The organism is Brevundimonas sp., assembly GCF_004210735.1.
Taxonomy (GTDB): Bacteria; Pseudomonadota; Alphaproteobacteria; order Caulobacterales; family Caulobacteraceae; genus Brevundimonas.
In genome coordinates this window covers 1-49,710 of the sequence record NZ_SDZL01000016.1, presented here as the reverse complement: position 1 = coordinate 49,710, position 49,710 = coordinate 1, and the positions used below count along the sequence as shown (strand labels likewise).

Below are 49,710 nucleotides of genomic sequence, written 5' to 3'. Positions count from 1 at the left end.
TCCAGCGAAACCTTGTCGGTCTCCAGCTCGACCAGCATTTCGTCCTTCCTGACCGCATCACCGACCTTCTTGGTCCATTTGGCGATGGAGGCCTCGGAAACGGATTCGCCGAGGGCGGGAGCAGCGGCGGGCGCCGAAGCGGCGGCAGCGCCCGAACCCGAAACCGAACCGATCACCTGGCCCGGCGTCACGGTCGCGCCCGCGTCGGCGGCGATGGTCAGCACGCCGGCGCCCGGGGCGGACACCTCGACCGCGACCTTGTCTGTCTCGATCTCGACCAGCAGCTCATCCTTGGCGACCGTGTCGCCCGACTTCTTGAGCCAGGTTCCGACCGAGCCTTCGGCGACGCTTTCACCCATCACCGGCACCTTGATCTCGACGGCCGAGGCAGCAGCCGCCTTGGGCGCCGCTTCCTTGGCCGGGGCGGCCTTGGTCGCGGCCGGGGCAGCGGCTCCAGCGAAACCTTGTCGGTCTCCAGCTCGACCAGCATTTCGTCCTTCCTGACCGCATCACCGACCTTCTTGGTCCATTTGGCGATGGAGGCCTCGGAAACGGATTCGCCGAGGGCGGGGGTCAGGATGTCGGCCATGGGATGGGTCCAGCGTCTTTTCGTCGGTCAACGTATCGTAGCGATGAAGGCGGGCGTCAGGCCAGCGCCTCGGCGAGGAAGGTTTCTAGCTCTTTCAGGTGTCGGCTCATCAGGCCCGCCGCCGTCGAGGCGGAGGCCGGACGACCGACGTAACGGGCGCGCTTGGCCTTGATGTCCATCTTGTCCAGCGTCAGCTCAATCCATGGATCGACGAAGGTCCAGCCGCCCATGTTCTTGGGCTCTTCCTGACACCAGACCAGGTCGGCCTTGGGGAAGCGCGCCAGCTCGGCCGAGATCGACTTGATCGGCCACGGATAGAACTGTTCCAGACGCAGGATGTAGACGTCGTTCACCCGCGCCTTTTCGCGCGCGTCCAGCAGGTCGTAATAAACCTTGCCCGAGCAGACGATGACCTTGCGGATGTCCTTGTCCGCCTTCAGCGCAACGCCGGCGATTTCCGGACGGGTCTGGGCGTCGTCGCGCAGCACGCGGTGGAAGGAGCTGCCCTCGGCCAGATCGGCCATGGTCGAGACCGCCTTCTTGTGACGCAGCAGCGACTTGGGCGTCATCAGGATCAGCGGCTTGCGGAACGGCCGGTGCATCTGGCGCCGCAGGATGTGGAAATAGTTGGCCGGGGTGGTGCAGTTGGCCACCTGCATATTGTCTTCGGCGCACTGCTGCAGGAAACGCTCCAGGCGGGCGGACGAGTGCTCCGGTCCCTGCCCCTCATAGCCGTGCGGCAGCAGCATGGTCAGGCCGCTCATCCGCAGCCATTTGCGTTCGCCCGAGCTGATGAACTGGTCGATCACCACCTGGGCGCCGTTCACGAAATCGCCGAACTGGGCCTCCCACATCACCAGGCTGTTCGGGTCGGCCAGCGAATAGCCGTACTCGAAACCCAGCACCGCCTCTTCCGACAGGGCCGAGTCGATGACCTCGAACTGGGCCTGGCCTTCGCGCAGGTTGTTGAGCGGGATGTACCGCTCTTCGGTCGTCTGATCGATGATGCCCGAGTGACGCTGGCTGAAGGTGCCGCGCACCGAATCCTGACCCGACAGGCGCACGTTGAAGCCCTCGTCCACCAGGCTGGCGAAGGCCAGACTCTCGGCCGTGGCCCAATCCAGGTTCTGACCCGACTGGATGGCCTCGCGTCGGGCGTCGACGACGCGCTTCAGCGTCTTGTGGACGTCCACGCTGTTGGGAAGGGTGGTCAGGCGCGTGCCCAGGTCGGTCAACTTGGCCAGCGGCACGGCGGTGTCGCCGCGCAGCTCTTCCTTGGGCAGGCTGAGACCCTGCCACTGGCCGTCCAGCCAGTCGGCCTTGTCGGCCTTGAACGTCTTTCCGGCTTCGAACTGCTCGTCCAGGAAGGTCTCGAAACGGGTGAGCTCGGCGTCAACCTCGACCTGGCTGATGACGCCTTCTTCCACCAGACGCTTCGAATAGATTTCGCGCGTCGAGGGCTGGGCGCGGATCTTCGAATACATCAGCGGCTGGGTGAAGGTGGGGTCGTCGCCTTCATTGTGGCCGAAGCGGCGGTAGCAGAACATGTCCACCACCACGTCCTTGTGGAATTTCTGCCGGTATTCGGTGGCCACCTTGGCGGCGAACACCACCGCTTCGGGATCGTCGCCGTTCACGTGGAAGATCGGCGCCTGGACCATCAGCGCCACATCCGACGGATAGGGCGAACTGCGCGAGTTGCGCGGGCTGGTGGTGAAGCCGATCTGGTTGTTGATGACGAAATGCAGGGTGCCGCCGGTGCGGTAACCCTTCAGCCCCATCAGGGCGAAGCATTCGGCCACCACGCCTTGGCCGGCGAAAGCGGCGTCGCCGTGGATCAGCAGCGGCGCGACCTTGGAACGGTCCAGCGCCCACTGGGCCTCGGGCTTGCCGGCGTTGGCCTCGCGGATGTCGAACGCCTGTTTGGCGCGCGCCTTGCCCAGCACGACCGGGTTGACGATTTCAAGGTGCGACGGGTTGGCCGTCAGCGACAGGTGCACGGTGTTGCCGTCGAACTCGCGGTCCGACGAGGCGCCCATGTGGTATTTGACGTCGCCCGATCCCTCGATGTCCGAGGGGACGGTCGAACCGCCCTGGAACTCGTGGAAGATGGCCTTGTAGGGCTTGCCCATGACCGCCGCGAGGACGTTCAGGCGGCCGCGGTGGGCCATGCCGAAGATGATCTCGTCGACACCCAGGTTGCCGCCGCGCTTGATCACCTGCTCCAGCGCCGGGACCATGGCCTCGCCGCCGTCCAGGCCGAACCGCTTGGTGCCGGGGAAGCGCTTGTGCAGGAACCGCTCGAAGCCCTCGGCCTCGATCAGCTTGTTCAGGATGGCCAGCTTGCCTTCACGGGTGAAGGCGTTCTGCTCGAACTTGTCGGCGCCCTCGAACCGCGCCTGCAGCCAGGCCTTCTCTTCCGGTTCGGCGATATGCATGAACTGGATGCCGATATTGCCGCAATAGGTGCGCTTCAGCAGCGTCAGCACCTCGCGGATGCTGCCCGTCTGCAGGCCCAGCACGCCGTCCAGGAAGATCGGACGATCCAGATCGGCCTCGGCGAAGCCATAGAATTCCGGCGTCAGCTCAGGATTGTTGATCGGCTGCTCGATGCCCAGCGGGTCCAGATTGGCCTGCAGATGGCCGCGCACGCGATAGGCGCGGATCAGCATCAGGGCGCGGATGGAGTCATGCGCGGCGGCGCGCACGTCATCGCTCGACAGCGCGGTGGCGCCGGCGGCCGGCGCGGCCGGGCGCGGGCCGGGCTTGCCGGCGGCGGTCTTGGGGTCCGGCTTGGGCGCGGGCCAGCGGCCGTCGAAGACGGCGGTGGCCTCGGTCGGTTCGGTAGCGGTTCCGCGACCCCAGGCGCCCGCGCCGGCGGCCGCCTTCACCACATCGGCGTTGTCGCGCAACTGGTCGAAAAAGCTGCGCCACTCGGCGCTGACCGAGGCAGGGTCAGCGGCCCATTTGGCGTGAAGCTCCTCAATGAAGGCGGCGTTCGCCCCGTAGAGAAAGGAGGTCTCGGCAAAGACCTGGTTCAGCCGGCCGGCATCGTCCGCCATGGTTCTCGTCACAGTCCCTTTGGCCGCGCGCGCACCTCTGCGCGGAGAGCGGCGCGGTTCATATAGGCCGTGTTTCCTTACCGGTCATGACCGAACAGGGGCGAATGCGGAAGAATTTGCTCGAAACAGCAAAGAAAAGGCGCCCCCGGCCAAACTAGGGGCGCCTCCAAACGTCGCAGCAGGCCAAATTCGCCCACATCAAGCGCTCAATCGGGTCAACCGCGCTCAAGCAGCGAGCCGCCGCGCGGCAAGCGATAGCGCCCGCGCGCAGCGCGCGCTGAGGGGCTCTTAGCCCTTCAGCACTTCGACCAGCGTCTTGCCCAGACGCGCGGGCGAGGGCGACACGCGGATGCCCGCCGCCTCCATGGCCGCGATCTTGGATTCCGCATCGCCCTTGCCGCCCGAGACGATGGCGCCGGCGTGGCCCATGGTGCGGCCGGCCGGAGCTGTGCGGCCCGCGATGAAGCCGGCCATCGGCTTCTTGCGGCCCTTCTTCGCCTCGTCGATCAGGAATTGAGCGGCGTCTTCTTCGGCGCCGCCGCCGATTTCGCCGATCATGATGATCGAGGTCGTTTCCGGATCGGCCAGGAACAGTTCCAGCACGTCGATGAACTCGGTGCCCTTGACCGGGTCGCCGCCGATGCCGACCGCCGTGGTCTGACCCAGGCCCTCGTTGGTGGTCTGGAACACGGCCTCATAGGTCAGGGTGCCCGAGCGCGAGACGATGCCGACATTGCCCTTGGAGAAGATGCTGCCCGGCATGATGCCGATCTTGCACTCGTTGGGGGTCAGGATGCCGGGGCAGTTCGGGCCCAGCAAGCGCGACTTGGAGCCTTCCAGCCGGCGCTTGACCTTGACCATGTCCATCACCGGAATGCCTTCGGTGATGCAGGTGATGAAGGGGATCTCGGCGTCGATCGCCTCGATGATCGCGGCGGCCGCGCCCGACGGCGGCACATAGATGACCGAGGCGTCGGCTCCGGTGGCGTCGCGCGCGTCGGCGACCGAGGCATAGATCGGCAGGCTTTCACCGTTCGAGCCGGTCCAGTTCGTACCGCCCTTGGTCGGGTGCACGCCCGCGACCATCTGGGTGCCGTGATAGGCCAGCGCCTGTTCGGTATGGAAACCGCCCGTCTTGCCGGTCAGGCCCTGGACGATAATCTTGGTGTTCTTGTCGACGAGAATGGACATGTTCTAGCTCTGAATAGGTCTGTCAGCAGGGCGGTGGCGAGTGAGGCACGAGCCTCAGCCGACCGCCGCGACGATCTTCTGGGCGGCGTCGTCGAGATCGTCGGCCGAGGTGATGGCCAGGCCGCTCTCGTTCAGGATCTTCTTGCCCAGCTCGACATTGGTGCCTTCCAGGCGCACGACCAGCGGCACCTTCAGGCCCACTTCCTTCACGGCCGCGACCACGCCCTCGGCGATGACGTCGCACTTCATGATGCCGCCGAAGATGTTGACCAGGATGCCCTGGACGTTCGGGTCAGCGGTGATGATCTTGAAGGCCGCCGCGACCTTCTCCTTGCCGGCGCCGCCGCCGACGTCGCAGAAGTTGGCCGGCTCCTTGCCGTACAGCTTGATGATGTCCATCGTCGCCATGGCCAGGCCGGCGCCGTTGACCATGCAGCCAATGTTGCCGTCCAGGGCGACGTAAGCCAGATCCCAGGCCGAGGCCTCGATCTCCTTGGCGTCTTCCTCGGTCTCGTCACGCAGGGCCTTGATGTCCTCGTGGCGGAACAGGGCGTTGCCGTCGAAGCTGACCTTGGCGTCCAGCACGCGCAGGTGGCCGTTCGTCATCACGATCAGCGGGTTCACCTCCAGCATCGCCATGTCGGTCTCGACGAAGGCCTTGTAGAGGATCGGGAACAGGGTCTTGCCGTCCTCGGCCGCCGCGCCGGTCAGGCCATAGGCGGCGTTGATGGTGGCGACATCGGCCTCGGTCACGCCCGTCGCCGGGTCGATGACAACGGTCTGGATCTTCTCGGGCGTGTCATGGGCGACGGCCTCGATGTCCATGCCGCCCTCGGTCGAGACGACGAAGGCCACGCGGCCGTGCTCGCGGTCCACCAGCAGCGAGCAGTACAGCTCGCGCTCGATGTCGGCGCCGTCCTCGATGTACAGGCGGTTGACCTGCTTGCCGGCGTCGGTCGTCTGGGCGGTCACCAGGGTGTTGCCCAGCATTTCCTTGGCGTGCTTGACCACATCCTCGATCGAGAAGGCCAGGCGGACACCACCCTTGGCGTCAGCCGGCAGTTCCTTGAACTTGCCCTTGCCGCGGCCGCCGGCGTGGATCTGGGACTTCACCACATAGAGCGGGCCGGGCAGCTGGCGGGCGGCGGCTTCGGCCTGGTCCGCGCTGGTGATGGCGACGCCGGCCGCGACCGGCGCGCCGAAGCCCTTGAGAACCTGCTTGGCCTGATACTCGTGGATGTTCATGTCGCGCCCGCGCCTGGGAAAGGGTGGAAAAGGTCGGGGCGCTTATAGGCCCCGCCTCTTCGCAGGCGCAACAGTCTGAGCTTATCGAGCCGAAAAGCTGAGGTTCGTTAGTCCACCCAGTCCCGCTTCAGCGTACGCGACGCCCCGATCAGCAGCACCGACGCCATCAGATAGAAGCCCATGCCCGTGTAGATGGCCCAGCGCAGGCTCTCCTCGCCGAAGCGCGGCGCCAGCAGGTCGCTCATCCAGCCGAAATAATAGAAGCCAACCGCCAGCCCCAGCAGGTTGTTGATCAGCAGGAACAGGGCCGATGCGGTCGACCGCATAGGCGCGGGGGCCAGATGCTGCACCGCAGCCGTGATCGGACCCAGCCAGGCCAGATTCAGGCCCGTCGGGATCAGGAAGATCAGGAAGGCCAGGGTCAGTTGCTGCGTATGGCTGCCGCCGCCCGGCAACACCAGGCCGATCAGCCAGGGCGAATTCATCGCCAGGATGAAGCACGGCGCCGAGATCAGGAAGGCGATGGCCGGCGTCAGCGGATAGGCGCCCTTGCCGCGCTTGCCCAGCTTGTCGGCGATCGCCCCGCCCAGCCAGATGCCCAGCAGGCCGCCGATCAGGGCGATGCCCGAATAATACCAGCTGACCTGCTTCAGGCTCAGGTCGAAGCTGCGCATGAAGAACAGCGGCAGCCAACCCGCCACGCCATAACCGCACACCGACGACGAGGCCGCGCCCAGCGCCAGCAACCAGAAGCTTTTCTTGCGCAGGACCACCGAGGCCGTAACCCGGGCGATCATCAGCGATACGCCGATCACCGCGCACAATCCGCCGGCGAAGGCGATGACCAGCGGATTGGCCAGCGCCAGACCCGCGAACTGGATCAGCGCCGCCAGGATCAACAGGCCGCCGCCCAGACCCAGCATGATCAGGGCCGCCGTCCGCCCCAGACCCTTGTCCAGCGCCGCGACCGCGGGTTCGGCCGAAACGGGCCTGGGCGCATCGGTGGCGCCCCGCTTGGGATCGCGCACGGTCAGGCGCAGCAGCGGCGCTACCAGCACCCCCAGCAAACCCACGACGATGAAGGCCGTCCGCCAGCCGTATTCTGCCGCCAGCAGGCCGCCGACCAGCGTCCCCGCCGCCGTGCCCAGCGGAATGCCGAAGGCGAAACCTGCCATGGCCCGCGCCCGCTGATGCGGCGGGAAATAGTCGGCGATCAGCGAATAGGCCGGCGCCACGCCGCCCGCCTCGCCCACGCCGACACCCATGCGATACAGGAACAGTTGACCAAACGACCCGGCGACGCCGCACAGGGCGGTGAAGCCGGACCAGACCGTCAGGGCGCCGGTCATGATCCAGACCCGGCTGAACCGGTCCGCCAGCCAGGCCAGCGGAATGGCCAGCGTCGAATAGACCGAGGCGAAGGCGATCCCACCCAGCAGGCCGAACTGACTGTCCGACAGGCCGAACTCCGCCTTCAGCGGCGCGGCCAGGATGCCGATGATCTGCCGATCCAGGAAGTTCAGCATGTAGATCAGAATCAGCACCGCCAGGACGTAGAAGCTGTAGCCCCCGCCCTGTTTCGGGGTGTCCTGCGGCGCGTTCACGGTCGCCTCCACCTGGCTCATCGACGTCCCTCTGGTCTTGTTTGTTGCGGCGACGCTAGCGGCTGGCGGCCGTCACGCCAAAGAAAAAGGGCGACGGTCGAAACCGCCGCCCTTCTGGCTCAATTCCGGGCTGACCCGGTTCTTCCTAGAACTTCAGACCGACCGTGGCGGTGACGGTCTGCGGCGCGCCGTAGAAGGCGCTGACCGTGTTGCCGGCCAGCACGCCGAAGCTGCTGAAGTCATAGCCGCCGACCTTGTACTGTTCGTCGGACAGGTTCTTGCCGTGCAGGCCGACCGTCAGACGATCGTTGGCCGAGGTCCACACCAGGCTGGCGTCGTACAGCCAGTAGCCGCCCTGGTCGAGCAGCGGTTGCGGGCTCTCGAACATCTGGGAATCGCCGCGATAGGCGGCCGACGGCAGGAAGGCGATGCTGGAGCCGTCACCCAGGTAGTGGGTGTAGACGACGCCGATCGACCCGGTCCATTCCGGCGTGTTCTGGAAGTCGCGGGCATCCGAGACATCCACGAAACAGCCCGGCTGGGTGGGGCAGGACGTGTTCAGCGGGCCGGTCGGAATATAGGCCAGGAACTCGTCGAACTGGGCGTCGATATAGCTCAGCATGCCGTTGACGACGAGATTGTCGAGCAGGCGGAACGAACCTTCGAATTCCCAGCCGCGGATCGAGGACGAACCGACGTTATCGACCACCGAGGCGACCGTGGCGCCCGACGGGTACTGGGTGGTGATCTGCTGGTCCTCGTAAGAGGAATCGAAGATCGCCGTGGCGAAGTTCAGACGACGATTGAAGGTCGAGCCCTTCAGGCCGATTTCGAAGGTCTCGACCGTTTCCGGATCATAACCGTCGACGGTGCCAGGATAGGCGATGGCGTCGCCGCGCATGTCGAAGCCGCCCGACTTGAAGCCTTGGCCCCACGACGCATAGGTCGTGAAGTCCGGGTTGATCTTGTAGGTCACGCTGACGCGCGGCGTGAACTTCTCGAACTCGCGGGTGCGGGTGTAGTCGGTGCGGACCGGGCCGAACGGAACGGCGGCGTTATTGCCGAAATACGGGCTGCGAATGCCCAGGTATTGCTGGCGGTAGACCGTGCCTTCCTTCTCGTCATGCGTGAAGCGGCCGCCGACGGAGACGGACAGGGCGTCGGTCACGTCATAGCTGACGTCGCCGAAGACGGCGTAGCTCTTGGTGCCCACCGAACCGGCGGTCAGCGTCGTCAGGTTGGCGCCGCCCAGAACCGTATCAAAAGCGCCCGAAGCGTTGGCGTCCAGATAGAACACACCGGCCACAGCCGACCAGCGGTCGCCGGAAAGCAGGGCCTGGAATTCCTGGCTGAACTGATCGTCGTCGTAGGCCGCCGGAATGTCCAGCAGCGGCGCAGCCAGGTTGTCGAAGTCGATGTTGCCGCGCGTGTAGCCGTCGCGATAGGCGGTGACCGACTTCAGGGTCAGCCAGTCGTTGACGGTCCATTCACCTGTGAAGGAGACCCCCTTGGTCTCGACCCGGTTACGGTCACCCGCGCCGGCGTTGGTGTCATAGACATTGTCCGGCATGGGCGCGAGTTCGCGGTGACCGTGGCGGGCGTTGGAGTGGTCCTGAACTATGTCGCCGGCCAGGCGGAAGAACAGGCTGTCAGTCGGCGTCCATTCGGCGCTGACCCGGGCGGCCGTCACGTCCTTGTTGTAGTGCTCATTGCCGGTGTTCAGGTTCGTGCCGTAGCCGTCGCGCAGATAGCGGGCCAGCGAAGCCGAGACGCCGAAGGTCTCGGTGAACGGCAGTTCAGCCGAGGCGACCACGTCGCGCTGGTTATAGCTGCCGTAGGAGGCCCGCAGACTGCCTTCCGGTTCATCGGCGTCGATACGCTTCGTGACGTATTTGATCGCGCCGCCGATGGTGTTGCGGCCGTACAGCGTGCCTTGCGGCCCACGCAGGATTTCGATGCGCTCGATATCGAAGATGTCGAGAACCGCCGCTTGCGGGCGAGCGATGTAGATGTCGTCGACGTACAGGCCAACGCCCGGATCGAAGCCCCACAGCGGGTCCTGCTGACCGACGCCACGGATGAACGAGATCAGGGTCGAGTTGGAGCCGCGCGCCGGTTGCAGCGTCAGGCTGGGCGTCGAACGGGTCAGTTCGGTGATGTCGGCGGCGCCCTTTTGCTCCAGCGCTTCCGACGAATAGGCCGAGACCGCGACCGGCACGTCCTTCAGGGTTTCCTCGCGGCGGCGCGCGGTGACGATGATGTCGTCGATGGTCGACGTCTGGGAGGCCTGCGGCGCTTGCGGCGCGGCGTCCTGGGCGATGGCGGTGGCCGAGAGCGCACCCCATGCGGCGCCCGCCAGCAAGGCGGTCTTCACGAGTCTGTTCATTGGAGTTCCAATCCTGTTTCCAGCCTGATGACGCTTTTATTCAGCGTTCAATGATTTTCTTGGACCGTGCCTCAGTGGAAGGCGTCCTGTCAAACGGCGACGCTTACGCAGCGGTATGAAAACGGTTACGCTGTGGCGCCTTTGCACAGGTCGTCGGCGGACGCCGTTGCGCGAAAGGGCCCGGGACGACTAGCTTCCCTTCCATGACGCCGCCCGATCTGCCCGCCACGCCCGCCGCCCGACGCGGTCGCCCGCCCAAGGCGCGCGCCGCCACAAGCGTGGACACGCGCGAATCCATCCTGGACGCAGCTGAGGATCTGTTTTCGAAACACGGCTTCTATGGCGTCACCATTCGCGAGGTGGCGCGCGAGGCGGGCGTGGATACCGCCCTGATCCACTATTATTTCACCGCCAAGCGCGGCCTGTTCGAGGCTGTCTTCCTGCGCCGGGCCGAGGTCTGGAATAACGATCGCGTGGCCGCGATCAACCGCTATGCCGAGGCCCCGGGACCAGGCGGCATGACGCTGGAGGGGTTGTTCGAGGCCTTCCTGCGCCCGCCGTTCGAATGGTCGCTGAAAGGCGGACCGGGGTGGAAGCATTACGCCGCCCTGGTGGCCCAGACCAACGCCAACCCCGCCTTCGGGGGCGAGACCATGGCCCGCTATTTCGATCCGGCGATCCACCGCCTGATCGAGCTGATCAAACAGGTCCTGCCCCAGGCGGCCGAGGTCGATATCTACTGGGCCTATCACAACCTGTCAGGGGCCCTGACCCTGACGCTGGGCGAGACAGGGCGGCTGGACCGACTGTCGGGCGGTCTGTGCCGCTCGGGCGATCTGGAAAGCGCCTGCGCCTATATGGTCCGTTTCGCCGCCGCCGGCTTCCGCGCCGTCTGCGAGACGTCGGCCGTAAAAGTCGATCACCGATAATCTTTTTGCAGTGCGGCGCGTTCTATGCTGCCCTGCCGCATAAGGCGGGGGTCGCCGACAGGATTTCATGCTCTACGCACTGCACGAGCTCGCCTACCACAGCGCGACGCCTTTCCGTTTCGGGGCTGAATGGGCCCGTCAGTTCTGGACCTCGCCGTTCAATCCGGCCGCCGACACGGCCATAGGCCGCACCGCCTATGCCTCGGCCGAGCTGTTCGAGAGCCTGACCCGCCGCTACGGCAAGCCGGCCTGGGGTCTTGAGGTCGTCACTTTCGATGATCGCCCGTTGCGCACCACCGAGACGGTCGTCTGGTCCTCGCCCTGGTGTCGCCTGTTGCGGTTCGAGCGCAATCGTGCCGACCTGAAGGCGCTGAAGAAGCCGCTGCACCCCCCGGCGGTGCTGATCGTCGCGCCGCTGTCGGGTCACCACGCCACCCTGTTGCGCGGCACGGTCGAGGGCTTCCTGCAGGACCACGACGTCTATGTCACCGACTGGATCAACGCCCGTAACGTGCCGATGCTGGAGGGGCGGTTCGACTTCCACGACTATATCGACCACGTCCGCATCATGCTGGCGCGGATCGGCGGCCGGCCGCACGTCGTCGGCGTCTGCCAGCCCGGTCCGCCGGTGCTGGCAGCCTGCGCCCTGATGGCCCAGGAGAACCACCCTAACCGCCCGGCCAGCATGACCTATATGGGCTCGCCCATCGACGCGCGGCTGTCGCCCACGGTCACCAACCAGCTGGCCGAGGCCAAGCCCTTCACCTGGTTCAAGTCGAACATGATCCACACCGTGCCCCTGCCCTATCCGGGCGCGGGACGGCGGGTCTATCCGGGCTTCGTCCAGCTCTACAGCTTCATGTCGATGAACGAGGAGCGTCACGTCGACGCCCACCATCGCTATTTCCAGGACCTGGTCACAGGCGACGGCGACGGGGTCGAGAAGCACGAGCAGTTCTACGACGAGTATCTGTCGGTCCTGGACCTGACCGAGGAATTCTATCTCCAGACCATCGACATTGTCTTCCAGCAGCATCTGCTGGCGCGCGGCCTGTTGCAGCATCGCGGCAAGCCGGTGGACCTGACCGCCGTCACCGACATCGGCCTGATGACCGTCGAGGGCGAGAAGGATGACATCTCCGGCGTCGGCCAGACCCAGGCCGCCCACGGCCTGTGCCCCAACATCCCCGACACCCGCCGCGTGCTGTACGTCCAGCCTGAGGTCGGCCACTATGGCGTCTTCAACGGCCGCCGCTTCCGCGACGACATCTATCCGCGCGTCCGCGACTTCATCGCGGCCAATGAGGCGATCTGTGCAGTACCGGAACGGACAGCGGCTGCCGCTTGACGGCGGCGCCACGCTTCGCCTCTCGGTCAATCCGCGCGCCCGGCGTCTATCTGTCCGCATCGACGCCCGCGCGGGCGAGGCCGTCGCCGTCGCCCCCACCGAGCGCAAGTTGGCCGAGGCCGTCGCCTTCGCCCGCAGCCGCGCCCACTGGATCGCCGAACGCCTGGCCGCCCGGCCTCAGGGCGCGCCGCTGGAGCCGGGCGCGGTCGTTCCCTTTCAGGGCCGGTCGGTCCGGCTGGTCGCCACCGGCGGCGCGGGCGCAGCGCGCCTGTCGCGGGACGCCGAGGGTCCCGTCATCCTGTCGGGCGGCGAGGGCGAGGCCTTCGCCCGCCGGGTCGAAAACCTGTTCCGCCGCGTCGCGCGCGAGGCGCTGACCGCCCGCACCGATCATCATCTGAAAACGCTGGGTCTGAAGCCCGCGCGTGTGTCCATCGTCGACACTCGTTCGCGCTGGGGCTCCTGCAGCCCCCACAATCGCTCGATCCGCTATTCGTGGCGCGTCGTCCTGGCCCCGCCCGCCGTGCTGGACTATCTGGCCGCGCACGAGGTGGCGCATCTGGTCCATGCCGACCACAGCCTGGCCTACTGGTCCGTGGTCCAGCGGCTGGTCGGCGATCATCGGCCGTTCCGCAAATGGCTGCGCGATCACGGCGCGTCGCTGCACGCCGTCGGACGCTGAACTCAGGCCGCAGGCGCGCCCGTGATCTCCGAGCAGTCGCCGCCCATCACCTGGTTGAAGGACTGGCCGCGGTAGCCCAGTTCACGCCCGCCCTCCCTGGCGATCAGATAGGTGATGCGAACGTCCGCACCCGTCGTCACCTCGACGGCCCAGGCGTCGACCGGGCCTTCGGGGGTGGCGACCACCTCGCTGCCGGTGACACGCAGATCAAAGGCGCTGACGCCCTTGTCGTACTGATAGTAGGGCAGCTGGAAGGTCGCGCCCTCCGCCAGCGGCAAGCCGGCGAACATGACGCCGTACAGATTGCCCTCCCAGACCGGCGTGGGCAGGGCCACGTCGACGGCCTTTTCAACACCATCATCAATCCTGCGCCCGACCACCCGGCCGTCTTCGTAGCGCAGCGAGACATGCAGCGCGCCGCTACGCGTGTTCTCAAAGGTGATCGGCTGCAGGGTATCGGCGCGCAGGACAAAGGCGTCGCGCATGTCGAACCGCCCCCCGGCGCCGCGCTGGTGAACGACGACCCTCAACACATCGACGCCGTCAATGCGGTCATGCTTCACGCTCTGCCAGGTCACGCCGATGGGACGGGTCTCGCCATCCACCATCCGGTTGATCGAATAGCAGGTCTCGCTGTCCCGGATCTGGGCCGCCGAGGGCGAGGCGTCCAGCGCCAGCAGTAGAAGCGCAATCATGGCACGGGCTTTCTCGTCTAGAAGAACAGGGGATCCGACCGCTTTTCGGGCGGCAGGTCCGACTTCACCTGGGGCGCCGTTTCAAGCGGCGGTGGCTGTCGCACGGGGGCGGCCGGCTGAGTTGGCTCCGGCTGATAGGGCTCGCCCTGGTTCGGGTCGATCGGTTCGGACGGCGTTCCGCCCACGTCGCCTATGGAGCCCAGCAAGTCGCCCACCGGGTCCGGCGCCTGCCAGCCCTCGGGCATGGCCGGGCCGTCGGGAATGCGTTGCACCGCCAGGCGCGGCAGGGCGGCGTCCATGAAGCCCTTCCAGATCGCCGCGGGCGCGGCGCCGCCGGTCACGCCGCGCATCGGCGTATTGTCGTCCTTGCCCACCCAGACCGCAGTGACGAAGCCGCCGGTATAGCCGACGAACCAGGCGTCCTTGTAGTCCGAGGTCGTGCCTGTCTTGCCCGCGATGTCGCGGCCGGAAATGGCGGCGGACCGCGCCGTGCCCGAGGTGACGACCCCGCGCAGCATCTGGTTCATGTAGTACAGCGACGGATTGTTGATCGCCTGCATCCCCGCATTGTCGCGGGCGCCGCGCTGATAGATCACCCGGCCCTGCGGGGTGCGGATACGGCTGACGCCGTAAGCTTCGACCCGGCGGCCGCCGTTGGCGAAGGCGTCATAGGCGGTCGCCATGTCCAGCGGCGAGACCTCGACGGCCCCCAGCGCCATGGCGGGTTCGAGACCGATCCGGCTGGAGATGCCCAGCCGCTTGGCCGCGCGAGCGACGCTGTCGCGCCCGATCTGGTCGGCGACTGACGCGGCGACGGTGTTGGTCGATTGGGCCACGGCGTTCGCCAGGGTCGTCTGGCCGATGAAATTGCCGGAATAGTTTCGCGGGCTCCAGTTGCCGATCTTGATCGGCTCGTCGACCACCGGCGTTTCGGGCGTGTAGCCAGCCTCGACGGCGGCCAGATAGACGAAGGGTTTCCACGCCGAGCCCGCCTGACGGCGCGCGTCCACGGCGCGGTTGAACTGGCTGTCGGCATAGGAGGCGCCGCCGATCATGGCCCGCACCCGTCCGTCGCCATCCATCGCCACCAGCGCGGCCTGCTGCACCCCGCGTGAGGCGTCGCGATCCAGGATACGGCGCACCGAACGTTCGGCCGCCGTCTGCAGCGTCAGGTCCAGTGTCGTCTCGACGACCAGATCCTCGGTCGGCTCGCCGACCAAGCCGCGGATCGACTTGTCCAGCCAGTCGATGAAATACTGGGCGTGCTGGGTGGCCAGGGTCCGCGACACGCGCACCGGCTCCAGCACCGCGGCGGCGCGCTGATCGGCGGTGATGACGCCGGTCTCTTCCATCTGATTCAGAACGACGGTGGCGCGGGTCGCTGCTCGTTCGCTCTCGGACACCGGCGAATAGCGCGACGGCGCCTTGAGCAGGCCCGCCAGCAACGCCGCCTCGCCGACGGTCAGCTGTTTGGCGCTCTTGTCGAAATAGCGCTGCGAGGCCGCCTCAATGCCATAGGCGCCGGCGCCGAAATAGACCCGGTTCAGATAGAGGGCCAGAATCTCTTTCTTGGTGAATTTCATCTCCAGCCAGACGGCCAGCATCAGCTCTTGCACCTTGCGGCGCATGTTCTGATCGGGTGTCAGGAACAGGTTCTTGGCCAGTTGCTGGGTAATGGTCGACCCGCCCTGGACCACGCGGCCGGCGCGCATGTTCGCCGCCATGGCGCGCGTCATGCCGATCGGGTCAAAGCCGGGGTGATGCCAGAACCGTCGGTCCTCAATGGCCACAAAAGCGGCAGGCACATAGTCCGGCAGGGCGTCCAGATCGGCCGGCGGCGCCATCTGGGTTCCGCGCGTCGCGATCAGGGCGCCGTTGCGGTCCAGATAGGTGATGGAGGGCTGGCGATCGACCTCGTACAGGCTGGAGGTGTCGGGCAGGCCGCGCGCGAACACGGCGAAGAAGACCACCAGGAAGATCAGCCCCCAAACCGCCGCCACGGCGCCCCAATAGAGCACGCGCTGCAACGGCGTGCGCGCCGCGCCGCCCTCCCCGGATCGCTGTCCGAAACCCGCCATCTCAGTCCTCTTGTCCCCGGCCGCGTGTCGCCGCCTTCGCGTCGCCCGCCTGTCTTGTCAGTCGAAGGTCACGGGACCGTGAAGGCCCATTCCGCCGAAACCATGACCGTTCCACGCCCTATTCTAAAAAGGCGTTCACCTCCGAGGCGAAGGCCTCGGGCTGGTCCAGCATGATGAAGTGGCGGCTGTTCGGGATGAATTTCACCTTCGCCGTCGGCACGCCCGCGAACTGCTGGGTGAAGACGGCGTCGATGACGGCCCCGTCCAGCGGGATGTTCGGGCCGTGGACATACAGGACCGTCACCGGGATCGTCAGCTTCGCCAGTTCGGGACGCAGGTCGGTGGCGATCAAATCACGCATGGCCCGCGCGGCGACGGCGTTGTCGGTCTGGGCCGCGTGGCGGATCGGCACGGCGCGCTTGGCCTCGTCGGTGATCATGGCGGCGACGGCGGGCGTGGCGGCGGCGGTCCATTGCTCCCGCGTCATGCCGGCCAGCCGCGCGGCGGTGGCGTCCGCGACCGGGGCGACCGTCTGGGCCGTCGTGCCGGGCGGACCGAACCAGACGCCGTTGAAGGGCACCATGTCGACGACCATCAGACGACCAACCTGCTCCGGATGATGGCTCGCCACCCGCATGGCCAGGCTGCCGCCCAGCGAATGGCCGATCACGGCGGCCCCGCGCAGCTTTTGCGACTCCATATATTCGGCGATGGCGTGGGCCACCGGTTCGATGAACGGCCCTTGCGCATTGGCCCCGGCGTCCAGACCGGCGAAGCCGCGCACATGAACCCGGTGGACCCGGTGGGTCGGCGCCAGGCGGCGCGCGATGTCGTCCCAGATCTCCGGATGCGAGCTCAACCCCGGAATCAGCACCACGTCCGGCCCGCGCCCCTCGGCGCTCACCTGGATGCGGTTGGACTCGAACGGCGCCTGGGTAGCACTCGTCACTGCATGGGCGCAGGCGCCGCCGGACGTGGTCAGGGCTGCGGCCGCGCCGGCGGCCATCAGGGTGCGTCTGTTCATCGGGGGCCCTCCATTCGACGGCCATCCTAGCGGCGCCGGTCGCATCCCGACAACGGCGGTGTTATGTCGAACTATGCCCGCCGACACCGCACCCGTTTCCGCCAGGACCGCCCCCGAGGCCAAGGCCCCGCCGACCGCCTTTGGCAAGGGCTTCGTCCTGGACGCTTGGTATTTCGTCGCCCTGTCGCGCGACGTGAAACCGGCCAGTCTGAAACGGCACGAGATCATGGGCGAACCGGTCCTGATCGGTCGCACCCGCGCCGGTCAGGTCTATGGCATGCGCGACATCTGCCCCCACCGCGCCGCGCCTCTGTCGGCCGGCAGACTGGTCGAACGACCGGGCGAGGGCGAGACGGTCGAATGCCCCTATCACGGCTGGCGCTTCCGCACCGACGGGGTCTGCGCCGCCATTCCGTCCCTGGTCGAGGATCAGGCGTTCGAGGCGAACCGCATCCGCGTGCGATCCTATCCCGTGCGTGAAAGCCAGGGCATGGTCTTCCTCTGGATGTCGTCCGACCCGCGCGGCGAGGCCGCGCCCGACCACGAGCCGCCGGTCTTCCCCGGGGTCGTCGGCGGCGAGGCGAAACTGGTCGAATGGATGGATTTCGACAGCCATATCGACCACGCCGTCGTCGGCCTGATGGACCCCGCCCACGGCCCCTATGTCCACCAGCAATGGTGGTGGCGCTCGGCCCATTCGATGCACGAAAAGGCCAAGGCCTTTGAACCGCGCGAGCACGGTTTCGCCATGGTGCGCCACGCTCCCTCGTCGAACAGCCGCGCCTACAGGATCCTGGGCGGCGCCCCGGCGACCGAGATCACCTTCCGCCTGCCCGGCTATCGCTGGGAGCATATCCAGGTGGGCCAGAAACAGGTGCTGGCCCTGACCTGTCTGACGCCAGTGACCGAGACGAAGACGCGGATCACCCAGATTTTCTGGTCCGACCACTGGGTCTTCGACCTGGCCAAGCCCTTCCTGCGGATGGGGGTGGTCGCCTTCCTGAAACAGGACGGCGGCATGGTGAATCTGCAGAACGAGGGCCTGCGCTACGACCCGGCCCTGATCTGGATCGACGACGCTGACAAACAGGCGAAATGGTACCAGCAGCTGAAGCGTGAATGGTCGAAAAGCCGCACCGAAGACCGCCCCTTCGCCAACCCGGTCAAGGCCACGACCCTGCGCTGGAAAAGCTGAGGGGCTTTTTTTGCGCGCTATCACTCGCCGCACGGCGGCTCGTTGCTTGAGCGCGTTCTGAAAGCAAAAGGCCGTGGCGCAACCACGGCCTTTGATCGTTTTGTCTGCGCGCAGCGTCAGGCCGCGTCGGGAGGTCCCGAAGGGCCGGCGACCGCAGCCCTCCAGGACTGTCCGCCTTACTGCCGGGACAGCTGGCTGGCCAGGATCAGATCGATCTGCTTGCGAATATGCGGGGTCAGTTCCTCGATACCCCAGCCGTCATAGGCGGCGTAGCGGAAGTTCGAGATAAAGACGTCCCAGACCATGCGGCCCAGGACCGGCATGTCCAGATCCTGACGCAGCTCGCCCTCGCGGATGCCGCCTTGCAGCACCTCGATGATCGCCTCGATGATCGGCTTGACGAAGGCGCGCGAACGCTGATCGACAACCTCGGGCTGGAACCAAGAGCGGGCGATCATCGCCTGCATCAGCGGCAGATGCTCCAGCGAGCGATGGTAGCCGGCGGTCAGGGCGCCCGCCAGCCGTTCGCGTACGCCGCCCTCGACAGCGGCGCCGGTGCGAACGTCATTCAGCAGACCGGTCATTTCGTCGGCGAAGACCGTCTCGAACAGCTCGGCCTTGTCCTGGAAATTGGCGAACACGGCGCCGGTCGACATGCCGGCGACCTTGGCGATGTCGCGGATGGTGGCGGCGTCATAGCCGCGCTCGGCGAACAGATTACGCGCGGCGTCCAGCACCTTCTGCCGGGTCCGCACCTTGGCGGCCTGACGACGGTTCAGGCGGGGTTCTTCGGTATCGGTGGAGGTAGGTGACTGCGAAGCCTGGGGGGCGGATTCACGCATGAACGACAAAAACTCAACTACTGCGACGGTGCGACCGGGGGGAACGGGAGCGGCAGGCATCCGTGCCCGGCCTTGCAAGGCGCGATGACATCGGAACGTCGCGGTTTCAACATCGAACGGTGGCCAAATTGGGGTCCGGACATTAACGCCCGCAACCCTTTGTCGCGGCATGTCGCCGCTGACCGTCAATCGTCCGTGGACGGCGCGGAACGCGCGCGGCTGGACCGCAGGGCGCGGGTCGGCCGGCGCCGGTATTCCTCGGGCTGAGCCGCCTGGAACACCTTGCGATAGGCGTCACGCCGTTCGTGGATCGAGGCCAGGATCAGACCCATCGGCACCCCCAGATCGACCAGGGTGTTCTCCGCCAGCTGAAGGCTGGCCTCTGTCGTTTCCGGCACGGCGTCGGTCGCGCCCAGGGCATACAGCCGCGCCGCGTGGCGGTCGTCCCGCGCGCGCGCGATGACCACCAGATCCGGCCGCAGCGCCCGCGCCGTGCGCACCACCTCGTCCACCTTGGCCGGGGCGTCCATCGTCACCACCACGGCCCGAGCCGAGCCCGCCCCGCAGCGCTCCAGCATGTCGGGATAGGCGCCGTCGCCATAATAGACCTGAAGCCCGTCACGCCGCCCCTGCGTCACCGTCGCCGGATCCGTGTCCAGCGCCACGAAGCGCCGCCCATGCTCCGTCAACATCTCGCCCACCAGCCGCCCGACCCGGCCAAAGCCGACGATCAGCACTTCATGATCGCCCGCCGGCTCCTCGAACGCTTCTTCCGGTATGTCGGCCAGCGGCGGACTGCGCCGGTCGGTCAGACCCTGGCCTGCCATGGCCAGGAAGGGCGTCGCGAAGATGCTGAGCGTCGCCGCCAGGGTCACCGTTGACGCCATTTCGGGCCCGATCACGCCCTCGGCCATGCCGGTGGCCAGGATGACAAAGGCGAACTCGCCCGCCGGCCCCAGCACCAGCGCCGTCTCCAGCGCCGGCCGCGCCTTCAGCCCCCACGCCCGCGCCAGGCCAAAGATGATCACCGCCTTCAGCACCGTGACGCCCGCCGCCAGACCCAGGATGAACGCCGGCCGCGCGGCGATGGCGTCGAGATCCAGGCCGATGCCGACGCTGATGAAGAAGACCCCCAGCAACAGCCCCTTGAACGGTTCGATCGAGACCTCGATCTCGCGCCGGAACTCGGTCTCGGCCAGAAGCAGGCCCGCAACCAGTGCGCCGATGCTCATCGACAAGCCCGCCGCCTGGGCCGCCACCCCGGCGCCGACGACCACCAGCAGACAAGCGGCCACGAACAGTTCGCGCCCCTCGCCCCGGTTGCGCGCCCGCGCCACCGACCGGAACATCGGCCGCAACACCAGCCGCCCCAGCAACACGATCAGCAACAGGCCCACCACCGCCGGAACCAGGGCCAGCAGCGCGCGCCCCAGATGCGCCGGATCGGGCGACCCACCCTGCAGCGCCAGGCTGGCCATGATGGTGACCGAAATCAGGATCGGCGCCACCGCCAGATCCTGAGCCAGCAGCACCGCGAACGACGTCCGACCGACAGCGCCCTTCAATCGCCCGCGCTCGGCCAGCACCGGCATGACCACCGCCGTCGACGACAACGCCAGACCCATGCCCAGAACGGCGGCCGCAGTCAGCGACTGACCCGCGATCCAGAACCCCATCCCCAGCGCCAGTGAACAGGCCGTGACCTGCAACAGGCCCAGCCCGAACACCAGACGGCGCATGGACTTGAGCCGTTCCCACGACAGCTCCAGTCCGATCATGAACAACAGGAAGGCGACGCCCAGTTCCGACAGCTGACGCATTTGCGCCTGGTCGCCGATGGTCAGCCACGTCAGCCACGGCGCAGCCTCCGAGAACCGGCCCAGCCCGTCCGGCCCCAGCAGCACCCCCGCCGCCAGGAACCCCAGGATCGGGCTGATCTTCAGGCGGTTGAACAACGGCACAACCACCCCGGCCGCCGCCAGGAAAACCACCAGATCCTTGTAGTCGCCACCCGCGTGCCCGCTCGCCATCGGCCCTCCGTATCCCGGCGCCAGTCTCGCGCGCGCTGTGCCGGATGGCGAGACAGAAGGTCGCGGCGCATGAACTATTTTTAAGACAAGGCCCGCCGGTCCCGGCGTAGGGTCCGGCCGACCCGGCCCAGGCCGGACCGGTATTGAGGATGTCCATGAAGTTGATGCTTGTCGGCGCCGCCCTGGGCGCCCTGATGATCCCGGCCGCCGCCCTGGCGCATGAAGACCACGTCTGCCTCGACCAGACCTGCACGGTTCAGGCGTTGTTCGACGCCAGTCTGTTCGAAGCGCCCGCTGGCGGCGCGGGTTGGCAGGGCGTCGCCGCGCCGAAGTACGGGACCTGGGGCTTCGATCTGAGCGGGCGGGACACCTCGGTCCAGCCGGGCGACGACTTCTTCCGCTACGCCAACGGCAAGGCCGTGGACGCCATCCAGATTCCGGCCGACCGCACCAGCTACGGCGCCTTCGCCCTGTTGCGCGAACTGTCCGACAACCGGATGAAGACCCTGATCGAGGGACTGAACGCCCGCACCGACCTGACTCCGGGATCGGACGCGGCCAAGGTCGCGGGCCTGTACCATTCCTATATGGACGCCGACCGGATCGAGACGCTGGACGGCCGCCCGCTGGAGCCCTACCTCACCGCCATCCGCGCCGCCGAGAGCCACGCCGACATGGCCCGCGTCATGGGCGCGACCCAGGGCCGCTTCGGCCGCGCCATCGTCGGGACCTATATCGCCGCCGACGCCAAGGCGCCGGACCGCTATGCCGTCTATCTGGGCCAGGGCGGCATCAGCCTGCCGACCCGCGACTATTATCTGTCGCCCCTCTTCACAGAGAAGAAGGAGAAGTATCAGGCCTATGTCGCCCGGATGCTGGAGATGGCCGGTTGGGACCAGCCGGCGCAGGCTGCGGCCGCCATCGTCGCGCTGGAGACCCGCATCGCCGAGGCGCACTGGACACCCGAGCAAAGCCGCGACCGCAACACCACCTATAACGCCATGACCCAGGCCGAGCTGGCGGCCTATGCGCCCGGCTTCGACTGGTCGGCCTATCTGGGCGCCATGGGTCTGGGCGATGTCCGGCGGCTGGTGGTGCAGGAGAACACCGCCTTCCCGCAGATCGCCGCCATCTTCGCCGAGACCCCCGTCGCCACCTGGCAGGCGTGGGAGGCGTTCCACACCATTGACCAGGCGGCGCCCTATCTGTCGGCGCGTTTCTCGGACGCCCGCTGGGCGTTCCGCTCACGCGATCTGGAAGGTCAGCCGGAACAGCGCAGCCGTGACAAGCGCGCCGTCAGCTTCGCCGAAAGCGGTCTGGGCGAGGCCTTGGGCAAACTCTACGTCGCCGAATATTTCCCGCCCGAGTCCAAGGCCAAGATGGACGAACTGGTCGCCAATCTGCGCGTCGCCCTGGCCGGTCGCATCCGCCAGTTGGACTGGATGGGTGAGGCCACCAAACAGGAGGCCCTGGCCAAGCTGGAGAGCTTCAGCGTCAAGATCGGCTATCCGGACAAGTGGCGGGATTATTCGGACCTCCAGGTCCGGTCGGACGACCTGCTGGGCAACGCCGAACGCTCCAGCACCTTCAAATGGCAATACTCGCTGAACCGGATCAACGATCCGGTCGATCGGGCCGAATGGCGGATGACGCCCCAGACGGTGAACGCCACCTATAATTCGACGCTGAACGAGATCACCTTCCCTGCCGGTATCCTGCAGCCGCCCTTCTTTGATCCCGATGCGGATCCAGCGGTGAACTATGGCGGTATCGGTGGCGTGATCGGTCACGAGATCGGCCACGGCTTCGACGATCAGGGCCGCAAGTCCGACGGCGCCGGCGTGCTGCGCGACTGGTGGACGCCCGAGGACGGGGCCAATTTCGACGCTCGCACCGCGCGTCTGGGCGCCCAGTTCGCCGAGTATGAACCCCTGCCCGGCCACAAGGTGAAGCCCGGCCTGACCATGGGCGAGAACATCGGCGATCTGGCCGGCATCACCCTGGGGCTCGAGGCCTATCGCCTGTCCTTGCATGGCCAGCCCAGTCCGGTGCTGGACGGTGTGACCGGCGACCAGCGCGTCTTCTATGGCTGGGCCCAGGTCTGGGCGTCGAAATATCGCGACGACGCCATGAAGCAGCTGGTGGCCAGCAATCCGCACTCGCCGCCACAGTTCCGCGTGATCGGCCCGGTGCGAAACCTTGACGCCTGGTATGACGCCTTCGGCGTCAGGGAAGGCCAGGCCTACTACGTCGCGCCCGAAGACCGCGTTCGCCTCTGGTAGGATCGGGATATCAATGAAGGGGCCGGGACGGCGACGTTCCGGCCCTTTTTCATGGACCTATGCGGCCGGCGGTATCGGCAACTCCAGAACGGCCCGGAATCCCCCGGGAGCGGCGCCGGTTTCCAGTCGCGCCGCATCGCCGTGGATGGCCGCCAGTCGCGCCCGGATATTGGCCAGCCCCGTACCGGTGCCGGTCCGGCCAGTGCCCGTCGTCGGCCCGATATTGGTTATGGCGACCCGCAGACGCCCGGCCTGAACCTCGCCTTCGACAGTGATGCGCGTTCGCCCGGACCCGGCGACCCCATGTTTGACCGCATTCTCCACCAACGGCTGAAGGAGATAGGGCGGCAGGGTCACGGAGCGCGCCTCAGGCGTGACCAGATAGTCGATGTCGAGATTGTCGGGAAAACGGACACGCTCGATATCCAGATAAGCGTCGATCATCTCCAGCTCGTCATCCAGCGTCACCGGTGCGGTCGGATCCGATTCCAGCGACCGGCGCAGGAATCCCGCCAGGGCCAGATTGGCCTGGTCCGCCTCGTCAGCGCGCCCCGACACGATCAGGCTGGAGACCGAGTTCAGCGCATTAAACACGAAATGTGGATTCAACTGGAAGCGCAACGCCATCAGCTCGGCCCGGGCGGCCGCCGATTCCGTCGCCGCCAGACGCGTCTGCGACAACAGCAGGGTCGAAGCCACGGCGTAGCAGCCGAAGACCCAGAAATAGATCACCACGCTGATGACGAGGGCTATGTTCTTCATCCCGAAGCCGTTCCAGAAGTAGATTCCGGCGCCGAACGGATCAGGCGAGAATATTTGAACGATCAGCCGGGCCGTCAGGCCTGTCGTGGTCATATCGAGCCACGTCTGAGCCGCCGTAAAGACCACGACCGCCGCCCCGACCAACACCCAGCGCACTGCGACGGTACAGGCGCGCGCCCGACGGATCACTCCCTCCAGAACCGCCGTCAGCAACAGACCGTGGATGGTCCAGACGGGCGGAAGAACCAGAAGCCACGGCGTTATGCCGCCCGAGGCCAGAAGGACCATATGCGCGAGCGTCAAAAGCCCCCAAAGGCCCAGCGCCAAGGGCACTGTTCCGTCGCCAGATCGGAATGAAAAACGGCGATCCGCCAGCGGCCCCTCGGTCATCGCGGCATCTTAGCGGCGCCGTACGGGCGAGCCAGTTACGAAACTGCAATACAGCCAGGCTGCAGGCATGAAAAAGCCCGCTGCGGGGATACATCGCAGCGGGCCTTCTCGCTCTCTGAAGGAGCGGACGTTTCCTCCCCGAAACGCCTTCGAGAAGCGTCTGCCGTCACCGGCTGTCCGTCTCTCGAGTGGGACCAATTGACGTCATCGCTCCCCCGGCGTCAATCAAGCCCATGGCAAGACCGGGAATTTTTCTGACTGAACGTCGATAATACACGAGGGTGTCATCTATTTTATCGATGATCCTTCGATAATCGATTTTACCGTGGCGACTAGGTCTGCGCGTGCGACCTTGCGCTGGCCGGGACGTTCGCTCTTCCAGGCTTCATTGTCGGTCACACCCGCGGCCAGGGCCCGGCCGGCGTCCAGATCCTTGATCGTCACCTCACCGGCCGCGATCTCGTCGCCGCCCAGGATAACGGCCGCCGGGGCGCCGCGCCGGTCGGCGTATTTCATCTGCGCCTTCATGCCGGCCCGGCCCAGATACAGTTCGGCCGCGACCCCCGCAGCGCGCAGTTCGCGCACGGCGTCCAGATAATGCTGCATGTCATCATCCGAAAAGACGATGACCACCACCGGCCCGCGCGCCACATCGGCCTCGCCCCGCCCCGCCGCCCTCAGCGCCGACGCCAAGCGCGACACCCCGAACGAGAAGCCCGTCGCCGGCAACGGCTGGCCGGTGAACCGCGCCACCAGGTCGTCATAGCGCCCGCCCCCGCCGATCGAGCCGAAGCGGACCGGCCGCCCCTTTTCATCGACGGTCTTGAGCAGCAGTTCGGCCTCGAACACCACGCCGGTATAGTATTCCAGCCCGCGCACGATGGTGGGGTCGAACGCCACCTCGGCCTCGGGAACGCCCATGGCGTTCAGCGCCCGGTCGATGGCCGCCAGCTCGTTCAAGGCCTGCTCGCCGCGCTCGCCCAGAGTGCCCAGTGCAGCCAGAGCCTGCAGACGCACCGATCGCCCGCCAGCGACTTCACCCGCATTCAGGAAGGCGCCGATGGCGTCGATCGCGCCCGTCGGCAGGGCCGCGCCCTTGGTATAGTCGCCCGACTCGTCCAGCCGTCCCTCGCCCAGCAGTTGAACCACGCCGTCCCAACCCAACCGGTCGAACTTGTCCACCGCACGCAGGGCCGTCAGCCGCTGGCCCGCGTCGGTCACGCCCGAGGCGTCGAACAGGCCATCGAACAGCTTGCGGTTCGAGACCCGGATGACGGCTTGACCCTGGGCCAGGCCCGCCGCCTTCAGCCCTTCGACCCCCATGGCGATGATCTCGGCGTCGGCCTCGGGCCGGTCGGATCCCACGGTGTCGGCGTCGCACTGCCAGAACTCGCGGAACCGGCCCGGACCGGGCTTTTCGTTGCGCCACACCGGCCCATAGGCATAGCGGCGGAACGGCTTGGGCAGGGTCTCCCACGTCTGGGCGGCGAACCGGGCCAGCGGCGCGGTGTGGTCGTAGCGCAGGGCCATCCACTGTTCGTCGTCGTCCTGCATGGCGAAGACGCCCTCGTTCGGGCGGTCGGCGTCGGGCAGGAATTTGCCCAGGGCGTCGGCGTATTCGAACGCCGGCGTCTCCAGAGGCTCGAAGCCCCAGCGCTCATAGACCTCGGACACCTGGCGTACGATGCGGCGCTCGGCGGTCAGATCGCGGCCGCGCTTGTCCCCGAAACCCCGCGGAGCGCGGGCGTCGGGCCGGATGGGTTCGGGGGTGTCGGCGGGGGAGGTCATGGCGCGCGATTAAGCCATCCCCCGCCGCCTCGCAACGGCTGGCCTCAGGCGGCGGCGCGTCGCAGCGGCACCTGGCGGCCATAGGTCAGGCAGCGCCACACCCATTCCAGCGGCCCCATGGCGAAGCGCGACAGCCACAACCGCGACCAGATCAGCTGAATCGCCCAGACCGCTGCGACCACGCCCCACAGCTGCACATAGTCCAGCTGACCGTACAGGCGCGGGCCCCACGGCATGTAGAAGATCGAGGTCATGATGATTGTCTGGGCCAGATAGTTGGTGAAGGCCATCTGTCCCACCGGGGCCAGAATCGCCTTCAGCCAGCCCGCCCCGCGCGTTACCAGCACGATGATCGCGCTGGCGTAACCCAAGGTGATAAAGATCGGATAGGCCGCGACCAGGGCCGCCAGGCCGCCCGTCGCCTCAACCCCCGGCCCCGCCGCGATCTCTCGCCATTGCAGCACGCCGTGCAAGGCCAGCACCGCGCCGCCCAGCACGATCAGCACGCCATACAGCCACATCGGCGCCCGGCCGCTCAGGAAGCCCGACTTGAACAGCCCCAGCCCCAGCATCATCAGCGGCACGGTCGAGAAGACAAAGGCCAGCAGGCTCATGCCCTGAAGCATCAGCCAGGTGTTGAAATTCCGGCTCATCGCCCCGGCCCAGCCACTCTGATAGTCGGCGATGATCGCAGCGATCGCCCCTTCGGGCAGTTTGGGCTGATTGGCCTGATACTGACGCACGAACTCTTCGGGTCCGGCCGCGGCCAGCCAGCCCATCGCGCCCTGCATGGTCGCCAGCAGCAGCGTCACCCCCAGGCCGACCGCAATTAGGGTCGATGCCTTCATCGACCGCATCAACATCACGAACAGCCCGGCCCAAGCATAGAGCAGCAGCACGTCGCCATACCACAGCGCCAGTCCGTGAATGATCGCGATCACCGCCAGCCAGAACAGACGGCGGCGCAGCAGCCTGCCCCGCGCCTCATCGGCCCGCTCGCCGCCGACCAGGAAGATCGAGACGCCGAACAGCATCGAAAAGAGGGTGAGGAATTTCTGGCGGAAGAAGACCTCGACCACCCAGTGCGCCAGGGCGTTGTCGCCAGTCATGGTGAAGGGCGTCTGGTCCGGCGCCATCTGCAGCCCGAACGGCAGGCCGTAGGCCGCCGCGTTCACCGCCAGGATCCCCAGCACCGCCAGTCCGCGCAGCACGTCCAGCGTGGCGATGCGATCCCTGGCGCGCACCGGGTTCAAGGTGTCGATTGTCGTCTCAGTCGTCATGACATGCCCCCTCATGAGTCAAGTAACCTTGACTCACAAATCAGGGTGGTGTCAAGCGCCCTTTACGGTCAAGGTCGCACCGTCAAGCCTCGTCGCGCATCAGGCCCAGTCGATCCTTGACGGGCGCGCGCGGCACAAAGGCGATGAAGGCAGCGCACAGCCCGGCCCACAAGGCGTAGCTGACGCCGACGATGATCGCGATCGGCAGGCCGCCCACGCCATAGATCAACAGCGTCGTCTCCGCCGCGCCCAACGCCTGGACCAGACTGCCCGACTGGATCATGGCCAGCAGGGTCACGATCAGCGCCATCAGCGTCTGCAACGCCGCCGCCAGCAGGCCGCCATAGAACATGAAGCGCCAAACCACGCCCAGTCGGGTGCCCGGACGGCCGGTCTGCTCGCGCTCGCGACCGATGCGCCACAGGCCGGCGGGCACCGCGATCAGCCCGACCACCAGCACCAGCAGGCGCCAGTCCGTCTCGGTGCCCGGCAGCCAGTGACTGGGCGGCCAGACCAGCAAAGTCAGGATCAGCGGCGGCCAGGCCGCGCCCGCCAGCGCCGCCAGCGGCAGCGCCCCGCCCGACCGGCGCGGCGCCACGGGATTCTGACCCGGCAGGTCGGCCGCTGTCTCGAACCGCGGGCTCATCGGGTCGGCGCCGGCGTTTCGCCGGAATAGTCATAGAAACCACGGCCCGACTTGCGGCCCAGCCAGCCGGCCTCGACATATTTCACCAGCAGCGGACAGGGCCGGTATTTGCTGTCGGCCAGCCCGTCGTACAGCACGTTCATGATCGCCAGCACCACATCCAGACCCATGAAGTCCGCCAGCTCCAGCGGCCCCATCGGATGGTTGGCTCCCAACTTCAACGCCTTGTCGATCGAGGCGACGTTCCCGACCCCTTCGTACAGGGTGTAGATCGCCTCGTTGATCATCGGCACCAGGATGCGGTTGACGATGAAGGCAGGGAAATCCTCGGCCTCGGTCGTCGTCTTGCCCAGGCTCTCGGCGAAGGCGACCGCCGTCTCATAAGTCTCGGCCGAACTGGCGATGCCGCGCACGATCTCGACCAGCTTCATTACCGGCGCCGGCTTCATGAAATGCAGGCCGATGAACCGGTCCGGTCTGTCTGTCACGGACGCCAGCCGGGTGATCGAGATGGACGAGGTGTTGGACGACAGCAGGGTGTCCGGTCCCAGGAACGGGGTCAGCCCGACAAAGACGGCCTTCTTGACCGCCTCGTCCTCAACCGCCGCCTCGATCACCAGATCGGCCGACCCGACCTCGGCCAGATCGGCGGCCGGACGGATGCGAGCCAGCGCCGCATCGGCCGCTGACGACTCCATCAGGCCGCGCCCGACCTGACGGGCCAGACTGGCGGCGATGGCGCCCTGCGCCTCGGCGATGCGACTGGGCTCCACGTCGTAGAGCCGCACCTCATAGCCGCCCAGGGCCACGGCGTGGGCGATACCCGCGCCCATCTGTCCCGCGCCGACAACGGCGACTGTCCGGATCGTGATCATGCAAGAATGTCTGTTGCGGCCTGTCGGCCCCTCGCCGGCACCTTAGGAGGGTCCGTCCCCGGCGCAAGGGCCGAAACCCCCGCCGCCGCGGAATCCCGCCGACCGTGTCGAAATCCGGCCTGGAGCGAAATCGGTTCAGATGCGATCGCATCTGAACCCAGATCTTCGCTCCAGATCAATGCTGGAGCCTGATTCACGGTATCGATGGAACCACGAAGCGATTCCACCTCAACCGATCAGGCTCTAGCCCAGGGCGTAGATCAGCGACGGCGCGGCCATCCGGTTGAACACCGTCGTCAGGAACTGGATCAGCAGCAGGACGATGATCGGCGAAATGTCGATGCCACCAAGCGACGGGATCACCCGCCGCACCGGCTCCAGCAGCGGTCCCGTAACCCGATCCAGGAAATAGGCCACCTGGCTGACGAACCGGTTGCGATGGTTGATCACGTCGAAAGCGAACAGCCAGCTCAGAATCGCCGAGGCGATGATGAAGAAGGACAGCAGGCTCAGCACGGCGTTGACCAGCTGGACGAGGGCGTAGCCCATGGGGCGATCTCTCCGAAAATTACAGGCTTGCTTCTAGACCGTTCGCCGCCGCGCAGCCAAGCCACAGCGCCTGCGGGGCCTGCCTTTCACGCGCGACCCGTTGACACCCCCCGGCCCTGCCGCCTATGTCCCGCGCTGCCTGTGATCGGGGCCGTAGCTCAGTTGGTAGAGCGCGTCGTTCGCAATGACGAGGTCAGGGGTTCGACTCCCCTCGGCTCCACCAGGCGTTTTCTAGAAAATTCTGACCGGCGCTCGCGCCTACTGATCTTCGTCGAAACGACGCGAGATGAGGGCGTTCAGGGCGTCTATGGCTTCAGAGGCGTCCGGGCCTTCCGCCTCTATGTCGATCGAGCAGCCGATGCCGGCGCCCAGCATCAGCAGGCCCATGATCGAGCGGGCGTCGACCGTGACGCCGTCGCGCGTGACGCGAATCTCGGATTCGAAGCCGGACGCCAGCTTGACGAATTTGGCCGAGGCGCGGGCATGCAGGCCGCGCGCGTTGCAGATGTCGGCCGAGGTGCGGATGGTGTCGCTCATTTTTCCCCCGCCAGCACCCACGAGGCGACCGAGATATATTTGCGCCCCGCGTCCTGGGCATGGGCGACGCAGGTTTCGAGCGGTTCGCGACCGCGCACGCTGGCCAGTTTGATCAGCATGGGCAGGTTCAGCCCGGCGATGACCTCGGCCTTCGTCTGCTCCATCACCGAGATGGCCAGATTGGACGGGGTGCCGCCGAACATGTCGGTCAGCAGGATCACGCCGTCGCCATCGTCCACCGCGCCCGCGGCGTCGAGGATGTCGCGCCGGCGGCGCTCCATATCGTCTTCCGGCCCGATGCAGATGGCCGCGACCCCGCGTTGCGGGCCCACGACATGCTCCATCGCCGAAAGGAATTCCGTGGCCAGTCCCCCGTGGGTGACGATCACCAGACCGATCATGAAGGCATCACCAGAACCACGCCCCCCAACATCGCGACGTCGTTTTCGCCGCGCCGGGCGGACCGCAAGCCGGCCTAGATAGGCCAAAGCCGCGCGGGATTAAAGCCGGTCGATGGCCGCTGCGACCAAATCGCCCGCCGATGCGTCCAGCAGGCGAAGTTCTAGTCGCGGAATCGCCACTCCGGCGAGGTTTGTCGTCTGCGCCTCCGGCAGACGTTCGGGCGCGCCGGAAATGGCATCGACCACCAGCAGGATCCGGGTCAGGGGACGGGTCGGAACGGTCAGGATGCCCACACCGCGCGCCTCGATCCGCCCTGCGATCGTCTGGGGCGCCGTGGCCCACACCCGATCGCCCGACGTCCAGACATGGACGTAGTCATCGGCGACCAGCCGCCACCCGCGCCCCATCAGCCGCAGGGCCAGATCGCTCTTGCCCGCGCCGGACACGCCGCGGATCATCACGCCGCGCCAGCCGCCACTGTTTCGGCGCCGGGCCACGACGCTCGCGTGGATCAGTTCACCGCTCATCCCTTGCGACCGACGCCGTTCGGCGCAGCGGGCAGACGTACGGTGAAGCGGGCGCCGGTGACGCCCCCTCCTTCTACGTGACGGTTTTCGGCCCAGACGACGCCGCCGTGCGCCTCGACGATCTGGCGTACGATCGACAGGCCCAGACCGGAGTTCGACCCGAAGGCCGTCCCGCGCGGCCGTGAGGTGTAAAACCGCTCGAACACGGTCTCCAGATTGTCCGCAGGAATACCCGGTCCGTCATCCTCGATGCGGACATGGACCGCGTCGTCGTCATGGGTCAGGGACACCCGCACCGCGCCGCCCGGTGGGCTGAACGAGCGGGCGTTGTCGATCAGGTTGCGGAACACCTGGCCCAGCGGCCCGTCACGGCCCACCACCCGGCCTGGGTCAACGGTCGGCAACTCAAGCTTCACGGCGGGCTCGCCCGGCTTTCCAGTCGTCTCATAGACACCGACGATATCGGTCAGCAGCGTCGACAGGTCGATGGCGCGCGGCCGGTCGCGCGACAGTTCGGCGTCCAGCCGCGACGCGTTGGAGATGTCGGTGATCAGCCGGTCCAGCCGGCGCACGTCCTGTTGCAGCAGGCCGGTCAGCTTGTCCCGCTGGGTCTCCGTCCTGACCAGCGGCAGGGTCTCAAGCGCCGACCGGATCGAGGTCAGGGGGTTCTTGATCTCATGCGAGACGTCCGCGGCGAAACGTTCGATAGCGTCCATCCGTTCGGACAGGGCGCGGGTCATGGTCTCAAGCGAGCGGGCCAGGTCGCCGATCTCGTCCTTGCGGCCTTCAAGGTCAGGCAGTGAGATGGCGCGGGCGCGCTGCATCCGCACCTGATCCGCCGCCGCCGACAGCCGCAGCACCGGCCGCGCCACGAACAGATGCAGCAACAGCGAGGCCAGCAGATTGACCGCCAGCGCCACCAGGGCGAACGGCATCAGCGCCCGACGCTGGGCGCCCAGAATGGCGTCCACGTCCCCGGCCTCCAGCGTCAGCACGCCCAGCACCTGCTCCACATGGCGGATGGGAACGGACACCGAGACCACGCGATCGCCGGTCTCGGAGCGCCGCACCGTGGTCTGGACCTCGCCGGCCAGGGCGCGCTCCACCTCGGCCGCCAGTTCGCCGCGCGACTTGTCCAGCCGATCGGCGTCGCGGGCCTTGTTGCGATTGATCGGCTCGGGTGTGCCTGCCGGGCGCGCGGGCGGCAGGGGGTTGCCCGGAATGGCGTCCGACACGGCGTAGCTGTCGGTGACCAGCAGGCCGTCCATGTCGTACAGGCGCGCGCGCTGACCCGTCGGAATGAAATTGTCGCGCAGCCACAGGGCCGCCGCCACCGGATCCAGCATGGGATAGGGCTCGCCCCGGGTGATGCCCAGTTCACCCAGCACATTGGCCAGAAGCTCGGCCTGGACCGACAGGGATTCCTGGCGCGCCTCGACCAGCCCGCGCCGCCATTCGTTCAGCGCCAGGGCGCCGCCGAACAGGATCAGCAGGCTGAGCAGATTCAGCGCCAGAATCAGCGCGCCCAGCCGCGAGCCGCCGAACGACAGCCCACGGCGACGCGGTACGGCGCCCGGCCGAGGTTCAGCTTTCGCGGTAGCGGTATCCGACGCCATACAGGGTCTCGATCGCGTCGAACTCGGGATCGACCACCCGGAACTTCTTTCGCATCCGCTTGACGTGGCTGTCGATGGTGCGGTCATCGACATAGACCTGGTCGTCGTAGGCGGCGTCCATCAGATTGTCCCGGCTCTTCACGAAGCCGGGCCGCTGGGCTAGCGCCTGAAGCAGCAGGAATTCGGTGACCGTCAGCTTCACCGGCTTGCCGTCCCAGGTGCTTTCGTGACGCGCCGGATCCATCGACAGCTTGCCGCGCTTGATCGCCTTGCCCGCGTTCTCGCCGCTCGCAGTGTCGGGCTCGACACCCTCGACGCCGGTCCGGCGCAGCAGCGCCTTGACCCGCTCGATCAGCAGACGCTGGCTGAACGGCTTGTGGATATAATCGTCAGCGCCCAGGTTGAAGCCCAGGATCTCGTCGATCTCCTCGTCCTTGGACGTCAGCATGATGACCGGCAGCTGGCTGGTCTGGCGCAGACGACGCAGCACCTCCATGCCGTCCATGCGGGGCATCTTCACGTCCAGGATCGCCAGGTCGGGCGGGCTGGCTTCCAGCGCTTCCAGGCCCGCGGCGCCGTCGTGATAGGCGGTGACCTTGTGGCCATGACTTTCCAGCGCCAGCGAGACGGAGGCGACGATGTTTTCGTCGTCATCGACCAGGGTGATATTGGCCAAGGGCTTCTCCTCAATGCGATCCGTGCGGCGCGCTGCCTCATCAACGCGCGGCAAGCGTAACCGTTCTACGGGATCGCGGTGACATTAGGGCTTTTCCAGATGGGTCGCCAACCCGTGGAGCGCAACGTCGCCTTAATCTCGATGAGTCAGGGTCGCCGCCCAGTATCTGCGTGAGCGCTCAATGGCCGGCGTCGTCCACTACGAAGTCTATATCCGCAAGACGGCGCCCGCTCCGTGGTCGTTGCTGATGGCGACCGAGGACCGCAAGCACGCGATCGAGACGGCCGAGGACCTGCTGGCGGACGACCGCGCCGCCGCCGTCCGCGTCACCAAGGAGACGCTGGACCCCGACACCATGGAATTCGCCAGCGTCACCGTGCTGACCCGGGGCGCGCCCGAGGTCCAGCGCAAGCGGCTGGTGTCCGAGGAAAGCCGTGGCCCCACCTGCGCCGGTCCCCACGACTTTTATGCCCCCCACGCCCGTGAACTGATCGCCCGGGCGCTGGAGGACTGGCTGGCGCGTCAGGGCGTCACGGCCTTCGAACTGTTGCACCGACCCGATCTGGCCGAAATTCTGGAAGCGTCAGGCGTCGAACTGCAACACGCGATCCAGAAGGTGGCCGTGCCCGAAAGTCAGGCGACCGGCCAGCCGGTGCACGAACTGATCCGCCATTACCAGAAGCTGTCGGAACAGGCGATCGAACGGGTGCTGGCCATGGGTCGTCGGGGAAAGATCCCTGATCTGGCCGAAAAATCACTGGCCGAGGTGGCCCAGAAGCTGTCCGGCTCGGCCGATCGCGCCTTCATCATCGGCGCTGCCATCAGCCAGGCGCTGAAGGGGGTGCGCGGCGCCCGGGCGCGTGTCGAGACGCTGATGAACCTGCTGGACCGCGCCCCGGCCGAGGGACCGCCCCGCGCTCTTGTGCTGGTCGCGGCCGAACAGCTGCTCAGCGAAATCTTCGCCTCGCGCACTAACCTGGCCCAGGTGCTGGGCCCCTCGCTGGACCAGGGCGGCAGTCTGGCGGCCGTGGTCCGCATGGCCGCCCCGCGCGAGATCGCGGCCCTGATCGCTCACGATGCCCGGCTGGCGATCCAGATTCCGGTCGTTGACGGCCCTGCCGAACGGCTGGGCCAGCGACTCCAGGCCGGCGAATTTCCGCTGCTGGCGGCCGCCCTGGCGCGGATGGTGCTGCGCGAACTGATGAGCCCGTGTCGCCTGCGTCCGACCGACGCCGGGGGCGAAATCGACATCCTGCGCACCCTGGCCACCAGCCTGACCGCCGCCGCCGGCCGCCTGCTGACGCTGGACGAGGTCCAGAACGCCTTCATCGAACGCTCCAAAAGTCTGGTCACCGCCGATTTCGTCGGCGCCTATGTGCGGGACTGCCAGACCGTCCTGGCCGAGGCCGAGGCGCTCAGCCGCCTGTGCGAGAACGTCACGGGCAGCGCCAGCAAGCGATCGGCCGCCCGCTGGATGCTGGCCTGCGTCAGCTCCCTGCGCTTCGAAAGCGAACTGCGTCAGTCATCCCTTAGCGCCGCGCAGAAGCTGCTGACACTCGCCGCCCTGCAGCGATCGACCCGGGTCGCCGGATTGTCCGAAACCGACGAGAGCCAGATCGCCGCCGCCATCGGCGTGGTCGGTGGCGTGGTCGAAGCCGAGGGCCGCATCACCGCCCAGCTGGCCCGGTCACCAGCCCCGGCTCCGCAGAAACTCAGTGCCCTTCTGCGTCTGGCGGCGGGCGAGACGGCCCCGCTGGGGCCGGCCGCCGACCGGGCCAAGGCCGAGGCAGTTCGCCTGCTACGCGTGCCGGACACCCGCGCCGCCCTGGGCCAGACGCCCCAAGCGCTGGGGGCGCTCAAGACCCTGATGCAGGCGGCCGGGCTGGCCGCAGCCTAGTCAAAGATGTCGAAGATGCTGTCGCGCTTCTTTTTGCGATAGCGATAGTCATCGTCGCGATAGCGCTCGTCCTTGTATCGCCGCTCGTCCTTGTAACCCTGCCCCCCCCACGGTTGCTGCGGGGCCTGTTGGGGGGGATAGGGCTGGACCGGCGGCGCGGCCACGGGGGCGACGGCGGGCGCCGACGCGCGGCCTTCCTCGGTCGCGGTCGCCATCAGCTTCTCCAACTCGCCGCGATCCAGCCAGACGCCCCGGCAGGTCGGGCACATGTCGAACTGGACGCCGTTGCGATCCAGCGTCTGCATGGGCGCATTGTCGTTGGGGCACATCAAAAGGGGCATGTCGGTCCTCTGTCCTGTTTCGATGCGGTCCGACATCACGCGTCCGAAAGGTCGCGCCAGAGGGGCCCGGTCCCGCGTCTGAAATCTAGGAGGCGGCCCGCGTGACCACAACGGGCGCCGACGCCGCAGGGATCAGCAGCTCTGACCCGCCGCCCAGCCGGAAGACCAGGCCCACTGGAAATTATAGCCGCCCAGCCAGCCGGTCACATCGACCACTTCGCCGATGAAATACAGGCCGGGAACGCTCTTCGCCTGCATCGTCTGCTGATCCAGCGCCTGGGTGTCGACCCCGCCCAGCGTCACCTCGGCTGTGCGATAACCCTCGGATCCGACCGGCTTGACCGTCCACTGATTGATCGCCGCATCCAGCGCCCGCAGCCGCTTGTCCCCGACCTCGGCCAGCTTGCCCGCCACACCCTCGCGCGCGACCACAACCTCGGCCAGACGGCGCGGCACGATATGGCCCAACGCCGTATGCACCGCCTGTTTGCCGTTTTCGATCTTTGCGGCCAGCAACCGCGCCGCCACGTCCTGATCCGGCGCCAGCGATACGGTGATCGCCTCGCCCTCGTGCCAGTAAGAACTAATCTGCAGGATCGAAGGCCCCGACAGGCCGCGGTGGGTGAACAGCAGGCCCTCGGCAAACGTCGTCTTGCCGTGTTTGACCACCGCCTCGACCGACACGCCCGCCAGCGGTTTCAGCTGCTCCAGAAGTCCCGGCTCGAAAGTCAGGGGAACCAGCCCCGGCCGCGTCTCGGTCACCCGCAAATCGAATTGGCGCGCAACATCATAGCCCCAGCCGGTCGCGCCCATCTTGGGGATCGACTTGCCGCCCGTCGCCACCACCAGCGAGGTGGCTCGCACCCGCGACCCGTCGCTCAGGGCGATCTCAAACCCCTCGCCCGTGCGCTCGATTCGATCCACGCCGACGTCCAGCGACAGGACCGCACCCGCCGCCCGCATCTCGTCCGTCAGCATACGGATGATCTGTTTGGCGCTGTCGTCACAGAACAGCTGGCCCAGCGTCTTCTCGTGGAAGGCGATGCCGTGCCGCTGCACCATCTTCACGAAGTCATGCTGGGTGAATCGTTTCAGCGCCGAGGTGGCGAAGCGCGGATTCTCGCCCAGGAAATTGGCCGCGCCGGTCCCCAGATTGGTGAAGTTGCAGCGCCCTCCGCCCGAGATGCGAATCTTCTCGCCCGGCGCCCGCGCATGGTCGATCACGCGCACCCGGCGGCCGCGCTTGCCCGCCTCGATAGCGCACATCATCCCGGCCGCGCCGGCGCCGACGATCAGGACATCGAGGGGTTCGCTCTTCATCGCCCCGCCCTAGCAGGCCCGGCGACGCACGGCGAGGTCAGAGACCCAGCACCGTCCGATAGCCCGAATGCACGATGTCGGCGTGCTCGGGATGCTTCTTCAGATAGCCGGCGAAGAACGGACAGGTCGGCAGGATCACCAGCCCGCGCCGGCGAATATCCGCCAACACATGTTTCGCCATCCGACTGGCGATCCCCTGTCCTTCCAGCGGGATCGGCACGATGGTCTCGGTGATCAGCAGTCCGCCCTCGACCGGGTTGTAGATCACCACCGCCGTCTGACCGTCGACGGTCAGCTCGTAGCGACGCGCCTCGGCGTTGTCGTGGATGTCGGGGTCGATCATCGGGGTCTCCATCAGTGCGCCTCATCCCAGTTCTTCGCCGCGCGGGCGTCCACGACCAGCGGAGCGGTCAGGGCCACGAAAGGTTCGGGGGCTTCTTCCATGACACGTTTGACCACCGTGATGGCGGCCTCGGCCTCGGTCTCCGGCGCCTCGAAAATCAGTTCGTCGTGGACCTGCAGCAGCATGGTGGTCTCAAGCCCGGCGTCCTTCAACGCACCCGGCATCCGCATCATGGCGCGGCGGATGATGTCGGCGGCGGCGCCCTGGATCGGGGCGTTGATGGCCGCCCGCTCGCCGAACTGACGCTCGGCGCCCGACTTGGAGTGGATCGCGGGAATATGGATGCGTCGCCCGAAGATGGTCGAGACATAGCCCGCCTGTCGCACCTCGGCCTTGGTCCGGTCCATGTAGTCGCGGATGCCGGGGAAGCGTTCGAAATAGGTCTTGATATAGGCCCCGGCCTCGCCCTGATCGATGCCCAGCTGATTGGCCAGGCCGAAGGCGGAAATGCCGTAGACGATGCCGAAATTGATCGCCTTGGCCCGGCGGCGGGTCTCGGCGTCCATCTGTTCAATCGGCACGCCGAACATTTCGGACGCCGTGGCCGCGTGGATGTCGTGCCCGGCCTTGAAGGCGCGCTTCAGCTCGGCGATGTCCCCGATATGGGCCAACAACCGCAGCTCGATCTGGCTGTAGTCGGCGCTGATCAGCACATGGCCGGGGCGAGCGATGAAGGCCTGACGGATCTGGCGCCCGGTCTCGGTGCGGATCGGGATGTTCTGCAGGTTGGGATCGCTGGACGCCAGCCGGCCCGTCGTCGCCGCCGCCAGCTGATAGCTGGTGTGGACCCGGTTGGTGCTCTCGTCCATCGCCGCGATCAGGGCGTCCGTATAGGTGCCCTTCAGCTTGGACAGCTGGCGCCACTCCAGAATGGCGCGCGGCAGGTCGTGGGTCAGGGCCAGGTCTTCCAGCACGCTGGCCTCGGTGCCCCATTGGCCGGACGCCGTCTTCCTGCCGCCGGGCAGGTTCATCTCGCCGAACAGGATCTCGCCAATCTGGCGCGGGCTGCCGACGTTGAAGGGGCGGCCCGCCAGCTTGTGCGCCTGTTCCTCCAGCTCGGCCATCCGCTTGCCGAAGGTGCTGGACAGCGACCGCAACCGGTCCGGATCGACACGAATGCCCGCCCGCTCCATGTCCGCCAGCACCGGCGGCATGCCCCGCTCCAGCGTCTCATAGACGGTGGACAGGCCCTCGGCCGCCAGTCGCGGCTTGAGGATATGATACAGGCGCAGCGTCACGTCCGCGTCCTCGGCGGCGTAGCAGGTGGCCGGCTGCAGCTCGACGTGCTTGAAGCTCTTCTGGCTCTTGCCGGTCCCAGCCACCGTCTTGAACGGGATCGGCTCGTGGCCCAGGTGCAGGCGCGCCAGCTCGTCCATGCCGTGGCCGTGCATCCCGCCTTCAAGGACGTAGCTGATCAGCATCGTGTCCTCGATCGGCGCCACGCGGACGCCGCGCCGGGCCATGACGGCGAGGTCGTATTTGATGTTCTGGCCGACCTTCAGAACAGACGTATCCTCCAGCAGGGTCTTCAGACGCTCCAGCGCCGTGGGCTTGTGGATCTGGGTCAGCGGCTCGCGCGCCGCGCCGCCGTTCAGGTCCAGACCGAAATCCAGACCGCCATCCCCCGTCGGTTCGTGATCGTGAGTCAGCGGCACATAGCAGGCCTCGTTCGGCCCCACTGCGATCGAGACCCCGCACAGGCCCGCGTGGGTGGCCGACAGGGCGTCCGTCTCAGTGTCGAAACCGATGACCCCAACTTCCCGCGCGCGGGCGATCCAGCGGTCGAGGTCCTCCAGCGTCTGGATGCATTCGTATCTGTCGCGGTCGAAATCGTGCGCCTCGACCGGCGTCGCGACCTCGGCCGGGGCATAGCGCGGGCTGGCGATCGGCGCGGTCGGCTGGCGGGCGAAGGCCGAGCCTTCCTTCTGCGGGGCCTTGCCGTCGCCGACCCGGCGCGACAGGGAGCGGAACTCCATCCGCTCCAGAAACTCCGACAGGGTCGCCGGGTCCGGATCGCGGATGATGAAGTCGTCGATCGCCTCGGGCGCCGGGGCGTCGCAGGTCAGGGTCACCAGCTCCCGGGACAGGCGAATCTGGTCGGCGAACTCGATCAGGGTCTCGCGCCGCTTGGGCTGTTTGATCTCGCCCGCTCGCGCCAGTAGCGTGTCCAGATCGCCGTATTCCAGGATCAGTTGGGCGGCCGTCTTGGGGCCGATGCCGGGCGCGCCGGGGACGTTGTCGACGCTGTCGCCGATCAGGGCCTGCACCTCGACCACCTTGTCCGGGGTGACGCCGAACTTTTCAAAGACGGCCTCTTCCTCCAGCCGCCGGTCCTTCATCGGATCGTACATGACGACGCCGTTGCCGATCAGCTGCATCAGGTCCTTGTCGGAGCTGACGATGACCGCCTCGCCGCCCGCGTCGCGCGCCTTGCAGGCATAGGTGGCGATCAGGTCATCGGCCTCATAGCCGGGCAGTTCGACACAGTGGACGCCGAACGCCGCCGTCGCCTCGCGCACCAGCGGGAACTGGGGGATCAGGTCCTCGGGCGGCGGCGGGCGGTGGGCCTTGTATTGCGGGTAAAGGGTGTTGCGGAACGTCTTTTCCGAATGGTCGAAGATGGCGACCAGATGGGTCGGCCCGTCCTCGCCCTTCATGTCGCGGATCAGCTTCCACAACATGTTGCAATAGCCCTGGACCGCCCCGACCGGCAGGCCGTCGGACTTGCGCGTCAGCGGCGGCAGGGCGTGATAGGCCCGGAAAATATAGGCCGAGGCGTCGATCATCCACAGGCGCAGCGGCGGCCCGTCCTGGGTCAGGGGGCGGTCGATCGGTTCAGCGGCGGTCGCGTCGGTCATGGGCGCGAACATAGGGTGCCGAACGCGATCCGTCATCGCAGGATGTCGCACGAAAAAGCCCCGGCGGATCGCTCCGCCGGGGCCTTCGCTTTCAGAGGCTGCGCGGCCTCAGAATTTCATCGACACCGTGGCGCGATAGGTCTGGTAGTCCAGATCGTCACGCTCGAACACCGAGGCCGCCTGCAGAGTCAGGTCGGCGCGCGGCCCGGCGATGACCACCGAGCCCGACACCTCACCCCAGCCCTTGTCGCGGGTCGGGCCGGCAAAGTCGGCGAACGGGCCGCTGCCGGCCACGAAGCCGGCCATGACCCCTTCGGAATCGCCCGAGATGGCGGTGACGGCGCGCAGGCCCAGCGCGGGGCGAATGCTCCAGTCCCGGGTCCGGACCTCGCCCTCGAAGCGCACGCCCATGAAGCCCTGAAGCGAGTCATAGTCGACGTCGCCGATCGACATGGCGACGGCCGAACCGGTCTCGTCATAGCCGTCCAGCGACACCTTGTAGGCGTTCAGGCCAAAGCTGGGGATGATGGCGATGCCCTGGCGGGTGTTGATCTCGTCCCCGACCTCGAACCCGGCCGACAGGACCGTGCCGTCCGTCTCGCCCTCGGCGCGCAGCGTCGTGCCGCCCAGGACGACGTTGCGCTCGCTCTCGACGTCCAGCCAGCCATAGCCGACATAGCCACCCAGGAAGCCACCGCGCGAACCGCGCATCGTGGCATAGGCCGTCGCCTGAATCTGGCGCGTGTCCGTCCGGCCCAGGGACGCCGCATACTCGGACGTGCCGTCGGCATAGCCCAGCGATCCGCCGACCGTCAGCGCGTCCACCGTCCGCTCCAGCCCCCCGGTGACATACCAGGCGTCCTGATCGTCGCGGTCCGTGCCGATCGGCGTGACGCCGCGCAGCGACCGCGCCTCGCCCTGCGACCCGCCGGCCGCCAGGAAGGCGGCGACGCCTTCGCGCCAGCCGGTCGCCCAGGCCGGGCGGGCCGAGGTCTCGTCCTGCGCCGCCGCCATGGCCGCGGCCACGATGGGCGCCAGTTCGTCGTTCATCGCCGCAACCTGGACGCCCTTGCCGATCAGGGTCAGGCCGGTGTGCGACCCGTCCCGGCGCAGGGCCAGACGGTCCGACACCACCGCCTGGAAGGTCTCGGTCTGCGATGCGCCCAGGGTCGCCGCCGACAGGGCGGTATAGGGCGCCAGGCTTTCCAGCGCCGCGCCCAGCTGGGCGCCCTCCATCAGATCGACCTGGGTATAGATCGGCGACAGGGCCGCGTAGCTGGCTCCCCGCGACCGGTCCAGCAGGCCGCCGATCGCCGCCTGCGACGGCGAGTTGGGATTGATGAAGTCCGCGAAGGACGCGGCGTCCAGCGTCACCCGCACGGCGTTGTTGGTATACTGCAGGGTCGGCGTCAGAACGCCGGGCAGGTCAACCATCCCGTCAAAGCCGCCATACACGCCGCCCGGCGCGGTGATGATCGTATAGGTCGTCCCATAGGTCGGGGCGGCCACGAAATTCAGCCCCAGCAGGCCACCGACCGAGATCTCGCCGGTCGTGCCCTGGGCCGGATCGGCCACCAGCGTCAGCCGGTCCGAGGTCGAACCCGCGATGTCAATGAACAGACGCGAACCCGAGGTCATCACCACGTCGCCGATGACCGTCAATTCGCCCACCTGGCCCACGCCGCCGGGCGCGATCGAGCCCATGATGGAGGTCAGGACGGTGGGGTCCACCACGCCCCTGCCGCTCAGCAGGCCGCCCATCAGCAGCATCTCGAAGGTGTCGAACCGACCGTCGACGTTCAGCTCGCCCGCCGTCACCGTGGTGTCGATCAGCGAGGCCAGATAGCCGTTCTCGCCTATGTCCAGAACCGCGCCCGACGCGCCGATCAGCAGGCGATCGATCACCGCACCGCCGTTGTTCAGCCGGGTGCGCCCGGCCGTCGTCAGCGTCACGTCATAATAGGCGGGCCGGATGTCGTCGGCGATGGAGCCGGCGGTGTTGTCCGGCACGAACCCGGTCGAGCCGGGGCCGCCCGCTACATATTCGAACGGGGCCGACGCGCCCGGCGCCGTGACAACGGCTGACGGGGTCGCGGTCGAACCGATCGGCACAGCCACTGCCGCACCCAACGCATCGTTCAGCCCGACCACCAGGTCATCACGGCCTACGATGGCGCGGTTGGAACCGCTCTGCGAAACCGGGACCGTTCCGGCGTTCGGCGCGTTCTCGTGGTTGTACTCCGCCAGTTCGGACGCATCGAGGCAATCGTCCAGGAAGCAGATGGCGCCCCATTCCCCGCCCTGGCCGCCGACGCCGGCGGCGGGCGTGCCCGGCAGACCGGTCTGCAACTGCCCGTCGACGATGATCTTGTAGTTGGGGTCCATCATCTGGGTCCAATGCGTCGCATCGAACCAGTCGCCGTCACCGCCCTTGGCCGTGACGTATTTGTACGGGTTGTTGGCGACCACATAGTCCCAGAACAGGTACAACGGCTGATAGCCCGCCGTGGTCCCGTAGCTGGCCGACGGCTGGGCGCTGAAATAGCGCGTGCCCAGCGACAGCACGCCCGCGATGACCGGGATGTCGAACGCGCGGTCCAGGATCAGGGCGCCGCCCGAATCCCCCTGGGCCGTCAGGCCCTCGCCGGGCAGGGCGACGTCATTGCCGAAGATGTTGAAATCATAGGGGCTGGTCCCCGCCGGGTCGTCGAAATCGACCAGATACAGGTTCTGGCCCAGACCCGATTGATTGCCGTCGCCGAACAGCCACAGGTTCACGTCGTCGATGGACGCCAGGGCCCCGATCATGTTCTCGCCGGCGCGGCGCCGGAAGTCGACGCCTTGGGACTGGCCGGTCGTGCCGGTGCCCGAACGGCCGTATCCGCCGATGGTGACGTGCAGGTCCTCTTCGCCCGTCAGCGGGCTGAACAGCATGGCCCAGGTCGGCACGCCGCGCGTCGGCGCGTCCAGCACCCCGATGGCCACATCGGCTTCATAGAAACCGCCGGCCGGCTGATCCAGCGACCGGGCGTCATAGAAGACGCGGTCGATGTTGTAGGTCTGATCGATATAGCTGGAGCTGCGGCTGCCCAGCCAGTTGATCAGGCCGGTGCGCGCATCCCCCTTGAATCCGACGGCCAACGGCGTTCCGCCGTTGCCATAGCCATAGTTGGTCTCGGCGTCGTCATTGACGCAGTGGGCCGCGAAAATGACCGTGCGCGGATTGATCAGGGTCGCGGTGCAGACACCGCCCCCCAGCGGACCATAGTCGGCATAGACAATGCCGATGCCGTTGACCGCATCGGGGTCGGCCAGTGTCGGCGGCGCATTGGGGTTCAGGCTGTTGTTCGGCACCTCTGCCTGCGCCGCGCCTGCGGCCAGCAGACCCGCGGCCAGAACGCTGGCGGCCGAGGCGGTCGAAAGCCACCCGGCCTTACGGCCAAGCTTATGAAAGCGTTGCATTATCGAGACCCCCAAATCCATTACCGGAACGCAAGGTTGCATGCGACTTATCCGGTGGGAAGATGGGGTTAACGAAAAATGTCTGGATTGTGACGTGCGGGTGACTCGAAAGTCGTCGCGCGGCGCGCTTCTAGAATTCCGTCCAGCTTGATCCGGGATCGCGCTGTCCAGGCTGGGCCTGTTGTTGACCCCAGCTGACGACCATAAAGGCCTTGTGGCTGCGAATACGGTAGCGGCCGATCATCGGCAGAACCGCGCCCATCGGGGCGCCCGTCTTGGCGTGATAAAGGAAGCCGGAGAACTCGGCGACGCCGATCCGGTCGCGGCTGCTGTAGACTGACAGTTCCGGCATCGAGACGACGTTGAAGGTGTCGTTGATCGGAATGCGCATCTCCGGCACGCCGAACACCCGTCGCATCTGCTCCAGCGACAGGGCGCCGGCGCGGATCTCGAAGATCACATCCGCGCTGTCCCGTTCGCGCGACAGGGAATAGCCGGCCTCGGACAGGGCGCCGCGAATGGCGCTGATGGCGTAGCGGGCGGCCTCGCCCTGAAAATAGGCTTCGTCAACGAACACGCGCGAGCCCTGCGGGATCGGCAGGGTCAGACCTTCGACGGCGCTGTCGGCCGCGCGGGCGACCAGCAGTTGCTCGGTCGCGGTGCGCCCCGGATAGGTCTCGGTGGACGAGGCGCAACCGCTCACGACGATGGCCAGCGACAGGATGGCGGCGCTCGCCGCAGACAGCCGCATCTACCAGACGCCCGTATTGGGCATCGACGCCCAGGGCTCGGCCGGCGCCAGCGGTGCGCCTTCCTGCAGCAGCTCGATGGAGATGCCGTCCGGCGACCGGACAAAGGCCATGTTGCCGTCGCGCGGCGGCCGGTTGATCGTCACCCCGCCGTCCATCAGCCGCTGGCAGGCCGCATAGATGTCGTCGACGCGGTACGCCAGATGGCCGAAATTGCGTCCGCCCTGATAGTCTTCTGGATCCCAGTTATACGTCAGCTCGACCTCGGGCGACCGTTCGGCCGCCGACCGCGCCGCATCCCTGGGCGCCGCCAGGAACACCAGGGTATAGCGCCCGACCTCGTTCTCGGTACGCCGCATCTCCTGCAGGCCCAGCAGGTCGCAATAGAATTTCAGCGAGGCGTCGAGGTCCTTCACCCGGACCATGGTGTGCAGATAGCGCATGGGGACTTTCCGTCAGGGAGGCGGGGCCACGCCTATAGCGAACCCGGCGCCGATGCCCGACTCAATTCCGGTAACGCAAGGTTGGCGACGCCGTCAGTGCGCCTCGGGCGGCCGCGCGGCAGGGCTCAGATAGTCGTTCTCGGGATGCGCGTGGCCCGACAGCAGGAAGCGGCGGTCGCAATAGCCGCATTCGACGAAATCGTCCTCGCCCATATCCATATAGACCAGCGGATGCCCCAGGGCGCCGCCGCCGCCGTCGCAGGCGACCCGCCTGGTCGAGACGACGACCTCTTCGGCGGGCGGGAGCAGGGTGTCAGGATGGCGGGGGGGCATGGTCCGGTCCGTTGCAACGGGGTCGCCGCGTTCCTAGTCCCCGCCTCCCTCGCCGTCAAACACCCGCCACGTCACCGCCTAGGGACTTGCGGCGGAACACGCGGTCGAACAGCGCCTTGCGTCGCTTGAAGATCGTCAGGCCCAGACACCCTGCTCCGACCCACAGCCCGACCTCGCCGACAAGCGCCAGCGCCGTGACGATCGCCACCGCCTGGATCTGGCTCAGATCCAGATGACCCAGCCGGAACATCAGGCCCACGACGACAGCCCCGCCATAGCCCACGACGCACCCAGCCATAGCCGTCAGGCCGATCATTTTCAGACGTGTCATGGGGTCTCCTTTTGGTTGATGGCTTGTGACAAGGAAACTTGTCTTCATAAGTTATGTCAAGTATCTTTTACACCACGGATCACGCATCGCCCTTGGCGAAGCGGCGGTCGAGGCCTACCTAAGCCGTCCGCACCCAGTCTGACGAAGTCGCCGATGTCCGATCCCGCCGCCCTGCCCGACAACGCCATCGAGGTGCGGGGCCTCAAGAAGACCTACGCCGGATCCCGGAAGGCGCCGCCCAAGACGGCCCTGCGCGGCGTTGATCTGGTGGTGCCGCGCGGCTCGATGTTCGGCCTGCTGGGCCCCAACGGGGCGGGCAAGTCGACGCTGATCAACATCCTTGCCGGGGTAGTGAACAAGTCCGAGGGCGAGGTCCGCATCTGGGGCCGCGACATCGATCGCGAAGCGCGCGACGCCCGCGCTGCCATCGGCGTGGTCCCGCAGGAGATCACCGCCGACGTCTTCTTCACCCCGCGCGAGGCGCTGGAGGTCCAGGCCGGCTTCTACGGCGTGCCCGCCGATGAGCGCCGCTCGGACGAACTGCTGGCCGCAGTGGGCTTGTCGGACAAGGCCAACGCCTATGTCCGCGCCCTGTCGGGCGGGATGAAGCGCCGCCTGATGGTGGCCAAGGCGCTGGTGCACAACCCGCCGGTGCTGATCCTGGACGAACCGACCGCGGGCGTCGACGTCGAGCTGCGCCGCCAGCTGTGGGCCTATGTCCGACAGATCAACGCCGAGGGCGTGACCATCCTCTTGACCACCCACTATCTGGAAGAGGCGCAGGAGCTTTGCGACACCATCGCCATCGTCAACCGGGGCGAGGTCGTGGCCTGCGAACCCACCGGCCAGTTGCTGAAGCGGCTGGACACCCGCAACGTCGTCGTCGCGCCGGTCGATGAATCCGCCGCACCGCCCACGCTGGCGGGTTTCGAGGTCACGCCGCGCGCCAACGGCGCCTTCGCGGTCACCTATCGCACCGGTGAATCCAGCGTCGAGCAGGTGTTGGCCGCCGTGCGCGCCGCAGGTGTCACCATCCGCGACATCGCCACCGAGGATCCGGACCTGGAGGATGTCTTCCTGGCCCTGACCTACGGCGACGCCAGCCGCCCGGGCCCGACGCAGGACTGACGGCCGGGACCGCCCAACGCCCTCAAGCAGCGCGAAATGCGGCAGGCCCGAATCCACGGCCTCATGTAGCGCGAAGCGCGATAGGCCAACAAAAGAGTTCAGATCACCATGACTGTGCCGATCAGCAGCCGCGCACCCGCGCGGCCCAGGGCTGTGTCGGTCGCCGTCTGCAAGGCCCGGGCGATACGGTTCACATCGGGCGGAAAGCCGGACCGCAGTTGCGCCGTCTCACGCTGGACCACGGCCGCATAGGCTGCGTTCAGGCGAGGTTGGGATTGTTGGGCCCGGGCGAACAGGGCCGCGTCTTGCACATCGATCCCGGTCTCGACTGTCATCACCCCGCGTCGGCCGTCCGGTCGGGGAACCGCCGCCGTCGCCGTCGCCAGCCGCAGATAACCACCGGCGGCCGCACTCTTGTCGCTGGAGGTCTTGCGTGCCTCCACAGACTTGGCGGACAGGGTCAGGAAGGCGCGTCGATCCATGGACGCACCCTGCCCTCGTCGGACTTAAGGCCCGGTTACGCCGCCGCCTCGGCCCGCGGCGCGACATAGGGCTTCAGGTCCAGCAGGGCGAACAGGCGCGCGTCCTCGTCCTGCTCGGGATTGGGCGTAGTCAGCAGCTTGCCGCCGACGAAGATGGAGTTGGCGCCGGCCAGGAAGCACAGGGCCTGCATTTCCGGGCTCATCGTCTCGCGCCCGGCCGACAGACGGACCATCGACCGGGGGCAGACGATCCGGGCCACGGCGACGGTGCGGATGAATTCGATCGGGTCGATCTCGCCCTCACGCTTCACCCGCTCGCCCAGAATTCTGTCTCCCAGAGGCGTCCCCGTCACCGGGACCAGGGCGTTGACGGGCAGGCTGTCCGGATGCTCGGGCAGGGTCGCCAGCGCATGCAACAACCCGGCCCGGTCGCGCCGCGCCTCGCCCATGCCGACGATGCCGCCGCAGCAGGTCGACATGCCCGCATCGCGCACGTGCTGCAGGGTCTCCAGCCGATCCTGATAAGTCCGGGTCGTGACCACCTCGGCGTAATACTCCGGCCCGGTGTCCAGGTTGTGGTTGTAGTAGTCCAGGCCCGCCGCCTTCAGCTGCCGTGCCTGATCGGCCGTCAGCATGCCCAGCGTCGCGCACGTCTCCAGACCCAGCGCCTTCACGCCCGCGATCATCGTCGCCAGTTTGGGCGTGTCGCGATCCTTCAGCTCACGCCACGCCGCGCCCATGCAGAACCGGTCGGCGCCCCCGGCCCGGGCCGCCATGGCCTCCGCCAGAACGACCTGCACATCCATCAGCTTCTCGGCCTTCAGGCCCGTGTCGAAACTGGCCGACTGCGAACAGTAGCCGCAGTTCTCGGCGCAGCCGCCGGTCTTGATCGACAACAGCTGGCTCTTCTGCACCTCCGACGGGTCGAACCAGCGCCGATGCACTGTCGCCGCCTCGAACACCAGTTCCATGAAGGGCCGCGCGAACAGCGCCTCCACTTCGTCCAGGGTCCAGTCGTGGCGAGGGATCGAGAGGTCGCGGATCATGGCGCGCTGTGTAGACTCGGCCAGGTCGCTCGCAAAGAGCTTATAGCTGAAGGCTCAACTCACTGCGCTTGAGATCGATGTGAACCACGCTGAAGCGGCGCAGAATATCCAGCCCCACCAGGATCGCCGGCTGGTCCTCCACCCCCCAGATCCGGAAGCTGTGAAAGTCACCGACCGCCACAGGCAGATTGGTCATCCCCATCCCTGCGAAACGCAAGGACGGCAGCACCATCGCTTGCCCCCAGGCCACGCTGCCGGTGGGGCTCTGGATTCGCCTGATAGATTCACCGTCACGGGGAACCAGCGGCGTAGCGTACCCGGCCACTGCGGCGGCACGGTTCACGATGGTGCCTTCCGCCCCGGAATCGATGATGGCGGTGGCGGGCGTGCGCCAGACATGCGCCGGCGCCATCAGCAGATTTCCAAACCGGCGCTCCCCCTTGATGACCACGGGAATGCCCGGCGTGGCGCCACGGTGAAACCCGCGCGGCGGCGCGCTGGAGCGGGCGATGCGGGTGCGCTGCGACCCGCGGAAATTGAGGATCACCTTGCTGGCGACGAGAAGGTCGCAGCCCAGCAAACCGTCCAGGCCGCTCATCGCCAGCCGCTGCCCCACCGCCAGGCGTACCTCCGAAGCGTCCAATGCGCCGGTTCTCATCCGCATCGCGCGGACAGTCGGCACGACTTCGCGGCCGATCAGGGTGTGCATTCCGATCGGTCCGGCGTCCGCGAGACCCAGGCGTTCAGCGAGGTCGGCGGAGATCACCGAGGCCGTAGCCGCCGTATCCACCATGAAATGGAACGGCCCCTGATCGTTCAGAAACACCGGCACGGTCGCCCGCCCGCGCCGCACATCCTCGTTCTCGAACGACTCCTGCCGGGCGATGGCTGAACAGGGACTGAACGCGGCGCCGACGGCGCCCGCGACCAACATGCGGCGGTTGACCATTCAGGCCTCGACATCTTTGACGGGATGAAACGCTCGATCCCTATCATTGGCAAGCGCCCATCCGTCGGCGGGCGGGACATAAGGATATCCTTATGGGTTTGTTGCTCCCAAGGGCGCGCCGGGGTATAGCCGCCGCCAATCCAGCATCCGCGCATGGGCAGGAGCCTCACGCATGACCGACTACATCGTCCGCGACATCTCGCTTGCCGACTTCGGCAAGAAGGAAATCGCCATCGCCGAGACCGAGATGCCCGGCCTGATGGCCCTGCGCGCGGAATACGGCGCGGCCCAGCCGCTGAAGGGCGCCCGCATCGCCGGCAGCCTGCACATGACCATCCAGACCGCCGTGCTGATCCAGACGCTGGAAGCGCTGGGCGCCGAGGTGCGCTGGGCGTCGTGCAACATCTTCTCGACCCAGGACCACGCCGCGGCCGCCATCGCCGCCTCGGGCACGCCGGTCTTCGCCACCAAGGGCGAGACCCTGATCGAGTATTGGGACTACGCGCACAAGATCTTTGAATGGGCCGACGGCGGCTATCCGAACCTGATCCTGGACGACGGCGGCGACGCCACCTTGCTGTGCGTGCTGGGGCCCAAGGCCGAGAAGGACATCTCGGTCCTGTCGAACCCGCAGAACGAGGAAGAAGAAGCCCTGTTCGCGGTGATGAAGCGTTACATCGCCGAGAAGCCCGGCTTCTATTCGGCCATCCGCGACGCCATCGGCGGCGTGTCGGAAGAGAC

42 protein-coding genes, 1 tRNA gene and 1 pseudogene are annotated in these 49,710 nt (G+C 67.1%); 9 read left to right on the top strand and 35 right to left on the bottom strand.

All coding sequences use genetic code 11. The features are described 5' to 3' along the window. From EON91_RS05250 to EON91_RS05220, 7 genes and pseudogenes are all read right to left on the bottom strand, one after another. Positions 1-359, bottom strand: a 359-nt coding sequence (locus tag EON91_RS05250) for a biotin/lipoyl-containing protein (RefSeq protein WP_292092177.1), incomplete at its 3' end; no start/stop codon positions are given. 92 nt (positions 360-451) lie between these two features. Then, positions 452-589: pseudogene (locus tag EON91_RS05245) on the bottom strand (biotin/lipoyl-containing protein); the annotation flags it as partial. Positions 590-645: 56 nt separating this feature from the next. Continuing rightward, a complete protein-coding gene (locus EON91_RS05240; protein ID WP_292092175.1) occupies positions 646-3,651 on the bottom strand; it encodes a 2-oxoglutarate dehydrogenase E1 component in 3,006 nt (1,001 codons plus the stop codon). A gap of 288 nt (positions 3,652-3,939) precedes the next feature. Beyond that, positions 3,940-4,842 carry a succinate--CoA ligase subunit alpha gene (gene sucD / locus EON91_RS05235; protein WP_292092173.1) on the bottom strand — a complete coding sequence of 301 codons (903 nt, stop codon included), beginning with the start codon at positions 4,840-4,842 and terminating at the stop codon, positions 3,940-3,942. A 54-nt stretch (positions 4,843-4,896) separates the two neighbouring features. Further along, a complete protein-coding gene (gene sucC, locus EON91_RS05230; protein WP_292092172.1) occupies positions 4,897-6,087 on the bottom strand; it encodes an ADP-forming succinate--CoA ligase subunit beta in 1,191 nt (396 codons plus the stop codon). Between the two features lie 107 nt (positions 6,088-6,194). Beyond that, entirely contained in the window at positions 6,195-7,712 is a 1,518-nt protein-coding gene (locus EON91_RS05225; RefSeq protein WP_292092170.1) for an MFS transporter, read from the bottom strand. Between the two features lie 124 nt (positions 7,713-7,836). Then, a complete protein-coding gene (locus EON91_RS05220) occupies positions 7,837-10,077 on the bottom strand; it encodes a TonB-dependent receptor (protein WP_292092169.1) in 2,241 nt (746 codons plus the stop codon). Between the two features lie 203 nt (positions 10,078-10,280). Between EON91_RS05220 and EON91_RS05215 the strand changes: the two genes are divergently transcribed. From EON91_RS05215 to EON91_RS05205, 3 genes are all read left to right on the top strand, one after another. After that, complete coding sequence (locus EON91_RS05215) at positions 10,281-11,006, top strand: TetR/AcrR family transcriptional regulator (RefSeq protein ID WP_292092166.1); 726 nt, start codon at positions 10,281-10,283, stop codon at positions 11,004-11,006. 67 nt (positions 11,007-11,073) lie between these two features. Further along, positions 11,074-12,354, top strand: coding sequence for a polyhydroxyalkanoate depolymerase (gene phaZ / locus EON91_RS05210; RefSeq protein WP_292092164.1), 1,281 nt, complete (start codon positions 11,074-11,076; stop codon positions 12,352-12,354). After that, positions 12,320-13,033, top strand: coding sequence for a SprT family zinc-dependent metalloprotease (locus EON91_RS05205; protein ID WP_292092162.1), 714 nt, complete (start codon positions 12,320-12,322; stop codon positions 13,031-13,033). The genes phaZ and EON91_RS05205 overlap by 35 nt, the downstream gene beginning before the upstream one ends. Positions 13,034-13,035: 2 nt before the next feature. Here the strand turns inward: EON91_RS05205 and EON91_RS05200 are convergent, their stop codons facing one another. The 3 genes from EON91_RS05200 to EON91_RS05190 all read right to left on the bottom strand — a co-directional run bounded on the left by EON91_RS05200 (position 13,036) and on the right by EON91_RS05190 (position 16,830). Continuing rightward, a complete protein-coding gene (locus tag EON91_RS05200) occupies positions 13,036-13,728 on the bottom strand; it encodes a hypothetical protein (RefSeq protein ID WP_292092161.1) in 693 nt (230 codons plus the stop codon). Between the two features lie 17 nt (positions 13,729-13,745). Continuing rightward, positions 13,746-15,806: a PBP1A family penicillin-binding protein gene (locus EON91_RS05195; RefSeq protein ID WP_292092159.1), complete on the bottom strand. Its 2,061-nt coding sequence runs from the start codon at positions 15,804-15,806 to the stop codon at positions 13,746-13,748. Positions 15,807-15,924: 118 nt separating this feature from the next. After that, positions 15,925-16,830 (bottom strand): alpha/beta hydrolase, encoded by a 906-nt coding sequence (locus tag EON91_RS05190; protein WP_292092158.1) that lies wholly within the window; start codon positions 16,828-16,830, stop codon positions 15,925-15,927. A 73-nt stretch (positions 16,831-16,903) separates the two neighbouring features. Between EON91_RS05190 and EON91_RS05185 the strand changes: the two genes are divergently transcribed. Then, positions 16,904-18,025, top strand: a complete 1,122-nt coding sequence (locus EON91_RS05185) for an aromatic ring-hydroxylating dioxygenase subunit alpha (protein WP_292092155.1) — start codon at positions 16,904-16,906, stop codon at positions 18,023-18,025. 176 nt (positions 18,026-18,201) lie between these two features. Here EON91_RS05185 and EON91_RS05180 read toward each other — a convergent pair whose 3' ends face one another. Together EON91_RS05180 and EON91_RS05175 are read right to left on the bottom strand one after the other, a co-directional pair. Beyond that, positions 18,202-18,867, bottom strand: coding sequence for a TetR/AcrR family transcriptional regulator (locus EON91_RS05180; protein ID WP_292092152.1), 666 nt, complete (start codon positions 18,865-18,867; stop codon positions 18,202-18,204). 185 nt (positions 18,868-19,052) lie between these two features. Further along, positions 19,053-20,897, bottom strand: a complete 1,845-nt coding sequence (locus tag EON91_RS05175; protein ID WP_292092150.1) for a cation:proton antiporter — start codon at positions 20,895-20,897, stop codon at positions 19,053-19,055. A 155-nt stretch (positions 20,898-21,052) separates the two neighbouring features. Between EON91_RS05175 and EON91_RS05170 the strand changes: the two genes are divergently transcribed. Then, complete coding sequence (locus EON91_RS05170) at positions 21,053-23,179, top strand: M13-type metalloendopeptidase (protein WP_292092147.1); 2,127 nt, start codon at positions 21,053-21,055, stop codon at positions 23,177-23,179. 57 nt (positions 23,180-23,236) lie between these two features. On the opposite strand, the gene EON91_RS05165 is transcribed toward EON91_RS05170, so the two are convergent. The 6 genes from EON91_RS05165 to EON91_RS05140 all read right to left on the bottom strand — a co-directional run bounded on the left by EON91_RS05165 (position 23,237) and on the right by EON91_RS05140 (position 29,469). Further along, positions 23,237-24,229 carry a histidine kinase gene (locus EON91_RS05165; RefSeq protein WP_292092146.1) on the bottom strand — a complete coding sequence of 331 codons (993 nt, stop codon included), beginning with the start codon at positions 24,227-24,229 and terminating at the stop codon, positions 23,237-23,239. A 390-nt stretch (positions 24,230-24,619) separates the two neighbouring features. Continuing rightward, positions 24,620-26,119 carry a histidine--tRNA ligase gene (gene hisS, locus EON91_RS05160; RefSeq protein ID WP_292092143.1) on the bottom strand — a complete coding sequence of 500 codons (1,500 nt, stop codon included), beginning with the start codon at positions 26,117-26,119 and terminating at the stop codon, positions 24,620-24,622. 44 nt (positions 26,120-26,163) lie between these two features. Beyond that, on the bottom strand, positions 26,164-27,399 hold the full coding sequence (locus EON91_RS05155; RefSeq protein ID WP_292092142.1) for a DUF418 domain-containing protein: 1,236 nt from the start codon (positions 27,397-27,399) through the stop codon (positions 26,164-26,166). A gap of 82 nt (positions 27,400-27,481) precedes the next feature. After that, positions 27,482-28,045, bottom strand: coding sequence for a phthalate transporter (locus tag EON91_RS05150; protein WP_292092139.1), 564 nt, complete (start codon positions 28,043-28,045; stop codon positions 27,482-27,484). After that, positions 28,042-28,920, bottom strand: coding sequence for a 3-hydroxybutyryl-CoA dehydrogenase (locus tag EON91_RS05145; protein ID WP_292092137.1), 879 nt, complete (start codon positions 28,918-28,920; stop codon positions 28,042-28,044). Before EON91_RS05145 ends, EON91_RS05150 begins: the two co-directional genes overlap by 4 nt. Before the next feature lie 243 nt (positions 28,921-29,163). Further along, the gene (locus EON91_RS05140) at positions 29,164-29,469 is read right to left on the bottom strand and encodes a YggT family protein (protein WP_292092135.1); all 306 of its coding nucleotides are present in this window, start codon (positions 29,467-29,469) and stop codon (positions 29,164-29,166) included. A gap of 147 nt (positions 29,470-29,616) precedes the next feature. On the opposite strand from EON91_RS05140, the gene EON91_RS05135 reads away from it, so the two are divergent. After that, a tRNA-Ala gene (locus EON91_RS05135) sits at positions 29,617-29,692 on the top strand. 35 nt (positions 29,693-29,727) lie between these two features. On the opposite strand, the gene EON91_RS05130 is transcribed toward EON91_RS05135, so the two are convergent. The 5 genes from EON91_RS05130 to EON91_RS05110 form a co-directional block, all read right to left on the bottom strand. Then, the gene (locus EON91_RS05130) at positions 29,728-30,006 is read right to left on the bottom strand and encodes an HPr family phosphocarrier protein (RefSeq protein ID WP_292092133.1); all 279 of its coding nucleotides are present in this window, start codon (positions 30,004-30,006) and stop codon (positions 29,728-29,730) included. Further along, on the bottom strand, positions 30,003-30,407 hold the full coding sequence (locus tag EON91_RS05125) for a PTS sugar transporter subunit IIA (RefSeq protein WP_292092132.1): 405 nt from the start codon (positions 30,405-30,407) through the stop codon (positions 30,003-30,005). Before EON91_RS05125 ends, EON91_RS05130 begins: the two co-directional genes overlap by 4 nt. 99 nt (positions 30,408-30,506) lie before the next feature. After that, complete coding sequence (locus EON91_RS05120) at positions 30,507-30,935, bottom strand: HPr kinase/phosphatase C-terminal domain-containing protein (protein ID WP_292092130.1); 429 nt, start codon at positions 30,933-30,935, stop codon at positions 30,507-30,509. Next, entirely contained in the window at positions 30,932-32,551 is a 1,620-nt protein-coding gene (locus EON91_RS05115) for an ATP-binding protein (protein ID WP_292092127.1), read from the bottom strand. The genes EON91_RS05120 and EON91_RS05115 overlap by 4 nt, the downstream gene beginning before the upstream one ends. After that, on the bottom strand, positions 32,520-33,227 hold the full coding sequence (locus EON91_RS05110; protein ID WP_292092124.1) for a response regulator transcription factor: 708 nt from the start codon (positions 33,225-33,227) through the stop codon (positions 32,520-32,522). Before EON91_RS05110 ends, EON91_RS05115 begins: the two co-directional genes overlap by 32 nt. Before the next feature lie 181 nt (positions 33,228-33,408). On the opposite strand from EON91_RS05110, the gene EON91_RS05105 reads away from it, so the two are divergent. Then, entirely contained in the window at positions 33,409-35,124 is a 1,716-nt protein-coding gene (locus EON91_RS05105; protein WP_292092122.1) for a hypothetical protein, read from the top strand. On the opposite strand, the gene EON91_RS05100 is transcribed toward EON91_RS05105, so the two are convergent. The 9 genes from EON91_RS05100 to EON91_RS05060 all read right to left on the bottom strand — a co-directional run bounded on the left by EON91_RS05100 (position 35,121) and on the right by EON91_RS05060 (position 45,364). Beyond that, positions 35,121-35,465 (bottom strand): zf-TFIIB domain-containing protein, encoded by a 345-nt coding sequence (locus EON91_RS05100; protein WP_292092121.1) that lies wholly within the window; start codon positions 35,463-35,465, stop codon positions 35,121-35,123. The genes EON91_RS05105 and EON91_RS05100 overlap by 4 nt on opposite strands. Before the next feature lie 132 nt (positions 35,466-35,597). Further along, complete coding sequence (locus EON91_RS05095) at positions 35,598-36,785, bottom strand: NAD(P)/FAD-dependent oxidoreductase (RefSeq protein ID WP_292092120.1); 1,188 nt, start codon at positions 36,783-36,785, stop codon at positions 35,598-35,600. Positions 36,786-36,822: 37 nt separating this feature from the next. Next, a complete protein-coding gene (locus EON91_RS05090; protein ID WP_292092118.1) occupies positions 36,823-37,128 on the bottom strand; it encodes a GNAT family N-acetyltransferase in 306 nt (101 codons plus the stop codon). Positions 37,129-37,139: 11 nt separating this feature from the next. Next, positions 37,140-40,046, bottom strand: coding sequence for a DNA polymerase I (gene polA, locus EON91_RS05085; RefSeq protein ID WP_292092117.1), 2,907 nt, complete (start codon positions 40,044-40,046; stop codon positions 37,140-37,142). A 108-nt stretch (positions 40,047-40,154) separates the two neighbouring features. After that, positions 40,155-43,508, bottom strand: coding sequence for an autotransporter domain-containing protein (locus tag EON91_RS05080; protein WP_292092116.1), 3,354 nt, complete (start codon positions 43,506-43,508; stop codon positions 40,155-40,157). A 130-nt stretch (positions 43,509-43,638) separates the two neighbouring features. Beyond that, the gene (locus EON91_RS05075; protein WP_292092115.1) at positions 43,639-44,259 is read right to left on the bottom strand and encodes a DUF6655 family protein; all 621 of its coding nucleotides are present in this window, start codon (positions 44,257-44,259) and stop codon (positions 43,639-43,641) included. Continuing rightward, positions 44,260-44,700, bottom strand: coding sequence for a VOC family protein (locus EON91_RS05070; protein ID WP_292092111.1), 441 nt, complete (start codon positions 44,698-44,700; stop codon positions 44,260-44,262). Between the two features lie 93 nt (positions 44,701-44,793). Continuing rightward, positions 44,794-45,033 carry a zinc-finger domain-containing protein gene (locus tag EON91_RS05065; RefSeq protein WP_292092092.1) on the bottom strand — a complete coding sequence of 80 codons (240 nt, stop codon included), beginning with the start codon at positions 45,031-45,033 and terminating at the stop codon, positions 44,794-44,796. Between the two features lie 55 nt (positions 45,034-45,088). After that, on the bottom strand, positions 45,089-45,364 hold the full coding sequence (locus EON91_RS05060; RefSeq protein WP_292092091.1) for a hypothetical protein: 276 nt from the start codon (positions 45,362-45,364) through the stop codon (positions 45,089-45,091). A 153-nt stretch (positions 45,365-45,517) separates the two neighbouring features. Between EON91_RS05060 and EON91_RS05055 the strand changes: the two genes are divergently transcribed. Further along, positions 45,518-46,492, top strand: coding sequence for an ABC transporter ATP-binding protein (locus tag EON91_RS05055; protein ID WP_292092089.1), 975 nt, complete (start codon positions 45,518-45,520; stop codon positions 46,490-46,492). Positions 46,493-46,590: 98 nt separating this feature from the next. On the opposite strand, the gene EON91_RS05050 is transcribed toward EON91_RS05055, so the two are convergent. The 3 genes from EON91_RS05050 to EON91_RS05040 are packed head-to-tail and all read right to left on the bottom strand — an operon-like array spanning position 46,591 to position 48,969. Next, positions 46,591-46,974, bottom strand: a complete 384-nt coding sequence (locus tag EON91_RS05050) for a Tat pathway signal protein (RefSeq protein ID WP_292092086.1) — start codon at positions 46,972-46,974, stop codon at positions 46,591-46,593. Positions 46,975-47,009: 35 nt separating this feature from the next. Next, positions 47,010-48,020: a biotin synthase BioB gene (gene bioB / locus EON91_RS05045; RefSeq protein ID WP_292092084.1), complete on the bottom strand. Its 1,011-nt coding sequence runs from the start codon at positions 48,018-48,020 to the stop codon at positions 47,010-47,012. Between the two features lie 40 nt (positions 48,021-48,060). Continuing rightward, the gene (locus EON91_RS05040) at positions 48,061-48,969 is read right to left on the bottom strand and encodes an aspartyl protease family protein (RefSeq protein WP_292092081.1); all 909 of its coding nucleotides are present in this window, start codon (positions 48,967-48,969) and stop codon (positions 48,061-48,063) included. Positions 48,970-49,141: 172 nt separating this feature from the next. Here EON91_RS05040 and EON91_RS05035 point away from each other — a divergent pair. After that, positions 49,142-49,710, top strand: a 569-nt coding sequence (locus EON91_RS05035) for an adenosylhomocysteinase (protein WP_292092079.1), incomplete at its 3' end; no start/stop codon positions are given.

Coding starts and splice junctions, on each gene's coding strand:
- hisS (WP_292092143.1), bottom strand. CDS start 26,119: ATGACCTCCCCCGCCGACACCCCCGAACCCATCCGGCCCGACGCCCGC.
- EON91_RS05115 (WP_292092127.1), bottom strand. CDS start 32,551: ATGGCGTCGGATACCGCTACCGCGAAAGCTGAACCTCGGCCGGGCGCC.
- EON91_RS05130 (WP_292092133.1), bottom strand. CDS start 30,006: ATGAGCGACACCATCCGCACCTCGGCCGACATCTGCAACGCGCGCGGC.
- EON91_RS05100 (WP_292092121.1), bottom strand. CDS start 35,465: ATGCCCCTTTTGATGTGCCCCAACGACAATGCGCCCATGCAGACGCTG.
- EON91_RS05175 (WP_292092150.1), bottom strand. CDS start 20,897: ATGGCGAGCGGGCACGCGGGTGGCGACTACAAGGATCTGGTGGTTTTC.
- EON91_RS05060 (WP_292092091.1), bottom strand. CDS start 45,364: ATGACACGTCTGAAAATGATCGGCCTGACGGCTATGGCTGGGTGCGTC.
- EON91_RS05200 (WP_292092161.1), bottom strand. CDS start 13,728: ATGATTGCGCTTCTACTGCTGGCGCTGGACGCCTCGCCCTCGGCGGCC.
- EON91_RS05080 (WP_292092116.1), bottom strand. CDS start 43,508: ATGCAACGCTTTCATAAGCTTGGCCGTAAGGCCGGGTGGCTTTCGACC.
- EON91_RS05095 (WP_292092120.1), bottom strand. CDS start 36,785: ATGAAGAGCGAACCCCTCGATGTCCTGATCGTCGGCGCCGGCGCGGCC.
- EON91_RS05195 (WP_292092159.1), bottom strand. CDS start 15,806: ATGGCGGGTTTCGGACAGCGATCCGGGGAGGGCGGCGCGGCGCGCACG.
- bioB (WP_292092084.1), bottom strand. CDS start 48,020: ATGATCCGCGACCTCTCGATCCCTCGCCACGACTGGACCCTGGACGAA.
- EON91_RS05170 (WP_292092147.1), top strand. CDS start 21,053: ATGAAGTTGATGCTTGTCGGCGCCGCCCTGGGCGCCCTGATGATCCCG.
- EON91_RS05145 (WP_292092137.1), bottom strand. CDS start 28,920: ATGATCACGATCCGGACAGTCGCCGTTGTCGGCGCGGGACAGATGGGC.
- EON91_RS05125 (WP_292092132.1), bottom strand. CDS start 30,407: ATGATCGGTCTGGTGATCGTCACCCACGGGGGACTGGCCACGGAATTC.
- EON91_RS05055 (WP_292092089.1), top strand. CDS start 45,518: ATGTCCGATCCCGCCGCCCTGCCCGACAACGCCATCGAGGTGCGGGGC.
- EON91_RS05180 (WP_292092152.1), bottom strand. CDS start 18,867: ATGCGTGAATCCGCCCCCCAGGCTTCGCAGTCACCTACCTCCACCGAT.
- EON91_RS05240 (WP_292092175.1), bottom strand. CDS start 3,651: ATGGCGGACGATGCCGGCCGGCTGAACCAGGTCTTTGCCGAGACCTCC.
- polA (WP_292092117.1), bottom strand. CDS start 40,046: ATGACCGACGCGACCGCCGCTGAACCGATCGACCGCCCCCTGACCCAG.
- EON91_RS05105 (WP_292092122.1), top strand. CDS start 33,409: ATGGCCGGCGTCGTCCACTACGAAGTCTATATCCGCAAGACGGCGCCC.
- phaZ (WP_292092164.1), top strand. CDS start 11,074: ATGCTCTACGCACTGCACGAGCTCGCCTACCACAGCGCGACGCCTTTC.
- EON91_RS05140 (WP_292092135.1), bottom strand. CDS start 29,469: ATGGGCTACGCCCTCGTCCAGCTGGTCAACGCCGTGCTGAGCCTGCTG.
- EON91_RS05075 (WP_292092115.1), bottom strand. CDS start 44,259: ATGCGGCTGTCTGCGGCGAGCGCCGCCATCCTGTCGCTGGCCATCGTC.
- EON91_RS05120 (WP_292092130.1), bottom strand. CDS start 30,935: ATGAGCGGTGAACTGATCCACGCGAGCGTCGTGGCCCGGCGCCGAAAC.
- EON91_RS05040 (WP_292092081.1), bottom strand. CDS start 48,969: ATGGTCAACCGCCGCATGTTGGTCGCGGGCGCCGTCGGCGCCGCGTTC.
- EON91_RS05050 (WP_292092086.1), bottom strand. CDS start 46,974: ATGGATCGACGCGCCTTCCTGACCCTGTCCGCCAAGTCTGTGGAGGCA.
- EON91_RS05155 (WP_292092142.1), bottom strand. CDS start 27,399: ATGACGACTGAGACGACAATCGACACCTTGAACCCGGTGCGCGCCAGG.
- sucC (WP_292092172.1), bottom strand. CDS start 6,087: ATGAACATCCACGAGTATCAGGCCAAGCAGGTTCTCAAGGGCTTCGGC.
- EON91_RS05220 (WP_292092169.1), bottom strand. CDS start 10,077: ATGAACAGACTCGTGAAGACCGCCTTGCTGGCGGGCGCCGCATGGGGT.
- EON91_RS05150 (WP_292092139.1), bottom strand. CDS start 28,045: ATGAGCCCGCGGTTCGAGACAGCGGCCGACCTGCCGGGTCAGAATCCC.
- EON91_RS05215 (WP_292092166.1), top strand. CDS start 10,281: ATGACGCCGCCCGATCTGCCCGCCACGCCCGCCGCCCGACGCGGTCGC.
- EON91_RS05070 (WP_292092111.1), bottom strand. CDS start 44,700: ATGCGCTATCTGCACACCATGGTCCGGGTGAAGGACCTCGACGCCTCG.
- EON91_RS05225 (WP_292092170.1), bottom strand. CDS start 7,712: ATGAGCCAGGTGGAGGCGACCGTGAACGCGCCGCAGGACACCCCGAAA.
- EON91_RS05065 (WP_292092092.1), bottom strand. CDS start 45,033: ATGCCCCCCCGCCATCCTGACACCCTGCTCCCGCCCGCCGAAGAGGTC.
- EON91_RS05190 (WP_292092158.1), bottom strand. CDS start 16,830: ATGAACAGACGCACCCTGATGGCCGCCGGCGCGGCCGCAGCCCTGACC.
- EON91_RS05185 (WP_292092155.1), top strand. CDS start 16,904: ATGCCCGCCGACACCGCACCCGTTTCCGCCAGGACCGCCCCCGAGGCC.
- EON91_RS05090 (WP_292092118.1), bottom strand. CDS start 37,128: ATGATCGACCCCGACATCCACGACAACGCCGAGGCGCGTCGCTACGAG.
- sucD (WP_292092173.1), bottom strand. CDS start 4,842: ATGTCCATTCTCGTCGACAAGAACACCAAGATTATCGTCCAGGGCCTG.
- EON91_RS05165 (WP_292092146.1), bottom strand. CDS start 24,229: ATGGTCCTTCTGGCCTCGGGCGGCATAACGCCGTGGCTTCTGGTTCTT.